This is a genomic window from Caulobacter sp. GW821-FHT10E02 (assembly GCF_059415225.1).
Window position 1 is genome coordinate 1,482,643 of the sequence record NZ_JBWKMV010000001.1, and the last position, 54,795, is coordinate 1,537,437.

The following is a 54,795-nucleotide window of genomic DNA, read 5'->3' on the forward strand; positions in this document are numbered from 1 at the left end:
GATGTCGTGCATGCGGCGATAGAACTTGGCGCGGTCGTTCATCCAGCTGGCGAACACGGCGCCGACGGCGCCCCACAGCTGCTCCTGGGCGTCCTGCGGGAACGGCTTGCCCAGCTGGTCGCGTACGGCGTTCTTGTAGTCCTTGATGACCTCGGCCCAGTCGTCGGCGGTGAGGCCGGTGTCGACATGGACGTCCAGGCGATCCTTGTGGTCGTCGAGGATCTCCTCGAACATGTGGTGCTCCAGATTGAGCACGACGTTCGAGTACATCTGGATGAAGCGGCGATAGCTGTCATAGGCGAAGCGTCGGTCGCCCGACAGCTTGGCCAGGCCTTCGACGGTCTCGTCGTTGAGGCCCAGGTTCAGCACCGTGTCCATCATGCCCGGCATCGAGGCCCGGGCGCCCGAGCGCACCGAGACCAGCAGGGGGTTTGCGACGTCGCCGAACGTCTTGCCGGTCAGTTCCTCGACCTTGGCCAGGCCGGCGGCGACCTGCTCGGTCAACTCGGCCGGGTACTGCTTGCCGTTCGAGTAATAGTGAACGCAGGCCTCGGTGGTGATCGTGAAGCCCGGCGGCACCGGCAGGCCCAGGGACGACATCTCCGCGAGATTGGCCCCCTTCCCGCCCAGCAGGTTCTTCATCGAAGCGTCGCCGTCGGCGCCGCCTCCACCGAATGCATAAACCCAACGGGCCTTGGTCAAAGTCTCAACCGGCATATGTTCTCACCCTGCGATCAGTGAAGATGGCCGCGCCTCTCTTTGGAGGTCGTCTCGCCCTGGAACAGCACTGCTTTGTCGTGATCCCGCAGTGCAATATCCGGGCGTCTCAGTAGCACCTCGCCCAAGAACGCGTCCACTGGCGCTTCGCGTTCCCGGCCTCCACAAGAGAATTCGGCAAATATTTCCAATGACAACGTTGTCCGTCCGGGCGACTTGGCGAGCTTTCGGGCAATCGCGCCGCAAATCCGCGACTTGGGACGAAAGCGGACGATTGTGGCGGCTTGTCTTCGCGCTGCGAGATGCTTCCATGGCGTGCATGGAACCGCACATCGTCCGACTCGGCCCCTCCTCGGGAATGTCCCGGAATGACGCGGACGCCATCGCCGACCTGCACACCCGCAGCCGCCAGGTCGCCTATCGCGGACTCTATGGCGACGCCTATCTGGACCACGAGCTGTTCGACGTTTCGCGGGCGACGTGGCGAAAGCGGTTCGAGGATTTCGACCCGACCACCGACCTGATCCTGGCGGCGATGGACGGCGGCGAACCGGTGGGCCTGGCCTATGCCTCGTTCCGGCTGAACCCGGAGGTCGGCCTGCTGATCGACAACCTGCACGTCGCGCCCGAGCGCAAGGGCGGCGGCCTGGGCACGGCGATGCTGGCCGAGGTGGCGCGGTGGCTGATCGATGAGCACGCCGGCGCGCCGCTGCATCTGGAAGTCTACGCCCCGAACGCCGACGCGTTGGGCTTCTACATCCGCAAGGGCGGCGTCGAGACGGCCCGCTATCGCGAGACCGCGCCGGGCGGTCGCGAGGTCGACGTCGTGCGCTACCGCTGGGAGCGGCCGCGCGACCTGCTGGGCTAGCGCTCCAACTCCATGGCCATGCCCTCGGCCAGGGCGACCACCTGGTCAGGGGCCAGCCGATCCGTCTTCAGCTTGTAGAGCGCGCGCAGATAGGCGCGGTCGGAGGCCGTCATCCGCTTGGGCCCGTCCGGCTCGGCGAACAGGTTCAGGATCGAGGCCTGGTCGGGCTGGACGACGTCGGGGCGGATATCGGCCAGAGCGATCATGCTGACATAGTCCGCCAGAGCCCCGATCTCGACGCCGTCGGTCTTGCGCGCGTCCACCACCACCAGGCTGTAGTACAGCCGGCTGGCGCTGGTCTGGACGATACGGCTGTCTGGCGCCCGCATCGACTGGACGCTGCTGCTACTGTCCGAGAGCGCGCCATAGGCCGGGACATCGTCGGTATAGCTCACCCAGCGTACGGGGCTGGAATTGGCCTTGAAGCGGTCGATGCGGGGCATCGCGATCCGGTCGTAGCGGATCTTGCCGCGACGGCGCGCCTGATCGAGCATGGCCCTGGGCTCACGCGAGAACAGGATCATCAGGTTGGGATAGCAGGTCTCGGACGCGAACTGCAGGCCGACCTCATCCGCCACCTCGCGCAGGCGCGAGCGGACATAGCGGTCCACGTCCTTGCCGGCGCCGGCCACGATGGGACACAGCACCTGTATGCGTCGGCTGATCATGCCATCCGACAGCGCGGTCGCGGCGCGGACATAGCTCAGCGTCCGGTCGCGATTGGCGCCCTTGACCACCATGGTTTCCGAAACCAGCGGCGGAGGCTCCTGGGCCGCCGCCGCCAGGGGAACGAATGCGGCCAGGATCAGGCCGAGCAACCAAGACCGCATGCGTCCTCGCCTATCGAGCGCGGTAGACGGTGCGCAGATAGGCGCGGTCGGCGTCGGTCATGGCCTGCGGAGCGCCATTGGCGTCGTCGAACAGGTTCATGATCGAGTTGTCCGGCGCCGCGCGATTGTGGACGTCGGCCAGCGAGACCATGGTCACATAGTCGGCCAGGGCCGAAACCTTGACGTCGGCGGCCTTCTTGGCGTCGACCACGATCAGCGAGTTGTAGGGGCGCGCGTCCCGCGTCTTCATCCCGGGCGTGGCGCTGCCGTGCATCCAGCGGACCGGCTGGGTGCTGGACTTGAACTGCTGGGCCTTCTCGGCCGGTACGCCGTTATAGTTGAAGCGCTTGGTGCGCGCGGCCTCGGTCATCAGCTCATCGGGGTCGGACGAGAACAGCACGACCACGTTGGGCTCGCAGGAATAGTGCGCGTATTCCGCGCCGACATCCTCGGCGACCTGGCGCATGCGCGAGGCGACGTAATTGTTGACCTCGGCCGACGCGCCGCGGACCAGCGGGCACACGCCCTGACGGGCGCCGCCGGTCCGGCCGTTCCGCAGTCGTCCCATCTCGATCTGGAGACCATTTTCCCGGGCCGCATCGCCCGCCATGGTGCCGTCGAAGTTGCCGTACCGCTGCTGTGCGGAAACGGCCGGCGCGGTCGCCAGCAGGGCCAGCACACCGATACCCAGAAGCACTTGTCGCATCGCGCATCCTCCTAAGATGTGGGAAGGAGAACACAACCTCTGACTGAGGACAAGCTTGTAACGTCACCGAAACGAAAGCGGCGGGCGACCGTCCCCGGATCGCCCGCCGCTGCCCCCGTGGAGGGCCGTCGTCGGCTCTAGATGGCCAGCCGTACGGCTTTCCACATTGCTTGGCCGCCAGGCCTAGAACGGGATTTCGTCGTCCAGGTCGGCCGAGAAGCTCTCGCGCGGACCGCTGGGCTGGCTGCGCGGGGCGCCGCCGCCGAAGTTGCCGCCGCCACCGCCGCCCGAATAGCCGCCGCCGTACTCGTCGCCACCGCCCGACGAAGCGCCGGCGCCATCGCCGCGGCCGCCCAGCATGGTCAGTTCGCCACGGAACTTCTGCAGCACGATTTCAGTCGAGTACTTCTCGACGCCGGTGTTGTCGGTCCACTTGCGGGTCTGGATCGCGCCCTCGATGTAGACGGTCGAGCCCTTGCGCAGGTACTGCTCGGCGACCTTCACCAGGTTGTCGTTGAAGATCACGACGCGGTGCCACTCGGTCTTTTCCTTGCGCTCGCCGCTGGTGCGGTCGCGCCAGGTCTCGGACGTCGCGATGCGGAGATTGGCGACGCGGTCGCCGGAACCGAGGCTGCGGATCTCGGGATCGGCCCCGAGATTGCCCACCAGAATGACCTTGTTGACGCTGCCCGCCATCACTTGACCTTGCTCTCGCCCGGCGACCCTCGCGCCGGAATCTGGAGCGAGACGTTAACGACAGCTTACGATGCGCGCAAGTTTTGTTCTCGGAACGTTCTTGTGGACGGGAAAGACGGCTGTGGACGGACAAACCGCCCTACCCGCCTCCCGCCAAGTCTATTGCCGGCGAATGGCGCCCGGCACGGCCAGGCGGCCGTCGCCCGTGCGGACCAGCGACATGAAGCGCGGGCCTTCATAGGTCTGGCCGACATAGATGCCTTCCTTCTCCAGGAAGATGAACGAGCCCTGATAGGCGCCGACCATGCCGACGCTGTTGGACTGGCCCATGCGCACGAAGCGGATGCGCACGCCTTCCAGCGTGGCCGCGCACTCTTCCATCTGCGGCACGTTCCGGGCCACCGGGTTGTAGCGCAGCGTGCCGTCCTTGTTGGTCGCCACCTGGAAGCAGACGCCCTGCTCGAACGGCGCCTTGGTCTGCTTCTCGCAGCCCGACAGGGCAAGGCTGGAAACGGCCAGGACGGCGGCGACGGCGAGGACGGTCTTGCTCATGGATTACACTTATAAACCTATCAGCCGTTCGGGATAGAGCAGTTGGGGCCCTGATCGAACGCGGTGTGGAAGCTGCGGTTGTCCGACGAGATCTCGACGCGGCCCGGCACCAGGCGCAGCGTTTCCTCGCCCCAGCGGCCGTAGGTGGCGCCGCCGGTCTTCTCGCAGCGGCCGCCGTACAGCTGCTGGGCGCAGGCGTTCAGGGTGATGTCGCCCGGCAGGCGGCGCCACTCGTTGCCAGCATAGCGCCAGCAGGCGGCCAGTGGCGTGTTGGTCGAGGCGTTGGTCGTCGCGCTGGGCGTCGTGGCCGGGGTCGGCGCGGTCGCGGCGGGCGCGGTGACGGTCGGGGTCGGCGGCAGCGGCGTCAGGACCGTGCCGGCCTGGTCGGCGGCGGCCAGGGCGCCCGTCTCATCGACGCCGACATCCAGGGCCCCGGTGGCCACGCCGTTCTTCTTGGCGCACTCGGCCAGGGTGATCTCGCCAACGAAAGTCCCGCCGACGAAGCAGCGCAGCGGCCGGGCGGGGTCCAGCTTGCTGTCGTCGTCGCGTCCGGTCTCGACGATCAGGCCCGCGCGCGAGGCCGGCGGGGCCTCGTCCGGCTTCTTGTCGTGGCCCGACATCAGGGCCACGGCGATGCCAAGACCCGCCAGCAGCGCGAGCGCCGCGCCGCCGCCGAGGATGATCCGTCGATCTTTCAGAAAGTCCATGGCCCCTGGCTACGACGCGTCGATGACGCTTTCAAGCTCAACGGGCCAGAAATGGGGCTTAACCGCCGCCCGTCAGGCGGCTGAGCGCGGCCTGGTAGTTGGCCAGCTGGTTGGTCAGATAGGCCGGCACCGTGCCGTCGGTCTTGCCCGGCTTGCTCGGGTCATCGCTCTTGACGCCCATGGCCGTGTCGGCGATCTCGCGATAGGCGCTGCGCACCGACGACATGGCGCGCTGGATGACCATGGTGGCGTTCTTGCGCCCCGCGTCGGACGTCAGGTCCAGCTCCGCCGGCAGGCTGAGGCCGTAGACCGGGCCGCCACCGTCGGCCGAGACCTGCTTGCCGTGGTCATCCTTGGTGGCGCGCACGACGCCGCCAGCCAGGCCCAGGGCGCTCAGCACGTCGGTGCCGCCCTTGCCCGCCACGATCTCGATCGTCGAGGTGTTGGAGGCCGGGCTAATCTTCAGCACGCGGCTGTTGCCGCTGATGGCGGTCTCGACCTTGGCGCGCGAGCCCGACGCCTTCTTGATCTTGTCGGCCAGGGTCTCAAGCGTGTCGTTGGCCTCGATGGTGATCGTGGCCAGGTTGCCGCGCTCGCGGGTGCGAATCTGGAAGGTGTCGCCGGCCCGGGCCGCCGTCGACGAGACGATGCGGTCGGACTGGGTGAAGCTCATGGTCCCGGCCGGCAGGCCCAGGGCGTCCAGCGACGAGGCGCCGGTCTTGGCCACGGCCACCGAGGTCGGGGTCGCATAGCCGTCCTTGCCGGTCAGGTGCTGGCTCCAGTCGACATTGCCCGTGCCGACATTGACCTGGGCGACATAGCCGTCCTTGGTCCCGACCGTCGTCGTGCCGTCCAGGTTCTTGCCCGCAGAGCCGACCAGCCAGGCCGTGCCGTTCGCGACGTCGAAGCCGGTGACCGTGTCGTCACCTGTCCCGCCGTAATAGGTCAGCGCGTCGTTGCTGTTGTTGGACAGGTCCAGCGACATGCGGCCGACGAAGGCGTCCATGCCGCCCCCGGCCGCGCCCGTGGAGCCGCCGATCGACATGGCGCCATTGGCCGTGGAGCCGCCGACATAAAGCTGGCCGCCGTCGATCCTCAGTCCGACCAGGTCGCCGCCCGCCAGCGAGCCCAGGTCGCGCGAGGCACCGGCCGTGACCGTGGCGGTCTTGGTGTAGGTCACCGGCACGTTCTGATAGGCGCCGTACTGGTCCACCTGCCGGACGGTCTCGGTCACGACATTGGCCGAGACGTCGAAGCTGCGCAGCTTGGCCGAGCCGTTCTCCTTGGAGCCGACGATGACCTGAGAGCCGTTGACGACGATGTCCGAGACGCTGTCGTTCTCGGTCGTGCCGAATTTCTGGGTGAACAGCGCCTTGGGCTGGCCCGCCGAGTCGGTGGCGAAGGCGGTCAGATAGGCGTCGTAGCCGCCGCTGGGGTCCGTGCCGACCGCGCCGGGCAGGTCCGACTTGCTGCGGCCGCCGACATAGAGGACGCCGTCCGAGCCGAACGCCAGGGCCGTGGCCTCGTCTTCCTGCAGGCCGCCGCGGCGCACCGTCCACTGCTCGTCGCCCTTGGCGTCGTAGCGCGTGACGAAGCTGTCGCTGGTCGTGCCGGTGTCGCCGCTGTTGATCGGGCCGTTGACCGCGCCATTCAGACGACCGGTGACCGAGCCGGCCACCGCGACGCTGCCGTCGTCGCCGACGGCCAGGGACAGGCCGTTGGCCTCGTCGGTCGCGCCCAGGGTGCGGGCGTATAGCAGTTGGCCGGCGCTGTCGTACTTCAGCAGCGCGACGTCGCTCTCGCCCTTGATCGGCTGGCCGTTGAGGTCGAGCTTGCCATCGACCTGGGTGTCGACGTCGGCCAGCATGTAGACCGAGCCGTCCGCGCCGGTCACCGACTTGCGGACGCTGTTGATCGTGCCCTGCAGGGTCTCGGTGAACACCTTGCCGCCCGGCGCGCCGGCGTTGGCGCCGCCGCCCGTCCCGGCCGCGCTGTACTTGGTCAGGGTGTTTTCGTACTTGGCGTCGTCGGTCGCCGAATTCTTGTCCGGATCCGGATCGCCGGCCTTGGTCGTGACATAGACCGCCGGGGCCGTCGTCGGGGCGCTGAAGGTCACCTGCTCGGTGATGTCGCCGTTGACCTTCATGGCGAAGTCGTCGCCGGTGGCCGGCAGGGTCACGGGCTTGCCGCTGACCTGGACCGTCTGCGCCTGGCCCGCCGTGCGCTGCACCGAGAAGCTGGTGTGCAGCCCGGCGGCCTTCATCTTGCCGTTCATGTAGCTGACGACGTTGGACATGGTCCGGGGCGTCGAGCCCATCTCGGACAGGTCCATGGTGATGTTCGAGGTGACGCCGAAGCTCTTGACCGCGACACTGAACGACACGTCGCCCTTGAACCGCGGCACTTCGTCGTCGGCCTGGCCGGTATAGAGCTTGTCGGTCGTATAGGTGGTGTTGCTCTTCGGGACGCCGACCGTGGCCTTGTCGCTGGTCATCACCGCGCCGGTGGTCAGGCGCATCTGATCCAGGGACAGCCCTTGGACGTAGGTGCTGACCTCGCCCAGGCCGCGGGTCAGGGAGGTCTGCAGGCGCTTGATCTCGCCGTCCGTCTGGCCCTTCTGCCCTGCCTCGGTGATCAGGGCCGCCATGGTGGAGAGCGCCTGGTACGAGGCGAACAGCTTCTTGTAGTCGGGACTGACGCCCTTGAGGCTGGAGGCGCTGGCGTCTTCGTCGACGAACTTGCGGCCGTTCAGCGCCGAGCGGACCTGATCGCTGGCCTTGGGCGCGTCGCCCAGCCACGGCGCGTTCGGCACGACGGCCTTCTTGCCGCCCGAGGCCGTGGTCGCCGTTGCAGCCGCGGCAGCACCCGTCACGCCCGCGCGGGCCTGATAGTAGCTGAGCAGGATGCTGGAATCGAAGCTGATCACGACCTGTTCCGATCGAGGCGCAAATGTCCCCGCTGGTACCCTTGCCAGAGGATCGCTGACGACTCGTTAATACTCGACCTTAAGCGGCGATAAGGTTTGCGTCGGACAGCGCCTTGCGGGCGCCTTCTCGAAGCTCCGCCCACTCCGAGGCCAGGATGCCCAGCAGCACGACGTCGCGCGCCTCGCCGCCCTTCAGCACGTGGCCGCGGAGGTAGCCCTCGCGGCGGAAACCGGCGGCGGACTGCGCCTTCAGCGCCGCGTCATTGTCGGCCATGACCTCGGCGAACACCTTGTGCAGGCCAAGCTCGCCAAAGGCCAGATCCAGGCCCAGCACCTGGGCGGCGCGACCGACGCCCCTGCCCCGCGCCTCGGCCGAGCCTAGGAACCAGTGCAGGCTGGCGCGACGGTGATGACTGCCAAGGCCCGTCAGGGTGATCAGGCCCATCGGCGCGTCGACGCGTGTGATCATCCAGCCGCGCATGTCGGGATCGGCGCGCAGAGCATCGAACCAGGCCGCGTGGGCCTCGCGGCTCGGCAGCTCGGCGTCCGACATCCAGCGGTCGACCTCCGGTTCGGAGCGCCACTGAAAGAGGATCGCCTCGTCCTCGTCCCGCAAGTCGCGAAGTTCGATCATACCCGCCGCCGATTCCCCGGTTCACCCAGCGTGAGCTTAGCCCGCGCGTGCGACAGGACCTAGCGCCCGGACGGCGCTTAGCCGCCCTTGAACAGCGACAGGATGATCTGCGGCGCGCCGTTGGCGATCGACAGGGCCTGGGCGCCCAGCTGCTGCTTGACCTGCAAGGCCTGCAGGCGCGCGCTTTCCTTGGCCAGGTCGGCATCCACAAGGTTGCCAACGCCCGTCTCGAGCACGTCGTTCAGCCGGCCCACGAAGGTGTTGTGGGCGTCGATCTGCTTGGCCTGGGTGCCGATATTGCCGACCGCCTGGTTGATCGCCGTCATCGACGTTTCGAGGCGCTGGAACACCGCGTCGGCATTGGCCGGCGTCAGGATGTCGTCGGCGGTCGTCAGCGTGTTGATCGTGCCGCCCAGCGACAGGTTCTGCAGCGACAGCGTGATGGCCTGGGCCGCATCGGCGTCGGCCAGGAACTGCATGTCGGCGGCCTGGCTGCCGTCCAGCAGGTTGGCGCCGTCGAAGACCGCGCTCTTCACGACCTGGTCCAGGTTCTTCAGCAGACCCTGGAAGTCGGCGTTCAGCGAGGTCCGCGAGCTGGTGGTCAGCGAGGTGTCCTTGGCGGCCACCACCTTCTCACGCAAAAGCTTCAGGAGATCCGAGATCGAGTCGCCGGCGGCCAGGGCCACGTCGGCGATCGAAGTCGCGCGATCCAGGCTCATCTTGACCGCGCCCAGGGCGCTCATGTCGCCGCGCTGTTCCTGCGCGATCGACCAGATCGCCGCGTTGTCCTTGGCGGTCGAGATCGATTCACCCGTGTTAATACGGGTCTGCACCGACTGCATGTCGTCGTTGGTGCGGTTCAGATTCTGCAGCGCGATCAGCGCGGGCTGGTTCGTGTTGACGCTCAGCGTCATGCGCGGCCTCCGGTCGGCTTTTGCCGTTGGTTGCGATCGCGCGTGATTCGACGAGCGATCTGGTCGCCGTCGAAATTGGGGTCAGAAGGTAAGATTATGGTTAACGCAAATAAACCATATCCATTTACGCCTGCGACCCGCCGTCACACCCCACCCTAGAGACTGGCTCCAGGGTGGTTCGGACTAGGCCTGGCCGTCGTAGACGTCGCCGGACGCGTAGGTGTCCGCCTGACGCAGCTTCAGGATCTGCTCGCGCGGAAACTGCTGCAGCGTCTCGCCGGTCCGGCGGTCGACGGTCTTGTAGACATACTCGCCGGAGTCGTCGTCCTGCTCGATCACCAGGCGCAGATCGCCGGGTTGCGGACCGTCGTCGACCGGCGGAGCCGGCTCATGCTCGATCGGCGCAGCAGCCGGAGCCGAAACGACGTTCGCGCCCTCGGACAGGTCCGGGGCGGGCGAAGCGGGAGCGGTTGAAGCGGCGAAGTCTCTGATCGCCGACAATGCGGCCTTGGGTTCCATTTTCTAACTACCGGCTTTGCGGGCCGGCCCTCCTCCTATGTTTCTCGTTACCCACCGATCATGAGGAAAGAAGGAGGCGAGCCACGCGGGCCCGCCTCCTCCCCGTTCCTTAGCGGAACAGGCTCAGGATCGACGACGTGGATTGGTTCGCGATCGACAGCGCCTGCACGCCCAGCTGCTGCTTGGTTTGCAGCGACTGCAGCTTGGCGCTTTCCTTGGCCAGGTCGGCGTCCACCAGGTTGCCGACACCGGCGTCCAGGCTGTCTTGCAGCTTGCCGATGAAGGTCAGGTGGGTGTCGAGACCGGTCGCGGACGTACCCAGCGAAGCCAGCTTGTTGGTGGCGGTGCCGATGGCCTTGTCGACTTCAGCGATCATCGTCTTGGCCGACGAGACCGAGGTGAAGGTGTTGTTCCCGGTCGTCAGGCCGAGACCGTCCAGGTTCAGCGTCTGGGAAGTCACGGTGAAGCCCGTGCCGTCCGAGTTGGCCAGGAAGGTCATCTTGGTGGTGCTGCCGTTGGCCAGGCTGGCGCCGTTGAACTTGGCGTTGTCGGCGGCCTTCTGGACCTGCAGGCGCAGCGAGTCGAAGTCCGACTTCAGCGCGTTGAACGAGGCGGTGTTCAGCGAGGTGTCGGAAGCGGCCAGGGCCTTTTCCTTCATCTTCGACAGCAGGTCGGTGATGGTGTCGCCAGCGGCCAGGGCCACGTCGATCGTCGACTGGCCGCGCTGCAGCGAGTCCTTCACCGAATTCAGGGACGACGAGGTCGCGTTCTGAATCTTGGACATGGCCCAGATGGCGCCGTTGTCCTTGGCGTTACCGACCTTCTTGCCGGTGTTGATGCGTTGCTGAACGGTGCTCAGCTCGCTGTTCGTGGTGTTGAGGTTTTGCAGGGCGATCTGAGCGCCGGCGTTCGTATTGATGCTATTCAGCGGCATACGAGTAGGTTCCTTTTCAAGGTATCCGACGCCATTTTGGCTGCCGGGAGCATTTTGCTCGAAAAGGTCTGTAGCAATTGCCGGGCCAAAACTTCCTAGCGGCAACGCTTGGGATAAATCACTGAAATAACTGCATTATAGGTCTGTTAATGACGAAAGCCCCCGGCAATTTCTGCCGGGGGCTTTCGGTCATAGGCAATTGTTGCCGGGCACATAATGCGCACCCAGCAGGAAAGAGGCGCCGGACGGCTTTTGACGGCCGTCCGGCGTATCGGGCTCACCCCTTGAACAGCGACAGGATCGTCTGCGGGCTCTGATTGGCGATCGAGAGCGCTTGGACGCCCAGTTGCTGCTTGGTTTGCAGCGACTGCAGCTTGGCGCTTTCCTTCGCCAGGTCCGCGTCGACGAGGTTACCCACGCCGGCGTCCAGGCTGTCCTGCAGCTTGCCAACGAAGGTCAGGTGCGTGTCCAGACCGGTCGAGGCAGTGCCCAGGGAAGACAGTTTGTTCGTCGCCGTCTGCAACGCGTTGGTCATGACCGTGATCATGTCCTTCGCCGTCGAGGCCGTCGTGAAGGTGTTGCTGCCGGTCACCAGACCAAGACCCACGAGACCCAGGTTTTGCGCCTGGACCGTGAAGTTGCCCCCGTCCGAGTTGGCCAGGAAGCTGATCTGGGCCGTCGAACCGTCCGCCAGGCTGACGCCGTTGAACTTCGCGTTTGCCGCAGCCTTTTCGATCTGGTTGCGGAGCGACTCGAAGTCCGACTTCAGCGAGTTGAACGAGGCGGTGTTCAGCGAGGTGTCGGAAGCGGCCAGGGCCTTTTCCTTCATCTTGCTGAGCAGATCGGTGATGGTGTCGCCTGCCGCGAGAGCAACATCGATCGTCGACTGACCGCGCTGGAGCGAATCCTTCACGGCGTTCAACGAGCTCGAGCTCGCGCTCTGCATCTTGGCCATCGACCAGATCGCGCCATTGTCCTTGGCGGTTCCAACCTTCTTGCCGGTGTTGATACGGCTCTGGGTGGTGGCGAGCTCCGTGTTGGTTGAGTTCAGGTTTTGGAGCGCAATCATCGCGCTCGGGTTCGTGTTGATCGAGTTCAGCATTTGATACCTACCGTTTTGGTGGGATTTATCCGGCGTACTGCCGGGCGGGCGTTTTGCCCGCACGAACCATCGCAAGCGCCGGGCCAACCGAACCGAATTCGGGGCCAGAAACTAAGATGCTGATTTTATTGGATTTAGTTCGTAGCTAGGGCCGAAAACGAAACCGCCCGGCGAATGCAGGATTCGCCGGGCGGCAGGTTTTTCCGGAGCTGGTAGGCAAGACGTTCAGTCTTGCGAAGTTCGAAGAATCAGGCCGCGTCGGCGCGCCTTATCTCAAGAGAAGGTCAGGCCGCGTCGGCGCGGCTGGCCAGCCCCTGCATCATCATGCGGTTGATCTCGATCAGGGGCTCGAAGTCCTCCTCTTTGCGCATCACTGCGCTGGAGTGACGGCCGACCCACAGGCTCAGCGAGATGATGCCGGCCCGGAGATCCTTGGGCAGCTGGTTGTCGGGCAAGGAACAATCGGTCGCCAAGGCCGACCAGACCTTGCGATTCCAATCCAATGCATCGATCCGCGTGGAAATGTCGTCCACCGGGGCCTGCGACGCGTCCATCAGGGCGCGCGTCACCTGCCCAAACAGGCGGTACTCCATTTCACGGGGATTCTCAGCCCGCGTCGCCGCCTGCTGATAGGCCCGAAGAGACATGCCCCAACCTCTCGTCTTCGTATTCAATCAACTTACGGCTCAACATCAGAGCCTTGTAGTACTCACGCGCCATCACGTGCTTCGAAATGGCGATGCAGTCCTGCAGAACCACAGGATTGCGCACAACTCCCATAAATTCGTTAAGGCGACCCGCGAAGTCCTCAAAGAACTTCTCGGCTGCGCCCTCGTCGAGGTACATCATCATCACCGGGAAATAGATCCGACGCGCGGGCGTCGTGACCTGATCCGGCTGCATGATGTCCTTCTCGCGGAGGACAGAGGCCTTGTTCTGGAGCACCAGAACCCCGCGCCGATCCCCGTTCTGGACCACGGCGCCGTTGAGAACGAATTTTTCGCCGGGCTTCAGCGACAACTTCAAAGGCACTTAAGGCCGCTCCTGGGTTGACGCCGCTTCGCCCGGTTCCGTCATGACGACGGGTTGGACGCGAAGCTAGGCGAACATCTGTTAACGTCGTCTTGCCGCAATTCACGCCGCCTTGCGACCTTAAGACGCGGCTTAGGACTCAATTAAACTTAGCCTCTCAAAACATGGTTAATAACAAAGTCCCCGGATCGGTCCGCCATGTCCAACAAAAGCGCCTTCGACGCGTCCATTAGCGCCGCCAGCCAGGCCGATATCGGCGCCCTGCCCGTCAAGCCGGGCCAGATCGTCAGGGCCATGGGCGATTCGGCGTCGGCCGATTCCCTGGAACGGCTGAAGCAGGCGGCGCAGGACCTGAAGAACGCCGAGAACGCCAAGGCCGTTAAGACGGCGATCCTGGCGGTGCATGCGCACGACTACGCCAAGGCCGAGAAACTGGCCCTGAAGATGCTCAAGAAGGACGATCAGTTCGGCCTGGCATGGCACATCCTGGCCATCTCGCGCGAAAAGCAAGGCGACTACGGCTCCTCGCTTCGCTGCTACGAGGCCGCGCTGAGCCTGCTGAGCGACCACACTTCGGTCGCCGGCGATCTTGGGCGTCTGGCGTTCCGCATGAACATGGTCGACTTCGCGGCCAAGTTCTTCGCGCACTACCGACTGGCCCGGCCCAACGACATCGAGGCCGCCAACAACCTGGCCTGCGCCCTGCGCGAGCTGCATCGCGAAACCGAAGCGATCGACGTGCTCAAGGTCGCCCTCGCCATCAATCCCGAGGCCACGGCCCTCTGGAACACTCTGGGCACGGTGCTCTGCAATCTGGGCGACCCCGGCGGCTCTCTCGTCTTCTTCGACGAGGCCCTGCGCCTGATCCCCACGCACAGCAAGGCGCTCCACAACCGCGCTTACGCCAAGGCGGATCTCGGCGACATCGAAGGCGCCCTGATCGACAGCGAGGCCGCGATGCGGTCATCCCAGGACCCCATCGACCTGACGCTCATGGAATTCGCCCGCGCCACGCTGCTGCTGGCCCTGGGCCGCATCGCCGAGGGCTGGGAGTCGTACGAGACTCGCTTCTCGCCGGAAGTCTCCGACGCCCCGATGTTCCACATCCCCGCCACCCGCTGGGCGGGTGAGGACCTCAAGGGCAAGACCCTGATGGTCATCGCCGAACAGGGCCTGGGCGACGAGGTGATGCTCTCCAACATGCTGCCCGACATCCTCGAGATGCTCGGCCCGGACGGCAAGCTGACCCTGGTGGTCGAGCGCCGCCTGATACCGCTGTTCGAGCGCACCTACCCAGGCGTCGAGGTCAGCGCTCACCGGACGATGCAGCACGAAGGCCACATCTACCGCACCGCGCCGGACATCGAGCATTGGGAGCGCTTCGACTGCTGGGCCGTGCTGGGCGATTTCCTGCGCGTCACGCGCAACGCGATCGAGGCCTTCCCGAAGGACCGCAAGTCGTTCCTGACGCCCGATCCGGAACGGGTCGCGTACTGGAAGGCCGAGCTCGACAAGCTGGGTCCCCAGCCCAAGGTCGGCCTGTTGTGGAAGAGCCTGAGCCTGAAGGGCGACCGAGCCCGTCAGTTCTCGCCGTTCCAACTCTGGGAGCCGGTGCTGAAGACCCCGGGCGTCACGTTCATCAACCTGCAGTACGGCGACTGCGAGGAAGAACTCGCCATGGCCAAGGACAAGTTCGGCGTCGAGATCTGGCAGCCGCCGGGCCTGGACCTGAAGCAGGACCTGGACGATCTGACCGCCCTGTGCGCCGCGGTCGACCTGATCATCGGTTTCTCCAACGCCACCACCAACCTTGGGGGCGCGGCGGGGGCGCCGCTCTGGATGCTGACCGCCCCGTCGGTGTGGACCAAGCTCGGGACCGACGCCTATCCCTGGTATCCGCAGGCGCGGGTGTTCTCGCCGCCGGAACTGGGCCAATGGGCGCCCGCGATGGCCGAGGTCGCCGAAGCGCTGGCCCAGAAGGTCGCCGGCTAGGCCATGGCCCTCGCCGTCCTGCAAGCCCGGATGTCCTCGACGCGCCTGCCCGGCAAGGTGCTGGCGCCGGTGGCCGGGGCGCCGATGATCCTGCGCCAGATCGAGCGCCTGCGCCGCGCCCGCAAGCTGGAGCGCATCGTGGTGGCGACCTCGATCCGGGCCGACGACGACCCGCTAGTCGAGGCCCTGGCGGCGGCGGGCGTGCCCGTGCACCGCGGCGATCTCGACGACGTGCTGGGCCGCTTCATCGGGGCGCTGGACGCTTTCGGGCCGGCCAAGACGGTGGTCCGCCTGACCGCCGACTGCCCGCTGGCCGATCCCGAGGTGATCGACGCGACGATCTCGGCGTTCGAGATCAGTGGCGCCGACTACGCCTCCAACGTCGCCGAACCGCGCAGCTTTCCCAAGGGCCTGGACGTCGAGGTGATGACCGCCGCCGCCCTGCGCCAAGCCGCCGCCGAGACGGTCGATCCCTATGATCGCGAGCACGTGACGCCGTATCTCTACCGGAACCCCGACCGCTTTCGGCTGGCCAGCCACGCCCAGGCGGCCGACGAGGGCGAGGTGCGCTGGACGGTCGATCGCCCCGACGACCTGGAGTTCGTCCGCGCGGTCTATGACGCGCTCTACGCCGGCGATCCGGACTTCTCGTCCGAGGCTATCCGCGCCTTCGTCCAGAGCCGTCCGGACCTGGCCATGCTGGGAGGCGACCGGCGTGCCTGACGTCGCCCTCAGACTGGTCGACGAAGGCGATCGCGACCGGCTGCTGGCCTGGCGCAACAGCCCCCAGGTCGCGGCCTTCATGTATTCCGACCACCTGATCGGGCGCGAGGAGCATGATCGCTGGTTCGACGGCCTGGTCGACCATCCGCGCCGTCGCGACTGGGTCGTGCTGCTGGAAGGCGCACCCGTGGGCCTGAACAGCCTGGTCGATATCGACGCCGGCCACGGACGGGCGACCATCGCCCGCTACCTGGCCGAGGAAGCCGTGCGGGGCCTGGGCGTGGGCGCCTTCACCGAGTTCAAGGTCGCCGACCACGCTTTCCAGGTTCTGGGCCTGCGCAAGCTATGGTCCGAGGTGCTGGCGACCAACCAGGCCGCCCTCGCCTCCCACCTTTCCAGCGGCTTCCAGCGCGAGGCCCTCTTCCGCGCCCACGTCGTCAAGCAGGGCCAGCCCACCGACGTCATCGGCCTGGGCCTGCTGGCCGAGGATTGGCGCGAGCAGCGGTCCCAAGTTCGGGCCCGACTGGCCGCCAAGGGCTTCGCTGACGCCGCGCTCAACACCCCACTCTGAGCACCTTCCGCCAGGGGCGCTTGCCAAACGCGTAAGCGCCGGTAGTTTGATCAGTTCGTTTTGAACAACTGTTCGAACCGGACTCGATTCCGGGCGGAGATAGGCATGAGCCAGCGCTTCGAAGGCACTTCCGACTACGTGGCCACCGACGACCTGAAGGTCGCGGTCAACGCCGCCGTGGCCCTGGAGCGCCCGCTTTTGATCAAGGGCGAACCCGGCACGGGCAAGACCGTGCTGGCCTATGAGGTCGCCAAGGCCATGGGCGCGCCGCTGATCACCTGGCACATCAAGTCGACGACCAAGGCCCAGCAGGGCCTCTACGAATACGACGCCGTCACCCGCCTGCGCGACAGCCAGCTGGGCGACGAGCGCGTGAAGGACGTCAAGAACTACATCAAGAAGGGCAAGCTCTGGGAAGCGTTCGAGAGCGAGCAACGCCCGGTGCTGCTGATCGACGAGATCGACAAGGCCGACATCGAATTCCCCAACGACCTGCTGCAGGAACTCGATCGCAACGAGTTCTACGTCTACGAGACCAACGAGACGATCAAGGCCAAGGTCCGGCCGATCATCATCATCACCTCGAACAACGAGAAGGAGCTGCCGGACGCTTTCCTGCGCCGCTGCTTCTTCCACTACATCCGTTTCCCGGAAACCGAGACGATGCAGGCCATCGTCGACGTCCACTTCCCGGGCATCAAGCAGAAGCTCGTCTCCGAGGCGCTGCGCATCTTCTACGACATGCGCAAGGTGCCGGGCCTGAAGAAGAAGCCCTCGACGTCCGAGCTGCTGGACTGGCTGAAGCTGCTGCTGGTCGAGGACATCGATGAGCAGGTGTTGCGCGAGAAGGACCCGACCAAGCTCATCCCGCCCCTGCACGGCGCCCTGCTCAAGAACGAACAGGATGTGCACCTCTTCGAACGCCTGGCCTTCCTGGCCCGTCGCGAGGGTTCGGGCGCGCGTCCGGGTCAGTAGTCCCGCGACCAATTGGCCGTTACTTGGATTTCACTGGACGCGCGCCCGGCGCGCGCCCAACTTCCCGCCAAATCAGGGAAGACCCACAACCCATGCGTCATTCTAAATGGCTGGCCACGGCGCTGATGATCGGGATGGGCGCGACCGCCCTCACCGCTTGCCATCGCGCCGAGACCAACAAAACCGAGCACGCCGAGCGCAAGCTGGGCCGCCGTGAACCGATCCGGGTCATCGACCGCCTGGACTGCCCCGACAAGCAGGGCGAACTGAAGCTGGTCTCCAAGGCCGCAGACGGCCAATCCTGCGCCTACGCCTCGTCCGAAGCCACGGTCGATCTGCGCCTGGTCAAGCTGAACGGCGGCGACGCCGAGGCCGCCCTGGCGCCGATCGAGACCGAGCTGAAGGGCATCATGCCGCTGCCGCCCGCTCCGCCGAAGCCGCCCGAGCACAAGGGCGGCGGCAAGAACCGCACCAGCATCAACCTGCCGGGCGTGAAGATCGACGCCAACGACAACGGCGCCGACATCCGCATCGGCCACCTGACCATCAACAGCGACGGCGGCGCCGCCGAGGTGAAGGTCAACAAGAACGTCAACTTCAAGGGTGACGACGGCCACGGCTCGGTCAACATCCAGGCCGACGACGAGCACGAAGGCGACGTCACCATCAAGGCCGACAACCACGGCGCGGAAATCCGCGCCAAGAAGGGCGGCAACGACTCCGTGCGCTCGACCCTGATCCTGGCCAACGACAAGGCGCCCAAGGGCTATCGCCTGGCCGGCTACGAGGCCCGTGGCCCCAAGGGCGGCCCGCTGGCCGTCGCCGTCGTCAAGGCCAAGACCCGCGACACCGACGACCACGACCTGTTCAAGGACATGAAGGCCCTCGTCCGCCACAACGTCGGGGGCTAGCGCCCCCTACTGCGCGACCGGCTCGACCTGCATCACCTTGTAGGTCAGAGGCCGACCGTCCTCGTCGGTGACGGTGACGTATTCGCCCAGCGCGAACCGATGCTCGCCCAGGCGATGCAGCGGTTCGTCGTCGGCGATGTCTTCGTCGTCATAGTCGAAGAACCAGCGCGCGCCGCGCTTGTTCAGGCGACCATCCACCGCGTCCTCGTCAGGCGCGAAGCGGCGCACGCTGCACGCCCCCTTCACCTTGGCGTAGGCGCCTTCGTCGATATGGCCGTCTTCGGTTAGCGGCGCGGTCAGGGCGTAGCCGCGGTGGTCGTCGCCGCCGGCGAACTCGGTGCCCGGATTGCGCGCAAGGCGCATGACGATGCGGGACAGAGACATTCGAGGTCTCCCTTCTTCTTGGGTTTCAGCCGTTTAGTGCGACAGGAAAAGCGAGGGACCGTCGCTGTTGAGCAGCGTGCGGGTCGTGCCCCCGAAGATGAACTCCTGCAACCTGGGGTGGCCGAACGCGCCGGCGACCAGGAGGTTCGCGCCGGTGTCCTTGGCCGCGCCGAGCAGCAGTCCGGCCGCGTCGCCGCTGCCCTCAAGGGTCGTGACGGTCGCCCGAACGCCGCGCGCGGCCAGGAACTCGACCAGACGCTCCAGCTCGAAGGCCCGCGACGAGGCGCCGGGGGCGCCGGCCACGATCACCGAACCGGCCTTCTGCAATAGCGGCAAGGCCGTGCGCATGGCGCGGCTGGCTTCCTTGCCGCCGTCCCAGGCGACCAGGGCCACGCCGTCGACCTGGAAGCCCGGTCGTGCCACCAGGGTCGGACGCTGCTCGTCGGCGACCAGTTGCTGGAACGCCTCCGCCAGCGGCCCCTTGCCGCGCGCCGAGAGATCATCGAACACGATGACATCCGACAGACGGCCCTCCATGGCCAGACCGGCCCAGACCGGCGAGTCCAGGGTGATCAGCCGGGTGCGCGTATAACCGGTCTCGGCCGCCAGCTTGCCGCAGGCCCGCGCGCCTTCCTGGGCGGCTTCCTTGAGGCTTTCCAGCGCGGTGACCTGGACACCGCCCATGAATCCCTCGCCCATCCAGGGCATCAGGTCGGCCATGTCGGCTGGCGCGTGGACACAGGCCAGTTCGGCCTGGAACGCGCCCGCCAGGGCCGCTGCGGAGGTCAAAACACCCTTGTCATTCGGGGTCCCGGCCAGCGGAACCATAATTCTCGCCCAACTCATGATCGAACTCCCTTCAAGGGCATTTCCACAGATGACGGCGACGGCCACATTGATCTTTCTCAATCGATGGGCCAGTCAACCACCTTCACCGTAAGGAACGATCTCGTGGCCAAAGGGCTGCATAGGGGCGCACCGCCCCGCGCGTGGCAAAGAATGCTCTCCGGACGTCGGCTCGACCTGCTCGATCCGTCGCCGATGGACATCGAGATCGAGGACATCGCCCACGGCCTTGCCCGCGTCGCCCGCTGGAACGGCCAGACGGTCGGCGACCACGGCTTCTCGGTCGCTCAGCACAGCCTGGTGGTCGAGGAGATCGCCGCGCACATCAAGCCGGACCTGGAGCCGCGCTGGCGCCTGGCCGCCCTGCTGCACGACGCCAGCGAATATGTGATCGGCGACATGATCAGCCCGTTCAAGGCGGCGCTGGGCGTCAGCTACAAGGACTTCGAGGCCCGGCTTGAGGACGCGATCCACATCCGCTTCGGCCTGCCGGTGAAGACCCCTGCCCCGATCAAGAAGCTGATCAAGCAGGCCGACCGCGCCTGCGCTTTCTTCGAGGCCACCCAGTTGGCGGGGTTCGAACACGCGGAGTCGCTGCAGATCTTCGGCGCGCCACCGGCCGGCTATGATCTGAAGATCACGCCGCAGCCGCCGTTCGAGGCCCAGGCCCGCTACGTGCAGCGCTTCCACGTGCTATCGCGGGCGGCCGGCTTCGAGTCGGCGCCTGGCGCGGCGTTCGAGACAGAATGAGCACTTCGGTCGTCATCGGCCTGTCGGCGGTGGTCGTCGCGATCCGCGACGGCGAGGCCGTCGTGCTGACCGTGCGACCGCACGATGCGATCACCGATATCGCCTCGCCGCTGTCGGGCCTGCCCTTCGGCCCGTTCGATCCCGAGGCGCACCGCACCTTCGAGTTGGGCCTGCGCGCCTTCGTGGCCGAGCAGACCCGGTTCCAGCTGGGCTATGTCGAGCAGCTCTACACCTTCGGCGACAAGGGCCGCGACGCCCCGCGCGCCGAGGTCGGGGCCGGCGCGGCGCGCGTGGTCTCGGTCGGCTATCTGGGCCTGACGCCCAAGGCCGTCGACACCGACGCTCCCGACACCGCCTGGGCCCCGTGGACGCGGTTCTTCCCCTGGGAGGACTGGCGCGCCGGTCGCCCTGCTCTCCTCGACGACGCCATCGCCCCCGCCCTGACGCGCTGGGCCGGCGACGACGCCAACCGCTGGTCGCGCGCGCGCCTGGCCTTCGCCCTGGACGGCGCGCCGTGGAACGAAGAACGGGTGCTGGAGCGCTACGAGCTGCTCTACGAAGCCGGCCTGGCCCCCGAGGCCGCCCGCGACCGCGACCGCGCCGACGGCCATGACCCGGCCGAACCCGAGGCCCTGTCGGCGGCCCTGGGCGAGCCGATGATCTCCGACCACCGGCGGATTCTGGCCACGGGCCTCTCGCGCCTGCGCGGCAAGATCAAGTACCGCCCCGTGGTGTTCGAACTGACCCCCGAGGAGTTCACGCTCTCGACCCTGCAGCGCACGGTCGAGGCCATCGCCGGGGTGCCGCTGCACAAGCAGAACTTCCGCCGCGTGGTCGAGCGCGAGGAACTGGTCGAAGGGCTGGGCCGCCTGGACGCCGAGACCGGCGGCCGCCCCGCCGAGCTGTTCCGCTTCCGCCGCGAGATGCTGGCGACCCGCCAGGCGACAGGCCTATCGCTGCCGCTGCTGCGGGATTGATGCCAAAGCGAAATCCCGCCTAAGCTCGCCCCAAGATGGCGAACAAGAAACTGATGATGATCGCGGGCGGTGTCGCCGCCCTGGTGCTGGCGGCGGTCGGCGTGGGCCTCAGCGTCTACGTCCTGCGCGACGCGGGCGCCGAAGAGAGCGGCCAGGCCCATGACGATCCACTGCAGATCGCCGGCGCCAAGATCGCGCTGGAGAGCCACTTCCCCGACGCCCAGCTGAATTTCGGCGAGCAGTTCGTACATTGGGACGGCGACCTCCCTTCGGTCTGCGGCCATGTCGACATCGTCGAGCAACAGGATTCGTTCGACGGCGAGGAGCGCTATGTCTTCTCGCAAGGCGCCCTGGTCGTCGAGGAGGTCGATGGCACCGACGTCGTGAACCAGAAGTGGTCCGACGTCTGCCAGTGAGGTTGCGGATCGCGCGACGGACAGTGATGGTGCTGCCGTCCTAGGGGGAGCGTCTCGTGTCCAAGAACTTGTATCTGGCTGCCGGCTTGACCGCGGCGCTTCTGACCGTGTCCAGCGCAGGCGCCGAACCGCGCACCGCCGGCATCAAGGACGCCGACACCCGCGAATGGTGGAAGATCACCGAGGCCCTGAGCTCCGACGCCATGGAGGGCCGCGACATCGGCTCGCCCGGCCATGACCGCGCCAACCAATGGGTCGCCGCCCGCTTGAAGGCCGCGGGCCTGAAGCCGGCCGGCGACAACGGCACCTTCTTCCAGAGCTTCCCCGTCCACGAGAGCCGGGTCGATAGCGCCAGCGTCTCGGTGGTCGGCGCGGCCGGCGAGACGCCGCTGAAGTTCCTGCACCAGTACACCGTCCGCGCCGCCGACGATCTGCCGGCCAGCCTGGACGCGCCGCTGATGTTCGGCGGCTATTGCCGACCCGAGGATGTCGCGACCGCCAAGGGCAAGGCGGTGATCTGCTTCGACACCCGGCGGACCGGCATGACGACCTCCGCCCAGCGCATCACGGCGGTCCAGGCCGCTGGCGGCGTGGCGGTGATCCAGGTCGCCGATCCCTATTTCACCATCGAGCCTGCTCGCTGGCCGTTCGCCTATGCCCGCTCGGTCAATATCGCCGACGTCGCGCCGCCCAAGACCGGCGGTCTCGTGGCGATGTCGCTGAACGCAGACGCCCTGGCGACGCTGATCGCCGGCTCGGGCCAGGACACGGCGGCCCTGCTGAAGGCCGGCGGGACCAAGGCTCCGCTAGCGGCGTTCGACGCGCCCGGTCGGCTGAAGGCGACGTTCAAGGTCTCGACCCGCGACTACAAGGCCACCAACGTCCTGGCCGTGCTGCCGGGCTCGGACCCCAAACTGGCCGCCGAGCACCTGGTGCTGTCGGCCCACCTGGACGGCTACGGGCCAGGCGAGCCGGTCAAGGGCGACGGCCTCTACAACGGGACCCTGGATGACGCGGCCTATGTCGGCCTGCTGATCCGCTTCGCCGAGAACCACAAGGGCAAGCCGCTCAAGCGCAGCGTCCTGCTGGCCTCGTTCACCGGCGAGGAAAAGGGCCTGCTGGGCGCCAAGTGGTTCACGCGCCATCCGACCGTGGCCAAGAGCAGCATCGTCGCCAACATCAATCTCGACCAGCTGCGGCCGCTGTTCCCGCTGAAGCTGATGACGGTAATGGGGATGGCCGAAAGCGACCTGGGCGCCACGGCGCGGGACGTCGCCGCCGCCCAAGGCATCCGCGTCCAGGCCGATCCCGAGCCCGAACGCCGCCTGCTGAGCCGCGCCGACAGCTGGGAATTCATCCAGGTCGGCGTGCCGGCCGTCGGCTTCGTGTTCGGCTACGAGCCCGGAACCGAGGCCGAGCGCCGCTATCGCGAGTGGTACGAGGTCCGCTACCACCGGCCGCAGGACGACATCAACCAGCCGATGGACTTCGAGGCGGCGCGGGATTTCAACCGGTTCTTCTACACGCTGTCCGAGACGGTCGCGAACGCGGCCGAGCGGCCGCGCTGGAACCCGCAAAGCCCCTACGCACCCAAGCCCTAGTCCGACACGAGCGTGCGGGCGAAGAACGGCAGCATGGCGGTATAGACCCGGCCGGTCTCGCCCCAGGTGCGGTCGCCCCAGCCGCCGACATACTCCTCAGCCTCGTGCGGCACGCCGAGCTCGGTCAGCATGCGCGACAGGGCCTGGGCGGAGATCACGTGGTCGGGGTTGGGGTCGTTGCGGCCCCAGTCGAACTTCAGGCCGCGCAGGGTCTTCAGGGCGTCGGCGTGGCGCAGGACCTGATGATCCAGCGCGAAGCTGTCGATCAGCCGGGCCGTCACCTTGGCGTCGATGACCACCTTGCCGTCCACCTTCCGCGCCGGGAGGTCGACATAGAGCGGCGGCTTGTCGGGATTGGACAGGTGCGCCTGGTAGATCGCGGTGAACAGCTGCGAGAAGCCGTCGATCTTCAGATCGTCCAGCGATTTGGCGTTCTGCAGCAGTTCGAAGTTGGGCCGCGACGACATCGTCTGCAGGCCCAGGCCCGCGCCGACGGGATGCAGGGCGTAAACCGAGCCGAAGACCTCGGCATGCCGCATGCTCATGGCCATAGCGCCGTAGCCGCCCATCCGGTCGCCGGCCAAGCCCCGGCTGTCGCGCTTGGCCAGGGTGCGGAAATTCTTATCGCTCCAGCCGACCAGCTCGACGGCCAGGAAGTCGTCCCAGCGGCCGGTGACCGGCGAGCTGGTATAGATCGAGCTGCCCAGCGGCGTGCTGAAATCGGCGGCGACCACGATCAGCGGCGGGACCATCTTGGCCGCGATCGCCTGGTCCAGCAGCCGTCCAAAGCCGTCGCGATCGAAGGCGACCTTCTCGTCCTCGAACAGGTTGTGCAGGTAGTAGACGACCGGGTAGCGCCGCCCGGAAGTCTCATAGCCCTCCGGCAGATAGACCCGCACATGCCGCTGGCCGCTGACGCCGATCTTGTTGCCGTCGAAGGCCTTGGAGGCAATCGTGAAATCGCGGACCTCGGCCCGCGCGTTCGGCGTGGACGCGAGAGCGACCAGGGCCGCCAGCAGCAGACCCAGGAACCGGGGCATCGGACTTCTCCATGTGAGCTTGGGAAGAACGCCACTCAACCCAGGATCAGCACGGCATAGTGAGGCTTTATTGCGGCGGCGCGCCCTCGCCGGCCTCGACGCGCGCCCGCCATTTGGCCTTCAGCGTGTGGGACGTGTCGCGCGAACCGTCGTGGCTCCAGCCCGGCGGACCGAAGATGTAGCCCAGGGCGTGACGCGGCGAGGCGGCCACGTCCTTGGCTATGCCGATCCACTCGTGGAACACGTTGTGGAAGAGGTTGAAGTTGCCCAGGTTCTTGACCGTACCATAGCGGCAGGGCTCCTCGTCGACCTCGGGGATGAAGGTGCCGAACATGCGGTCCCAGATGATCAGGATGCCGGCGTAGTTGGCGTCCAGATAGCGGGCGTTGCGGGCGTGGTGCACGCGGTGATGCGACGGCGTGTTGAACACCGCCTCGAACCAGCGCGGCATGCGCTTGATCGCCTCGGTATGGATCCAGAACTGGTAGACGAGGCTGACGCCCTTCTGGATCGCCACCATGGCCGGCGGGAAGCCCAGGAACGACAGCGGCAGCCACAAGAGCCAGGTGCCGGCGACGCCGCCGGTCCAGGTCTGCCGCAGGGCCGTCGACAGGTTGTAGTGGGTCGAGGTGTGGTGGTTGACGTGGCTGGCCCACCAGATCCGCCGCTCGTGCGCCAGGCGGTGGAACCAGTAGTAGGTCAGGTCCTCCAGCAGGAAGACGGCGATCCAGGCCCAGACAGCGGTCATCGGGATCGTGAAGATCCGGTGGTTCCAGACCCACACCGTGGCGGCGAAGATCACCCCGCCCAGCAGCAGGCCGGCGATGGTGCTGCCGAAACCCATCGACAGCGACATGGCCGTGTCGCGGGTCTCGTAGTTGGCCTTGGCCTTGCCGAAGCGGCCGATCAGGATTTCCAGGATAATGGCCAGCACGAAGAACGGGATGGCCATCTGGACGGGATCGAACGGGGCTTTCAGCATCAGGCGAGCTCTTTCGGCGGCCAGGCGTCGTCGTTGACGGCGAACACGGGACGGGCGTCGGGCAGTTTCAGGACCAGCCGGCCGTTGGTCGGCTTCAGGGCGGCGACCGTGCTCCACGGCAGATCGCGGGCGACATAGCCGTCGCCGCGCCGATAGAGCACCAGGGCCAGCGCGCCTTCGCGGGCGACAATCCCCGCGCCGTCGGCGGCGATCCACACGGCGTCCGGTTTGTGATCGGGAAATTCGAGCGCGATCAGCGCGCGGGCGATGTCGGGATCGAGCGGCGGGGTCGCTCTCGCCACCCCCATCCACGCCGCGAACGCCACAAGCAGAGCCACGGCGGCTACCGAGCCGCCCAACTGAATCAACAGCGCCTTGTCCAAGACCGACGCATCCCCCCGTAACTTATTGCTGTTCAGATTGCCGAACGCGGGCCTGTCGTCAAGCGTGGCCAAACGAAAATGGCGCGCCCCGACCGAGGCGCGCCATCGTCATGTGTCCGGAAGGCCGAACCTAGAACTTGCGGACGTAACCCACGGCCACCGTGTTCGAGCTCAGATCGCTCTTGGTGTATTCCGACTTCGTCCAGTCGGCGCGGATGCCGTTCTTGTCGTCGAACTTGTACTGGGCGCCGACGCCGTAGTTCCAGCTATCGTGGCTGCCGTCGAAGTTCGCGGCGGCCGGATTGTTGGTCTTGAACTTGGTCGTGCCGTAGCCGGCGCGGGCCAGCAGATCGATGTTCGGGGTCACCGGCAGGTAGCCGACGGCGTAGCCCGCGACCTGGTGCTCCATCTTCACGGACGCCGGACCGCCCGGCGTATAGACCTTGTCGCCATCGACGCCGCCGGCCGCCTCGGCCTCGACACCGAAATTAGGCGTAAGCTTGGCGCCGACGCGCCCTTGAATAGCGCCGGTATCCGCGCCACGCGTCCGAGTTTGGCCATAGTTCAGCGAACCATAGACCTCGGTCGAATTCTGCGCCTGTGCGAACATCGGGATCGCGAGAACCGAACCGGCGATCAGGGTAGCGGTGATGAGAGTCTTCATTCTTGTACTCCAATTCTACTCGTAGTCTTCAGCTCCCACAGCCAGCTTGTGCTAGGCGGATAACGCGGCGGGCATGCGGCGGTTCACGGTCGCGTTCGAGACCATTCCGTGGCGTGACCCAAAAGCCGCACTGATGACGGCCGCGCCATCCGTGCTATCTACGAGTCAAACAAGCGTCTGAACGCGGACCCGCTCCCCCTCTGGACGAGGCCCGCGCGCATCATCGGGACCGTCGTCTTGCCGCAAGCCGTCATCGCCGCCACGGGGCTGTACACCCCGCCCTTCTCCATTTCGAACGCCGAGCTGGTCGAGGCCTTCAACACTTTCGTCGAGCGCTTCAACGCCGCCAACGCCGAGGCCATCGCGGCCGGCGACGTGGTCGCCCTGGCGCCCTCCTCGCCCGAGTTCATCGAGAAGGCCTCGGGCATCAAGTCGCGCTTCGTGATGAACAAGGACGGCATCATCGACCCCGACCTGATGCGTCCGGTGATCCCCGAACGCTCCAATGACGAGCTGTCGATCCTGGCCGAGATGGCGGTCGAGGCGGCCAAGCAGGCGATCGAACGCTGGGGCAAGCCGGTCAGCGAGATCGGCGCGGTCATCTGCGCCGCTTCGAACATGCAGCGCCCCTACCCGGCCATGGCCATCGAGATCCAGCAGGCCCTGGGCATCGACGGCTTCGCCTTCGACATGAACGTCGCCTGCTCGTCGGCCACCTTCGGCATCAAGACCGCCGCCGACTTCGTCACCACCGGCAGCGCCAAAGCGGTGCTGATGGTCAATCCCGAGATCTGCTCGGGCCACCTGAACTTCAAGGACCGCGACAGCCACTTCATCTTCGGCGACGTGGCCACGGCCGTGATCGTCGAAGACGCCGAGCAGGCGACCGGCGGCTGGGAGATCCTGGGCACCCGCCTGAAGACCCAGTTCTCCAACAACATCCGCAACAACTTCGGCTTCCTGAACCGCGCCGCCCCCGAGGGCGAAGGCGCGCGCGACAAGCTGTTCGTGCAGGAAGGCCGCAAGGTGTTCCGCGAGGTGGTGCCGATGGTCAGCGAGATGATCGTCGAGCACGCGGCCGACCTCGGCATCGATCCGACGGGGCTGAAGCGCCTGTGGCTCCACCAGGCCAATATCAACATGAACGAGATGATCGGCCGCAAGGTGCTGGGCCGCGATCCCGCTCCGGGCGAGAACGTCATCATCCTGGACGAGTACGCCAATACCAGCTCGGCCGGCTCGATCATCGCCTTCCACACCGCCAATGACGACTTCGCGGCGGGCGAGACGGGCCTGATCTGCAGCTTCGGTGCGGGCTACTCGGCGGGCACGGTGTTCGTGCGCAAGCGCTAAGCGTTCCAGATCAGAGCGAAAGCGAGCCCCGCGCCCGAAAGCGCGGGGCTTTTTCGTGCGCCCTACTTCGGGTGCGTCGCCTTCCAATCCATGGCGCGGCGGACGCGGACGCTGACCGCCGGGTGGTCGTAGAACAGCACCTCTTCCAGCTTGGACGGCGTGGCGGCGCGGTACTCGATGGTCTTGACCAGGGCCTTGGCCAGTCCGTCCGGCTCGTTGAAGTTCACCAGGCTGTAGCGATCGGCGTCGCTCTCGACCTCGCGGACCAGGGTGTTGGTGATCGGCCCGCCGATCAGGCCCAGCACCGCCAGGATCACCGCCAGCACCGGCAGGCCGGCCGGATCGGCGATGCCCGTCACGCCCTTGGCGTCCAGCACCTTGGCGAACCACGGGAACGTCCGGTCGACGACGAAGAAGGCGATAATCGCCAGCACCGCGAAGATGCCGGTGATCCACAGGCTGTGCTGATGGGCGTAGTGGCCCATCTCGTGACCGACGACGCCCCGCACCTCGGCGATGTCAGCGCCCTTCTGGAACATCACGTCACTCATCGCCACGCGCGCCGAGCCGCCCAGGCCCGAGACGTTGGCGGTATAGGCGTTGGACTGCTTGGAGCCGTTGTAGACGAAGATCTTGTCGCTCGGGATGCCGACCGACTTGGCCATGGCCACCACCTCGTCACGCACCGGTCCGGCCGGCGCGGGCGTATATTTGTTGAACAGCGGCTCGACATAGATCGGCGCGATCAGCAGGCCGAAGATGATGAAGCCCGCCGTCAGGCCGCCGGCCCACAGCCACCACAGGCGGCGCGCGCGGCGGATCAGCAGGTACAGCAGCGCCAGGAACAGCGAGGTGAACACCAGCGAGATCGCCGTGCCCATCAGGTTCTCGGTCAGCCAGCCGCCGAACGCCTGGCTGGTCAGGCCGTACTGCTTCTGCCGCCACCAGTTCGAATAGACCGCCCACGGCAGCCCCAGCACCCAGCTGACGGCCGTGAACACCGCGGCGACCAGGAAGCTGGCCAGGAACGGCCGGCCCTTCTTGCGCTCGACGCCCTGCTCCACCTTGGTCAGGACGCCGGAGCGGATGACGATCCACGAGATCAACACCGAAACGATGAAACCCCACAGCAGCAGCCAGTGGCCGCCCTGCGTGTAGTGCTGCGCCTTGACGTGCGCTTCGGGCGGTAGCTGCGCCAGATAGGCAGCCGTGGCGGCGGCCGGATCGAATTGAGCCATGATCTTCCCCTCCCAAGGATGAACCGAGCAGCAGGCCCCGAGTCCGCCTCTTCGTCAGCTTAATTCGCGGTCAGGTGGAGCGAGCGCCACCATGTTCGGGCTGGCGAAGCGCGCTCGCCCGTATAGAACTGCGACAGATTGTTTCGCCCAAAGGTTCGTCCGATGCGATTCCCTGCCCGCCGCGCCGTTCTTTCCGGTCTCGGCCTTGCCGCCCTGCTCGCCGCCTGCGGCAAGAAGCCGGAAGCCGGCGCCAGCGCCTGGGACAGGATCAAGGCTTCCGGGACCCTGCGCGTGGGCCTGGAGGGCACCTATCCGCCCTTCAATTTCCAGGACAAGGACGGCCAGCTGGCCGGCTTCGAGGTCGATTTCGCCAAGGCCCTGGCCGCGCAGCTTGGCCTGAAGCCGCAGTTCAGCCCCGCCCCGTTCGCGGGCCTGCTGGGCGCGCTGGAATCGGGCCGCGTCGACGTGGTGATCAACCAGATCACCATCACGCCCGAGCGCCAGGCCAAGTACGACTTCTCCGAGCCCTACACCGTCTCGGGCATCCAGATCATCAAGCTCAAGGCCACCCCGGGCCTGGAAAAGCCCGAGGACCTGTCGGGCAAGAAGGTCGGCGTCGGTCTCGGCACCAACTACGAGCAATGGGCGCGGGCCAATGTGCCCAAGGCCGACATACGCACCTATGACGACGACCCCACCAAGTATCAGGACCTGCGCGCCGGCCGCATCGACGCGGTGCTGAACGACCGCCTGGTCGCCGCCGACTTCGTCAAGAGCTCGCCGGAGTTCGTCGCCTCGGGCATGCCGTTCGCGGCCCAGGGCTCGGGCGTGGCGATGAAGAAGGATCCGGGCCTGAAGGTCGTCATCGACCAGGCCATCGACGCCCTGCGCGCCAACGGCAAGCTGACGGCGATCTCGCAGCAGTGGTTCGCCATGGACGTGACGCACTAGGGCCATGGACACCGGTCTGGATCTGCTGCGCCAGTCCGCGCCCCTGCTGCTGAAGGGCGCCGGCTACACCGTCCTGCTCAGCGTCATCGGCATGGGGATCGGCGTCGTGCTGGGCTTTGGCCTGGCTCTGATGCGCCTGTCGCGCTCGCCACTGCTGCGCTGGCCGGCGGCGGTCTATGTCTCGGCCTTCCGCGGCACGCCGATGCTGGTGCAGCTGTTTCTGATCTACTACGGCCTGCCACAGTTCGGCATCGAGATGCCGGCGCTGCTGGCCGCCGGCATCGGCTTCTCGCTGAACGTCGCGGCCTATTCCTGCGAGATCCTGCGCAGCGCCATCGACGCCGTCGACAAGGGCCAGTGGGAAGCCGCCAGCGTGCTGGGCATGAGCCGGGGTCAGACCCTGCGCCGGGTGATCCTGCCCCAGGCCGCCCGCACCGCCGTGGCGCCGCTGTCCAACAGCTTCATCGGCCTGGTCAAGGACACCTCCCTGGCCGCCACCATCCAGGTGCCCGAGCTGTTCCGCCAGGCCCAGCTGATCACCGCTCGCACCTACGAGATCTTCACCATGTACCTGGCCGCCGCGGCCATCTACTGGATTCTGTCCACCGTGCTCGCCGCCGTGCAGAGCCGGCTGGAGCGCCGCGCCTCGGAGGGCCGCCGATGAGCGCGATCGACGCCAAGGGCCTAAAGAAGAGCTTCGGCGACACCCCCGTCCTGGCGGGCGTAGACCTGACCGTCTCGCCGGGCGAGGTCGTGGCCATCATCGGCCCCAGCGGCTCGGGCAAGAGCACCCTGCTGCGCTGCCTGGCGGGCCTGGAACTACTGAACGCCGGCGACCTGAAGATCGCGGGCGTCACGGCCGGTGGAAAGGTCCCGCTGGCCAAGGCCTTGAATGGCCGAGTCGGCTTCGTCTTCCAGAGCTTCAACCTGTTTCCACACAAGACGGCGCTGGAGAACGTGATCGAGGGGCCGGTGGTCGTCCGCAAGGAAGACCCCGCCAAGGCTCAAGCACGCGGCTTGGCCCTGCTGGAGAAGGTCGGCCTCTCCGGCCGCGCCGACGCCTATCCCGCCGCCCTGTCCGGCGGCCAGCAGCAGCGTTGCGCCATCGCCCGAGCCCTAGCGATGGACCCGGAAGTGATTCTGTTCGACGAGCCGACCTCAGCCCTCGACCCCGAACTGGTCGGCGAAGTGCTGGCCGTGATCCGCGACCTGGCCGCCGAAAAACGCACCATGGTCATCGTCACCCACCAGATGGACTTCGCGCGAGACGTCGCCGACCGGACGATTTTCATGGACGGCGGCGTCATCGTGGAGCAAGGACCTTCCGGTCAGCTTCTCGCTTCGCCGCGAGAGGAAAGGACCCGTCGGTTCTTGGCCAGGTCAGGCGTCCTCCAGCCATAATTTGGCCCACGGGACGCTTCACGTCCTGCTAGCGCGTCAGGCGAATTGCGTAGGCGGCCTCGCTGCTCAGGCGCGCGATTAACGATTGAATCCAAAGCCCTACGCCGGGTGGCTTTTTTGGCGAGGACAGCGTGAAGCCTTACATCGAACTCAAGGGCGCCTCGGGCGCCGTCTATCGCTACAAGCTGGCCGAAAACGGCGACCCGGCGACCACGATCGCCGGCAACTATGTCTATGTCGACGCCAAGGGCGCTGTGGTTTTCGCCGGTGAGGCCAACAACCTGATCGACGCCAAGGCCCGCTGGTCGGAAGCCTATTCGCGTCACGGCGCGACCTGGCTCTACACGCGCCTGAACGTCTCGGGCGCCTCGCGCGCCGACGAGTACGCCGACATCGTGGTGGCGCTCACCCCGATCATGAATCAGGCTGACTAGAGGCCTTCCCACTCACGACGTGAGTGGATGAGAAGGCCTCTCTTCAAACAAGTTGAGCCTGCTTTTCTTTGACGACCTGTCGTCAAAGGCAGGCTCAATGCTGCGACCGGGCGCGGAGGCGGCTAAGCTCCCGCCAGATGCGCCCGGAGATTCTCTTTCCCCTGTTCAGTTCGGTGTCCACGCTCAAGGGCGTGGGCCCGCGCGTCGCGCCGCTGGTCGAGAAACTGGCCGGCGCGATCGTGCGTGACGTGCTGTTCACCGCGCCGGCGGGCCTGATCCGCCGGTCGGTGACCACGGTCGACCAGGCCGTCGAAGGCCAGGTCCAGACCTTCGTCGTCACCATCGACGCCCACCTTCCCTCGCAGCGCCCCAGCCAGCCGTGGAAGATCCGCGTCCACGATGAAACCGGCCCTCTGACCCTGATCTGGTTCAAGGGCCACAGCCCGCACCTGGAACGCCAGCACCCCAAGGGCGTCCAGCGCGCCGTCAGCGGCAAGGTCGAGCGACCGGACGGCTACGCCTCCGAACTGCAGATCGCCCATCCGGACTACATCGTCGACGCCGAACGGGCCGGCGACATCCCCGAGATCGAGACCGTCTATCCGGCGACTCACGGCCTGCCCTCGCGCACCTTCCGCAAGTTCGCCCTCGAGGCCCTGGATCGCGCGCCTGAGCTGCCGGAATGGCAGGACCCCGCCTGGCGTGAGCGCGAGAAGCTGCCGGGCTGGCGCGAAGCTCTGACGGCCATGCACGCGCCGGCCAGCGAGGCCGACCTCTCGCCCCTGGCCCGCCCGCGCCGGCGCCTAGCCTATGACGAACTCTTGGCCCATCAACTGGCCCTGGCCCAGCGCAAGGCTTCGCGGCGCGCCACGCCCGGTCCGCGCATCCCGTCCGGCCCGCTGTCCGATGCCGCCGAGAAGGCCCTGCCCTTCAAGTTGACCGGCGCCCAGATCCGCAGCCTCTCGGAAATTCGCGGCGACCTTGCCTCGGGCGAGCGGATGAGCCGCCTGCTGCAAGGCGATGTCGGCTCGGGCAAGACCGTGGTGGCCATGCTGGCCATGGCCGATGCCGCCAGCGCCGGCCTCCAATCGGCCCTGATGGCCCCGACCGAGATCCTGGCCCGCCAGCACTTCGAGACCATCGCCGCGCCGCTACAGGCATTGGGCCTATCTGTGGTCCTGCTGACCGGCCGCGACAAGGGCGCCGGGCGCTCTGCCAAGCTTCTTGGCCTGGCCGATGGAACCCATCACGTCGCCGTCGGCACCCACGCCCTGTTCCAGGACGACGTCGTCTTCAACGCCCTCGCGCTGACGATCATTGACGAACAGCACCGCTTCGGCGTCAACGAGCGTCGCCGCCTCCAGGACAAGGGCGAAGGCGTCCACCTGCTGGCCATGTCGGCCACCCCAATCCCGCGTACGCTGGAGCTGACCGTCTTCGGCGACCTCGACGTCTCGCGCATCGACGAGAAGCCGCCGGGTCGCACGCCCGTCGCCACCCGCGCCGCGCCGACCCCGCGCGTGCCCGAGATCGTCGAGCGCCTGCGCAGCGCCATCACCAGCGGCGCCCAGGCCTTCTGGATCTGCCCGCTCGTCTCGGAGTCCGACAAGGTCGACCTGCGCGCCGCCGAGGACCGCGCCGCCGACTTGGCCCGCCACCTGCCCGGCGTCGGCCTGGTCCACGGCCAGATGCCGCCCGCCGAAAAGGACGCGGTCATGCAGCGCTTCGTCGACGGCGAGGTCAGCGTGCTGGTCGCCACCACGGTGGTCGAGGTCGGGGTCAATGTCCCCAACGCCAGCATCATGGTCATCGAGCACGCCGACCGCTTCGGTCTGGCTCAATTGCACCAGCTGCGCGGCCGCGTCGGCCGGGGCACGCGCGAGAGCTCCTGCGTGCTGCTCTACGATCCGCCGCTGTCGGAAGTGGCCCAGCAACGCCTCGACATCCTGCGCCGCAGCGACGACGGCTTCGAGATCGCCGAGAAGGACCTGGAGCTGCGCGGCGGCGGCGACCCGCTGGGCCTCAAGCAGAGCGGCTTTCCGGCCTACCGCCTGGCTGATCCGGTGGCGCACCGCGACCTGATCGCGGTGGCGGCCGATGATGCCCGGCTGATCCTGGCCCGTGATCCGCAGCTGACCTCGCCGCGCGGCCAGGCGCTACGGACGATGCAGGAATTGTTCGACTGGAAACCGGCCTCGCCGCTGAACGAAGCGGGCTAGTGCGCCGCCGCGCCCTTGCGGTGATGCCAGAGGTGCATGACGCCGGCCAGGACGCCGCCGATCACCAAGCCGACCACGGCCGAGCCCAGAGCGAAGGCGAACCAGCCGGTCAGGGCGCCGACGCCCGGCGCCTGCTCGGCCCAGTGCTTGAAGCCTTCGACCCAGGTCGGGATCGGCGTCAGGTGGAAGTGCTCCAGGCCATGGACGATGATGCCGCCGCCGACCCACAGCATGGCCGCGGTGCCGATGACGGTCAGGGCTTCCATGGTCACCGGCATGGCCTTGACCAGACCGCGGCCGAAGCTCCGCACGCTCTTGGCTTCGCGGCGCGACAGGTGCAGGCCCATGTCGTCCATCTTCACGATCAGCGCCACCGCGCCGTAGACCACCACGGTCAGCAGGATACCGACGATGGCCAGCGCCGCCGCCTGCATCGGCAAGCCCAGGTGGGCGACCTCGGCCAGAGCGATGGCCATGATCTCGCCGGACAGGATCAGGTCGGTGCGGATCGCGCCGTCGACCTTCTGCTTCTCCAGTTCGGGACCGCTGAGCGCCAGGTCCTCGATCGCCTCGCCTTCGGCCTGCGGGGTGAAGGCCTCCAGGATCTTCTCGGTGGCCTCGAAGGCCAGATAGGCGCCGCCGACCATCAGGATCGGCGTCACCGCCCACGGCGCGAAGGCCGACAGCAACAAGGCGCCCGGCAGCAGGAACAGCAGCTTGTTGCGCAGGCTGCCCATGGCGATCTTCCAGACGATCGGCAGCTCGCGGTCGGGCGTGAAGCCCATGGCGTAGCCCGGCGTCACCGCCGCGTCGTCGACCACCACGCCCACGGCCTTGGTTCCGGCCTTGCCGGCGGCCGCGCCCACGTCGTCCAGCGAGGCGGCGGCGAGCTTGGTGATGGCCGCGACGTCATCGAGCAGCGCGGCGAGACCGGAGGGCATGGGAAGTCCTGGCGTTGGTTGAAGCTCCACGCCTAAGGCGCGCCGGGCTCGCCGTAAAGATGCGGGCCTCTTGCGTGACGTAAGGTGAAAGCTGGAAGCTCGTTCCATGGACGTCGCTGCCGCTCTCGATCGCCTCGCCCCGCGCCTGTCGCCGACCGCGACCCAGGCCGTGAACGTCCGCCGCCTGTCGGGCGGGGCCAGCCTGGAGACCTGGGCCTTTGATCTGGACGACGGGACGCCGCTGATCCTGCGCAGACGGCCTGACGGGGCGGCAATGCGCGAGACGGCCCTGCCCCTGGCGTCCGAAGCGGCCCTGATCCGCGCGGCCGACCAGGCCGGTGCGCCGGCGCCCAGCGTGGTCCATGTCTGCGAACCGGCCGACGGCCTCGGCGAGGCCTATGTCATGCGCCGGCTGGAGGGCGAGACCCTGGGCCGGCGGATCGTTCGCGACGAGGCCTTCGCGGGCGTGCGGCCCGGCCTGGCGTGGCGGTGCGGCGAGGTGCTGGCTCGCATCCACACCGTTTCGACCGAAGGCCTCCCGGAACTGGCGACTTCCGACGCGCGCGGTGAGCTGGCGCGCTACGAGGACATCTACCGCCAGCTGGGCGCCCAACGGCCGATCCTGGAGGCGGCGTTCCGCTGGCTGGAGGAGATCGCCCCGTCGCCACCCGAGCGGCCGGTGCTGGTGCATGGCGACTTCCGCAATGGCAATCTGATGATCCACCCGACGGACGGCCTGGTCGGGGTGCTGGATTGGGAGCTGGCCCATCTGGGCGACCCGGCCGAGGACCTGGGCTGGATCTGCGTCAACTCCTGGCGCTTCGGCGAATGGCGCAGGCCCGTCGGCGGCTTTGGCGACTATGCCGACCTGCTGGCCGGCTATGGCGGCGGGATCTCACTGGAGCGCGTGAAGTTCTGGCAGGCCCTGGGCTCGCTGAAATGGGGCGTCATGTGCCTGATGATGTATTCCAGCTTCGCCACCGGCCAGGACCGCTCGATCGAGCGGGCCATGATCGGCCGGCGGACCAGCGAGACCGAGATCGACCTCGTCAAGCTGATGGAGGGCGCATGATCAGCCATCCGACCGCCGCGGAACTGGCCGATGGCGTCACGGCTTTCGAGGCCGAGCCCGTGATCCCGGGCGATGCTCGCCAAGCCTTCCTGACCCGCGTCGCCGACAACGCCCGCGCCACTTTGGCCCGCGAGGCCGAGCACGGCGCGCGGCTGGAGGCCGAGGCGATCGAACGGCTCTCGAAGCTGATGGGAGAGACAGGCGACTTCGCCACGCTCAACGCCAAGCTCTGCGAAGCCTTGCGCGAAGGCGCGATCGATCCGCGCGATCCGGCGCTGCTGGCGCATCTGCGCGCCACGGCCGTAGGCCAGATCGCTATCGACCAGCCGAGCTACGGTGGGTTAGCGGCTTTGCGGGATGACTAGCGGCCGGCCGATCATGGTCGCCGAACGCGCCAGGGCGTCAGCCTCCAGGTCGGCATAGAACAGGTTGTAGGCGTCGACCTTGCGGCGGTCGGCCCACGAGCCGCTGTCGCGCAGGGCGTTGGACTTGGGCTTGCTGGTGCGCAGCAGGCCGTTCTCGCAATGGGCCGAGACCTGCCGTTGCAGGAAGGCCGGCCGAGCGCCCCATTCCAGCCCCGTGGCGTTGGCGGCGCCCAGGTTCAGCTTGGCCGGCGCCCGCTCGGCGCTCACTCCGCCCAGCAGCGGGTTGAAGCACAGGGGCGCGCGGTGCTCGAGATTGACCAGTTGATCGGTTCCGTCCCAAACCAGCGAACGGCCCAGCAGTTCCTGGACAGCCTGGAAGTCCCCCTCCTGAGCCGAGGCCCAGGCCGCGACGCAACCGGTCTCACCCTTGCGCTCGCAGGCCGGGATCGAGGCCTTGGGCCCGTACTCGTCGGCCGGAGCCACGGTCTCGATCAGATAGGCGGCGACCAAGCGGCGCTTGAGGTCGGGATCGGTGGCGATCTCCTCGCGTACCAGCCGCGCGGCCAGGGAGCCGCCCTGCTCGACCCCGACGACGATGAACGGCCGCGCCTCGCCGTAGCGCGACAGGTAGGTCTTGAAGGCCTGGCGGACGTCGCCATAGGCGAAGCGCCGCGCGTCACGGGCGTCGTCGCGCAGGGTCAGGTAGGTGTAGAGGCTGGCCTGGCGGTAGCGCGGCGCGAACACCCGGCCGACGCGGTCGAACGGCCCGGCATAGTTAGGGATCACCACCCGCGACAGGAACCGCTGGGCCTTGGGCTGCTCGATGCCGCCGTTCCAGTCGCGGCCGCCATCGAAGGTGGTCGGGTGGACGAAGAACACGTCGACCGGCTGGTTGGCCCGGGCCGCGCCCGGCAACAGCGCCCATGAGGTCCGCTTGCCGTAATCCGGAGCCGGCGGCGGGTGATAGGTCAGGAACGGGACCTTGGGGTCCAGAGCGTTGCTGAGGATGTCGTAACGGAAGACGAAGGCCGCCGCGAGGAACAGCGCTACGAACAGCGCCAGCCCCCCGAAAACCCAGCGCTTGAAGCCTTTGAACGAACCGTCCATGGCCCTTGGGTTACACCAAGGCCAAGGCGGCTTTAAGCCTCTTTTCCGTTACGCGCCTTCCTGGCCGATGATCGCCACCGAACAGACATTGCTGGCCGGCGCGCCGCCTAGATTGTGGGTCATGCCGAAGACGGGATTGGAGAGCTGCCGCTCGCCCGCGCGGCCCTGCAGCTGCAGGTACATCTCGTACAGCATCCGCAGGCCCGAGGCCCCGATCGGGTGGCCGAAGCACTTGAGGCCGCCGTCGATCTGACATGGCACGCCGCCGTCGGCGTCGTAGAAGCCGTCCAGCACGTCGCGCCAGCCCCGACCCTCGGGCGAGATGAACAGGTCCTCCATCGTCACCAGCTCGGTGATCGAGAAGCAGTCGTGCACCTCCATCATCGAGATCTGCTCGCGCGGGCGCTCGATGCCGGCTTCGCGATAGGCCTTGCCGGCGGCGATGCGGGCGGTGTGGAAGTGGCTGCCGTCCCAGCCGTTGTACTGGCTCTCGTAGCCGTTCGAGACCGACAGCTGCAGGGCCTTGACCGTGACGAGGTCGTGCTTGCCCAGGCTGCGAGCAATCTCGGGCGTGGTGACGATCGCCGCGGCCGCGCCGTCCGAGACGCCGCAGCAGTCGAACAGGCCGAGCGGCTCGGCGATCATCGGCGCGGCCAGGGCCTGTTCAGCGGTGATCGGCTTGCGTAGATGGGCCTTGGGGTTTTTGGCGCCGTTGGCGTGGCTCTTGACCGAGACATGGGCGATGGCGCGCTTGAGGTCGTCCTTGGAGACGCCGTGCTTGGCGCGGTAGGCGCTGGCCAACTGGGCGAAGTTGCCGGGGGCCGAGCCGTTCGGCATCACCTGCGGGCTGAGCGTGCCGGGATTGGCGACCGGCAGACCGCCATAGCCGGTGTCCTTCAGCTTCTCGACGCCCACGGCCAGGGCGATATCCGCCGCGCCGGCCGCCACGGCGTAGACCGCGCCCCGGAAGGCCTCCGAGCCCGAGGCGCAGAAGTTCTCGACCCGAGTGACGGCGATATTGGGCAGGCGCAGGGCGATCGACAGCGGCGTGCCGCCCTTGCCCGAGCCGATCTCGTCGATGTGGGTTGAGAACCAGGCCGCGTCCAGCTGGGTCTGGTCGATGCCGGCGTCCTGCATGGCCTCCAGATAGGCCTCGACCATCAGGTCGTCGGGACCAGCGTCCCAGCGCTCGCCGAACTTGCTGCAGCCCATCCCGAGGATGGCGACCTTGTCCCGGATACCCTGCGGCATGATCGGTCTCCCTATTCGGCGGCTTGAGCGGTTTGGGCGGGGATGGCGGTGCGGTCCGGCGTCGCCTTCCAGAAGTAGCGGACGAAGCCGCGCTTCTCGTCGACCTCCTTGATGCGGAACACCATCCGCACCGGCAGGCCGGTCTCGACATCGCCCGGCGCGACGTCGGTGATGTCCATCATGATCCTCCCGCCACCCTCGAAGACGATCATCCCGTAGTGGTTCGGCGGCGCCATGGAAAAGGTAAGGTAATCAGCCGAATAGCTCAAAACACTCGCGCGGCGCTCGGCGAAGCGATATGGCTCCTGGGTGTCGACGGCCGGGTTGTTCGGCGCGACCGAGATGCGGGTGCGCGGGAACTGCACGACCCCGGTCTCGCGGCAGCGGCCGCCGACCAGGCCCAGGATCATGTCCGCGTTGCGGTAGAGGGTGGTCAGGGCCGTCTTGTTGTCCTTCTCGGCCCGCATGCCCTTGTCCCATTCAACGAGGCCATTGAACGTAAGGAATTTCAGGTAGTTCGTCTCGACTTCTCGATCGGCCAGCGAGCCCGTGACGCCGCGCGCGGGGCGCTGGCCCTGGCCGGTGGCGCGGAACACCAGCGCCTCGGCGCCCTGGCCGAACTGAGCGACCAGGATGACCTCGCCAGCCTTGGCGTCTTCCAGCGCGTGCGCCAGCATGATCGGCCCGTGCGCGCACCCGGCCTCGCCCATCACGGCGGTGAGGTTGTCACGGACGGCCTCGGGCTTGATCCCGACGGCCTTGGCGACGGTCGCGGCCATGCCGGAGAAGGTCGACGGGAAGCAGAAATGATCGACTTGTTCGGCGCTTAGGCCCGAAACCTCCAGCGCCTTGCGGATCGCCGGCGGCACCAGCTTGACGATGCCCTCGTCGCGGATCCAGCGCTCTTCCCAGTAGTAGTCGAAGCCGCCGTCGTCGCCGCGGAAGTGGTCGACGAAGTCGTCGGTGATGCTGCCGCGCCCCAGCAGCTCGGCCGCGCCGGGACCGTCGGTGACCACGAACGCCGCCGCGCCGTCGCCGAAGTCCAGCTCCTGGGCCGAGACCGCGCGCGCCCTGCGGTGCTCGCCAACAGCTACGAGCGAGGTTCCGCCGGCCGCCAACGCCTGGCCCAACGCTGTCAGGCCGCAGCGCTGCGAGCCGGTAACGTCGCTGGCGCTGATCGACTTCTCAAGCGTCAGGGCCGCCGAGACGATGCCGGCGTTCAGCCGGTCGGCGAACGGCGCGGTCGTCGAGGCGAAGTAGAGGCTGTCGATGTGGCTGCGGTCGTCGTCGGGACCCAGGGCGTCGCGGGCCGCCTCGACCGCCATGGTCAGGGCGTCCTCGTCCCAGTTGGCCATGGACCGCTCGCCCTTGCCCTTGGCCTTCAGGTTCGGCGCGACCCAGGCATTGGCCTCGGTCACGGCCTTGCGACTCAAACGCAGACGCGGCGCATAGGCGCCCCAGGCGGCGATGCCGGCCATGACCAACTCCCTGACGTCGAGGTTCGAAGCCTCGACCTCGGGGGTTAGCCTACGCCGACGACACCGCCTCGCAACCGTGCCCTGACGTCAGCGGAAAGGGTCTTCCGTGTTCAGATACCCGGCCACATAGTCGGCCACGCCGTCCTCCAGCGCGGTCATCGGCGCGTTGTAGCCGGCGGCCCGCAGGCGGCTCATGTCGGCCTGGGTGTAGTACTGGTACTTGCCGCGCAGCACCTCGGGCATGTCGATATAGGTGATGTCCGGCGCGCGGTTCACGGCCTCGAAGGTCGCCACCGCCAGGTCGCGGAACGAGCGCGCATGGCCCGAGCCGAGGTTGAAGACGCCGTTCACGGCCGGACTCTTGCTCAGCCAGGCGATCACGTCGACCACGTCGCGGACATAAACGAAGTCGCGCAGCTGGCCGCCGTCTTCGTAGTCCGGATGGTGCGACTTGAAGAGCTTCACGCCTTCGCCAGCGGCGATACGAGGCCAGATCTGGGCCACGACCGACTTCATGCCGCCCTTGTGGTCCTCGTTGGGGCCGTAGACGTTGAAGAACTTCAGGCCCGCCCACTGGGCCGGGGCGTGGCCGCGATGGGCCTCGCGCACGGCGTAGATGTCGAACAAGGCCTTGGACCAGCCGTAGGCGTTCAACGGCCGCAGAGCCCGTAGGCTGTCGAGATCGTCCTTGCCCTCGAAGCCCAGCGTCCCGTCGCCATAAGTCGCCGCCGAGGAGGCGTAGATCAGCCGCTTGCCGTGCTGCGCGCACCAGTCCCAAAGGTCGCGCGACAGCACGAAGTTGGACTGCACGATCTTGTCGGCGTCCTGTTCGGTGGTCGAGGACACCGCGCCCATGTGGACGATCAGCTCGACCTCGGCGCCGCGCTTGGCCAGCCAGTCGAACAGCTGCTCGGGCGCGACGAAATCGGCGATCGGGTGCTTGGCGATGTTGCGCCACTTGCCGGAAGCCGCGTCCCGCAGGCGATCGCAGACCACGACGTCCAGGGCCGGATCCTCGCAGAGGCGCGCGACGATGTTCGAACCGATGAAGCCCGCGCCGCCGGTGACGAGAACGATGCGACGGCTCATCGGGTGACGCTCGAAACGGGTTTGGGGGCTACGGCTTTCGGCTGACTCAAGGCAACTCTTCCGGCGGACAGGGATTTCAGGCGCCCAAGAGGTGACCTTTCGGGCGGGACGAGGCAAGTGCGGACAGATCAGAACCAGGAACCGATCGTCGTCTGGTTCCGAAACGACCTGCGCTTAGCCGACAATCCGGCCCTGCGCCATGCCGCGGACAGCGGCCGGCCGGTGATCGCGCTCTATATCCTCGATGAGACCAAGGGCGTGCGCCCCATGGGCGCGGCCTCGCTGTGGTGGCTGGACAAGTCGCTGAAGAACCTGGCTGAAAGCCTTGAGAAGCTTGGCAATAAACTGGTGCTTCGCAAGGGCGTGGCGGCCGAGGTGCTGGATGACGTGCTGGCCCACAGCGGCGCGACCTGCGTGCTGTGGAACCGGCTCTACGACAAGGCCAGCATCGATCGCGACACCGAGATCAAGGCGCGCCTGAAGGACGCCGGCGTCGACTGCCAGAGCTTCAACGCCGGCCTGCTGAACGAGCCCTGGACCGTTCAGAACGGTTCCAAGCAGCCCTACAAGGTCTTTACACCCTATTGGCGGGCGGCGCGTGAGCATCTGACCCACGTCGTGGTAGAACCCGCGCCCAAGCACCTGAAATCGCCCGCACATTTCCCGCACAGCGAAAGCTTGACCGGCTGGGGGCTGCATCCGACCGAGCCCGACTGGTCCAAGGGCTTCGACCTCTGGACGCCCGGCGAGGCCGGCGCGCTGGAGCGCCTGGATGACTTTCTCTCTGGTCCTGTCGACGGCTACGGCGAGAAGCGCGACATCCCCGGTGTCGAGGCCACCTCGGGCCTGGCCCCACACCTGCACTTCGGCGAGATCGGCCCGCGCCAGGTCTGGCTGGCCGCCCGCAACGCCGCCGAGCACGGCGACGCCCCCGCCGGCGAAGTCGAGAAGTTCCTGTCCGAGGTCGGCTGGCGCGAGTTCAACCATTCGATCCTGTTCCATTGGCCGGAGCTGCCAACCAAGAGCTTCCGGCCCGAGTTCGACGCCTTCCCCTGGAAATCGAACCATGCCTATTTCGAGGCCTGGACCAAGGGCGAGACCGGCTACCCGATCGTCGACGCCGGCATGCGCGAGCTGTGGGTCACCGGCTTCATGCACAACCGCGTGCGCATGATCGTCGCCTCGTTCCTGATCAAGCACCTGCTGATCGACTGGCGTGAGGGCGAGGCCTGGTTCTGGGACACGCTGGTCGACGCCGACCTGCCCAATAATGTCGGCAACTGGCAGTGGGTAGCCGGCAGCGGCGCCGACGCCTCGCCCTACTTCCGGATCTTCAACCCCATCGCCCAGGGCGAAAAGTTCGACCCCAAAGGCGTCTATGTCCGCCGCTGGGTCCCTGAACTGGCCGGTGTTCCCGATGAAGTTATCCACAAGCCATGGGAGCGGGCCTTGCATCTGCCGGCGGCGGCCAAACGTCTCTATTCGCGACCACTCGTCGACCACGCCAGCGCCCGCGAGAAAGCCATGCAGGCCTATCGCAGCCTATAGCTGAGCCGGGGCTTTACGAGGCGATCGTTAACGGCGTTAATAAACGCGTCACAGGATGCGAGGCCCCGCCTTGGATACCGCGCTCTGGAACGACCCTGACCTGAAGGCCGCCCCAGCCGCCTTCCGCACCGCCCTTCGCTTGGCGGCCGGCAACTGGGAATACGGCTCGATCACTTGGATCTTGCCGGCCGGCAAGAGCCTGGAGGTCGTTGGCCCTCAGCCCGGGCCGGACGCGACGATCCGGATCAACGACTACAACTTCATCCGCCGCGCCTTCTCGTCCGGCGACATCGGCTTCGCCGAGGGCTTCATGGCCGGCGAGTGGGAGACGTCCGACCTCTCGGCGGTGCTTGAGGCCTTCTCGCTGAACTTCGACAAGCTGACCCCGCTGGTCGCCGGCAACCCGGTGATGCGAGTGGTCAACACCCTCTACCACTTCATCCATCGCAACAGCCGCGAGGGTTCGCGCAAGAACATCCACGCCCATTACGACCTGGGCAACGGCTTCTATTCGCGCTGGCTGGACCCGACGATGACCTATTCGTCAGCCCTGTACGAGCGCCCCGGCCAGCCCTTGCGCGAGGCCCAGAACGCCAAGTACGCGGCCCTGGCCCGGACCATCGATCTGTCGCCCGGCAAGCACGTACTGGAGATCGGCTGCGGCTGGGGCGGCTTCGCCGAGTTCGCGGCCAAGGAGGTCGGAGCCAAGGTCACCGGCATCACCATCTCCCAGGCCCAGTACGACTTCGCCCGCAAGCGCCTGTTCGAGCAGGGCCTGGCCGAGAAGGCCGACATCCAGCTGATCGACTATCGCGACGTCCAGGGCCAGTTCGACGCCGTGGCCTCGATCGAGATGTTCGAGGCGGTCGGCGAGGAGTACTGGCCGGCCTATTTCGGCAAGATCCGTGAGGTGCTGAAGCCCGGCGGGCGGGCGGGCCTGCAGATCATCACCATCCGCGACGAGCTGTTCTCGACCTATCGCGGACGCACGGACTTCATCCAGCGCTACATCTTCCCGGGCGGCATGCTGCCCAGCGAGGCGCGGCTGAAGGAGGAGACCGAGCGCGCGGGCCTGGAGTGGAGCGACCTCAAGCGCTTCGGCCAGAACTATGCCGACACCCTGGCCGAATGGGCGCGCCGCTTCGAAGGCGCCTGGAGCGACATCCGCAAGGACGGCTTCGACGAGCGCTTCCGGCGGCTGTGGCGGTTCTATCTCAGCTATTGCGAGGCGGGCTTCCGCACCGAGCGGACCAATGTCATCCAGTTGGGCCTGAGCCGCAGCTAGCGAGAGCGCCGTGACGAACCTCTACACCCTGGTCCTCGACTTCCACGGCGGCACCTATATCAGCCAGTTCGACGCGGACTCGGCGGTCGACGCCGTCACGGCCTGGTGTAGCGAACTGCAGGAAGAACAGCTGCTTGGCGAGGCTTCCTCGGATGTCGCCGAGGGGATCATGATCGACGCGGTCGAGAACCAACTGGTCGAGGTCGAGGGCCTGCACGGCGCCTGGTGCGCCGCGACCACGGTGTCGGGCGCCCTGGCGTTGCTGAACGTCATCATCACCCAGCGGCTCGACTGACGCCTTCAGGATCGCCTTCAGGAAAACTGGTCTTGCTTGTCGAGCCTGGGTCACGATCTAAGGCGCTCGAACAGCGACCGACCGGACCTTAGATCATGACCGCCCTGCCCAGCGTTTTGGACGCCATCGGAAACACTCCGCTGATCCGCCTGAACAGGGCCAGCGAGGCCACCGGTTGCGAGATCCTGGGCAAGGCCGAGTTCATGAACCCCGGCCAATCGGTCAAGGACCGCGCGGCGCTGGGCATCATCCGTGACGCCGAGGCGCGAGGATTGCTGAAGCCCGGCGGTCGCATCGTCGAGGGTACGGCCGGTAACACCGGCATCGGCCTGGCCATGGTCGCCTCGGCGCTGGGCTACAAGACCACGATCGTCATCCCGCGCACCCAGAGCCAGGAGAAAAAGGACGCCATCCGCCTGCTGGGCGCTGAGCTGGTCGAGGTGGACGCCGTCCCCTACTCCAACCCCGACAATTACGTCCGCTATTCCGGGCGCTTGGCCGAGGAACTTGGCGCCGTCTGGGCCAACCAGTTCGACAATGTCGCCAACCGCGAGGCCCACTACCGCACCACGGGCCCGGAAATCTTCGAACAGACCGAGGGCAAGGTCGACGGCTTCATCTGCGCGGTCGGCTCGGGCGGCACCCTGGCCGGCGTCGCCGCGGCCCTGCGCGAGCGCAAGCCCGGCGTGAAGATCGGCCTGGCCGACCCGTACGGCGCTTCGCTCTACGCCTGGTACAAGGACGGCGAACTGAAATCCGAGGGGACCTCGATCAGCGAGGGCATCGGCCAGGGCCGCGTCACCGCCAACCTTGAGGACCTCGCCGTCGACTTCCCGTTCCGCGTCACCGACGAGGAGATGCTGGAGGTGCTCTACGACCTCGTGCAGTACGAGGGCCTGTGCCTGGGCGGCTCGTCCGGCATCAACATCGCCGGCGCCATCAAGCTGGCCCGCGAACTGGGTCCCGGCCACACCATCGTGACCATCCTGTGCGACCACGGCTCGCGCTACCAATCCAAGCTCTTCAACCCCGAATTCCTCGCGGAAAAGGGCTTGCCGACGCCGCCTTGGATGTAAGGTCCGGCCCAGTCAGATTCCGAAAGGCGCCGCCATGGCTATACCGTCCGATCCGCTGGTCTCCACCGCCTGGTTGGCCGACCATCTCGATGCGCCGGACGTGCGCGTGGTCGACGCCTCATGGCACATGCCGGCCGCCCAGCGCGACCCGGGCGCGGAGTTCCTGAAGGTCCACATCCCGGGCGCAGTGTTTTTCGACATCGATGACATCTCCGACGAGACGTCCGATCTGCCGCACATGATCCCGACGGCGGTGAAGTTCGCCTCGCGCGTCAAGAAGCTGGGCCTGGGCGACGGTTCGCGGATCGTCGTCTACGACAGCAGCGGCATCCTGCCGGCCGCCCGCGCCTGGTGGCACTTCCGCGCCATGGGCCATGAGGATGTGGTGGTGCTGGACGGCGGCCTGCCCAAGTGGATCGCCGAGGGTCGCCCGGTCGAGGACGGTCCGGCCGCGCCGCAGGAACGGCACTTCACGCCCCGCTATCAGGCTGACATCTACCGCTCGCTGGAGCAGATGCGCAGCGTCGTCGAGACCGGCAAGGAGCAGATCATCGACGCCCGCGCCGCCGGCCGCTTCGAGGGCCGCGATCCCGAGCCCCGCGCCGGCCTGCGCGGCGGCCACATGCCCGGCGCCCGCAACATCCCGCTGTCGGCCCTGCTGGGTCCCGACGCCACCATGCTGCCGGCCGAGCAGTTGAAGACGGTGTTCGAGACCGCCGGCGTCGACATCAACAAGCCGATCGTCTCGACCTGCGGCTCGGGCATCACCGCCTCGGTCGTGGCCCTGGCCCTGGCGCGTCTCGGCAAGCCGCGCTCGGCGGTCTATGACGGCTCGTGGACGGAATGGGGCGGCCTCGCGGACGTTCCTGTCGCGACGGGTCCGGCCACCTAACGCATCGGCGGGGCGTACAGCAGACCGGGCTTGGGCGCGTTCCACAGCGCGTTCAGCCCCCGGTCCAGCTTCAGCGCCGAACCGCTTCCGATCTCCTTGTCGAAGATCTCGCCGTAGTTGCCGCCGGCCGAGACGGCGCGCGCGGCCCAGTCGGCGTCAAGGCCCAGCATGGCCCCGAACCCGCCCTCGCCCAGCAGCCGCCGCGCCTCGGGATCAGCGCCGGTCGCCATCTCCTTGGCGTTGGCCCTGGTCACCCCGTGCTCCTCGGCCAGGATCAGGGCGTAAAGCGTCCAGCGGACGATATCGGTCCAGGCCGGATCGTCCTGGCGCACCAGCGGGCCCAGCGGTTCCTTGGAGATGGCGTCGGGCAGGATGACGTGAGCGGCGGGATCATCCAGCACCGAGCGCGCCGCCGCGAGCGCAGAGATGTCGGCGGTAAAGGCGTCGCACTTGTCAGCTTGGTAGGCCGCGCGGGCCTGCTCCTCGCTGTCGAACACCATGGCCGTGTAGGCGATGCCGCGCGCCCGGAAGAAGTCCTCCAGGTTCTGGGCCGAGGTCGCGCCGGTCTGGACGCAAATCTTGGCGGTGTTGAGCTCGACCGCGCTGGTCAGGTTCAGGCTGCGACGCACCAGGAAGCCCTGGCCGTCGAAATACGAGATCGCCGCCATGTCCAGCTGGTCGCCGGCGTCGCGTGAGAAGGTCCAGGAGGTGTTGCGCCACAGGACATCGACCTTGCCGGTGCGCAGGGCGGTGATCCGCTCCTCGTTGCCCAGCGGGACGAAGGCCACCTTGTCGGGCTTGCCCAGCACGGCGGCGGCCAGGGCGCGGCAGAAGTCGACATTGAAGCCACGCCAGCGCCCGCCATTGTCCTGGAACGCGAAGCCCGGCAGCTCTGGATTGACGCCACAGCGCAGCTCGCCGCGCGCCTTGATGGCCTTCAGGGTCTTGCTGGGCGCGGCCGGCTTGATCGCCAGCGGCGCGGCGGTCTCGGCCGGCTGAGCTTCAGGCGTGGGCCTACGCTGACCGCACGCCGCGAGCGCCAGCACCGACAGAACCAACACGCCAAAACGCACCGACACCTGATCACTCCTTGAACCGTGCGCGCACGGCCTTAAACCACAACCGTTACGCCGCGTCGCGAGAGTCCCCGCCATGGATGAAGAAACCCGTCTGGTCCGTACAGGCTCCGAGCCGACCGCGATGGCGCGTACCGTCAATCCGCCGATCCAGCGCGGTTCGACGGTGCTGCTGCCCAATGCCGCGTCACTGTATGACGACGACCAGATCACCTACGGCATCACCGGCCTCTCCTCGCCCGCCGCCCTGCAGAAGGCCCTGGCCGAGCTGGAAGGCTCGCCGGACGTCACCCTCTATCCGTCGGGTCTGGCGGCGATCACCGGCGCCATGCTGGCGGTGCTGAAGGCCGGCGACGAGATCCTGGTGGTCGACAGCGCGTACAAGCCGACGCGCCGGTTCTGCGACCGCGTCCTGACCCGCTTCGGCGTCGCCACCACCTACTACGACCCCGCCCTGGACGCCGACGCCCTGATGGCGCTGGTGACGCCCAAGACCCGGATGATCCTGCTGGAGGCTCCGGGCTCCCTGACCTTCGAGATGCAGGACGTTCCGGCCATCGCCAAGGCGGCCAACGAACGCGGCGTCATCACCCTGATCGACAACACCTGGGCGGCCGGCCTCTATTTCAAGCCGCTGGCCCACGGGGTGACGATCAGCGTCCAGGCCCTGACGAAGTATGTCGGTGGCCACTCGGACTGCTTCATGGGCTCGGCCACGACCATGGACGTCGATATCGGCAACGAGCTGGGCAACGCCATGTGGGACATCGGCTGGTCGGTGTCGCCCGACGACGCCTACACCATGCTGCGGGGCCTGCGGACCCTGACCACCCGCCTGCCGCGACACCACGAGAACGGTCTGGTCATCGCCCGCTGGCTGCAGGACCGGCCCGAGGTGGCCCGCGTGCTGCACCCCGCCCTGCCCGGCGATCCTGGCCACGCGATCTGGAAGCGAGACTTCACCGGCGCCTGCGGCCTGTTCGGCGTGGTGCTCAAACCCTGCAGCCAGCGCGCCGTCCACGCCTTCCTGGATGCGCTGAAACTGTTCGGCCTGGGCTTCTCGTGGGGCGGCTTTGAGAGCCTGGCCATCCACTGCGATCCGCAGCTGAAGAACCGCTCCGTTCCCGTCAACCTGGAAGGCCCGCTGCTGCGCCTGCACATCGGCCTGGAGGCGATCGACGACCTGAAGGCGGACCTGGATCGCGGCTTCGACGCCCTGCGCGCGGTCTAGACGACCGCACCGTCCTTCCAGTCGCGGGCCATGAACCGGCCCGGCGCGCCGCCCAGCACGGCCAGGGCTTCGGCGATGTTGCGCGCCTTGGCCGCGTCGGATTTCACGCTGTCGAAGCGGCGCAGGATTTCCTTCTGGAGGCTGGGCGTCAGGGCTTCCCACGCGCGGGCGGCGCCCTCATCGCGCTTCAGCCCCTCGGCGAAGGCGTACGGCATTGGGTGGGCCGGACCGCCGCGATAGGCCTCGTCGAAGGCCACCGACACCTCGACCGTGTCGCCCACGCTGACCCCGGCCGCCTCGCGCACCTTGCCATGCAGGTAGAGGAAGAAGCCGCCGTCGCCGCGCGGCATCATGTCGATCCGCCATGGCTCGGCGGGCGCGCCATTGACCTGGACCACTACCGGCATCGGCTTGAGCCAGCCTTCACGCAGGCGCGCGGCCTGCTCGGCGTCGACCGGCACGAACGGATTGATGCCGTTGATCTCGATCCGGGCGGTGAAGCGAAGGCTCGTCATGGAACACCCAACATGGTCCGTAACCTGCAGCGCCCCTGGCCAGTGATCCCAATGCGAGACACCGCCATGACGTCGATGATCGATTTCCCGGACCGCGACACCGCCAAGATCAAGGAAGAGATCGTCCTCTTCAATCATCGCCTGGCCGAGACCGGCCTGTTCACCGACGAAGCCCTGGCCCAGCTGCTGGACGAGTATCCGCGCGACCAGGTCACCATCTGCACCATGCGCGAGAACCCGCCGCCGGCCGAGCGCTGGACCGCCGGCGACGCCACGGGCCTTTCGGGCGCCGAACTGGTCGAGGCCACCCGCCGCGGCCGCCTGTGGGTCAGCCCGCGCACGGCGATGATCGACCACCCGAAGTACCGCCCGGTCTATGACAAGGTCATGGCCGAGTTCACCAAGCAGACCGGCATCCAGGTGCTGCGCGGCAGCGCCGCGATCCTGATCTCCAGCGCCCGCATGGGCGTCTTCCTGCACGTCGACGCGGCCGAGACCATGCTGTGGCACGTGCGCGGCAACAAGACGATGTACGTCTACCCGACCAAGGAAGAGCTGATCTCGGAGCGTTCGCTGGAGGCCATCCTGCTGAAGGAGACGCTCAGCGACCTGCCCTACCAGCCGTGGATGGAAGCCGAAGCCGTCGCGGTGCCGCTGGCGCCGGGCGAGGCCGTCTCGTGGCCGATCCACGCCCCGCACCGGGTGGTGAACGGCGACAACACCAATGTCTCGGTGTCGGTCGAGTACACCACCCGCCGCTCGATGCTGAAGAACGGCGTCCACTGCGTGAACGGCCGCCTGCGCCGCGAGCTGGGCCTGAACCCGAAGGCCGCGAGCGTGCCCGAAGCCCTGAAGCCGGCCTACTGGGCCGCCAGCAAGGCCTGGCAGAAGCTGTCGCCGCCCAAGCAGAACGCCCTGGCCAGCCACGGCCGCCAGTTCGACGTCGATCTGTCGGCGCCCAACTGCGTGCGCTGGCGTCCGGGCTTCGGCCCCGAAGCCATGAAGCAGGCCGCCTAGAGGTACTTCATCTCGGCCGCGCTGGGCTGTTCCCACCAGAGATTGTCGCGGCCGTTGCCATAGTTGATGGGGACGGCCGCCAGTTCTTCCGGCGTGACGTCGTCCAGCGTCGCGACCTGGATCGAGACGACCTTGCCGCCCAGTTGCTCGACATCGGCCTCCCCATAGACCCGCACGCCGCAGGTCGTGCAGAAGCGGTGATCGCCGCTCATCGTGCCGAACTGGTAGGCGCCCAGGCGGTCCTCTCCAGCCAGCAGCCGGAAGGCGTCAGGCTTCATCAGCACGCCCCAGCTGCGGGTCTTGGCGCAGATCGAGCAGTTGCAGCGGCCCGTGCCGGCCTCCAGATCGACGTCGGCCTCGTAGCGGACGGCGCCGCAGTGGCAGCTGCCGGTGTGGGTCTTGAGCATGGCGTGTCCCTCGGTGTTTCGTTGCACACCGTTCTAAAGACACCCTGCTGCCACCCTACTGTCAGTATGGATGCGCCGATCGCTCTAAAGACGATTGGAAGATTCAATAGCGGCGTTCGCTCTTGCGGTCTGGTCGCAACCCAAGCCAGTGTCCCAACCTCAATGTAAGGGGGAGTCTTCCATGTTGCTCTACGTGCTCGCGTTGCTGATCGGCGTCATCGCCGGCCTGCGCGCCATGACCGCGCCCGCCGCCGCCGCCTGGGCCGCGCGCCTCGGCTGGCTGCCGCTGGCCGGCTATCCGCTCGCCTGGCTGGGCGGCCTGATCTCGGTGCTGGTGTTCAGCGCCCTGGCGGCGCTGGAGCTGATCGCCGACCAGCATCCCAAGACGCCCAGCCGCAAGGTTCCGCACCAGTTCATCGCCCGCGTGGTCAGCGGCGCCTTCGCCGGCGCGGCCTTGATGATGCCCGGCAGCCACTGGCTGCGCGGCATGGTCATCGGCGCCGTCGGCGCGGTGATCGGCACCTTCGTCGGCGCCGAGTTCCGGGGCCGGCTGGCCGCCAAATTCGGCAAGGACCAGCCGGCCGCGATCATCGAGGACGTCGTCGCCGTCGTCGGCGCGTTCGCGATCTTCTTCCTGGCCAAGACGGCGTTCTGACCATGGCCGCCGCCGAAGCCTTCGACGCCATCATCATCGGGGCCGGCCAAGCCGGTCCCTCCCTCGCCGGCCGCCTCAGCGCCGCCGGCTGGACCGTGGCGATGGTCGAGCGCAAGGACTTCGGCGGCACCTGTGTCAACACCGGCTGCATGCCGACCAAGACCCTGGTCGCCAGCGCCTACGCCGCGCACCTTGCTCGCCGCGCGGCGGGCTATGGCGTCGTCCTCCAGGGCGAGGTCGGCGTCGACATGAAGCGGGTCAAGGAGCGCCAGCAGACGGTGGTCCGCAACGCCCGCGGCAATGTCGAGAAGTGGCTGCGCGGCATGAAGGGCGTTACGGTCATCCAGGGCCATGCCCGCTTCGAGAGCGCCGACACGGTCCGCGTCGGCGAGCGCCTGCTGACCGCGCCCAAAATCTTCCTGAACACCGGCGGCCGGGCCAATGTGCCGGACATGCCCGGCGTCAACGACATCGAATTCCTGACCAATGTCGGGATGATGCAGCTGGACACGCTGCCAGAGCATCTGGTCATCGTCGGCGGCAGCTATATCGGGCTGGAGTTCGCCCAGATGTTCCGCCGCTTCGGCAGCCAGGTGACCGTGGTCGAGATGGGCCCGCGCCTGATCGGCCGCGAGGACCCGGAGATCTCCGACACGGTCCGCGAAATCCTCGAGGCCGAAGGGATCACCGTCCGCCTCAACGCCGAGTGCATCAGCTTCAGCACCTGCCCCGAAGGCTACTGCGTCCACGTCACGTGCGAGGCCGGCGCGCCGCAGGTCACCGGCTCGCACGTGCTGCTGGCCGTGGGCCGCAAGCCCAACACCGACGACCTGGGCCTGGACGCGGCCGGGATCGCCGTCGACAAGCGCGGCTATGTCACGGTCGACGACCAGCTGAAGACCAACGTCCCGGGTGTCTGGGCGATGGGCGACTGCAACGGCAAGGGCGCCTTCACCCACACCGCCTATAACGACTTCGAGATCATCGCCGCCAACCTGCTGGACGATGATCCGCGCAAGGTCAGCGACCGCATCACTTGCTACGGCCTGTTCATCGATCCGCCGCTGGGCCGCGTCGGCATGACCGAGGCCGAGGCCAAGGCCACCGGCCGCAAGCTGTTGATCGGCCAGCGCCCGATGACCCGCGTCGGCCGCGCCGTCGAGAAGGGCGAGACCCAAGGCTTCATGAAGGCGATCATCGACGCCGAGACCAACGAGATCCTGGGCGCGGCGATCCTGGGCCTGAACGGCGACGAAGTCGTCCACGGCATGCTGGACGTGATGTACGCCAAGGCGCCCTACACGACGATCTCGCGGGCGGTGCACATCCACCCGACGGTGTCGGAGCTGGTCCCGACCATGCTCCAGGAGCTGAAGCCGCTTTAGATTTTCACCGTCTCGCTTTCAGACGAAATCGAGACTGTTGCGGTTGCGATTGGAAACTCAGTCCCCACCTAGCTCGCAGACGCCGACGGAGGGTCGGCGCCCGTTCCTACGGATACTGCGATGACCAACCTGTTCGACCCGCTGCGAGTCGGCGACCTGACCCTTCCCAACCGCGTCGTCATGGCGCCGCTGACCCGCCTGCGGGCCGGTTCGACCCACACCCCCAACGCCCTGATGGCCGAATATTACGGCCAGCGCGCCTCGGCGGGCCTGCTGATCACCGAAGGCGTGCCCGTCACCCCGCAAGGCGTCGGCTATGCCGGCGTCCCGGGCATCTGGTCCAAGGACCAGACGGAAGCCTGGAAGCAGGTGACCAAGGCCGTGCACGACAAGGGCGGCCGCATCTTCATGCAGATCTGGCACGTCGGCCGCATCTCCGATCCCGAGCACCTGAACGGCGACCTGCCGGTCGGCCCCAGCGCCATCGCCGCCAAGGGCCATGTCAGCCTGCTGCGCCCCGAGCGCCCCTACCCGACCCCGCGCGCCCTCACCACCGAGGAAGTCGCCGGCGTGGTCGAGGCCTTCCGCCAAGGCGCCCAGAACGCCAAGGACGCCGGCTTCGACGGCGTGCAGATCCACGGCGCCAATGGCTACCTGCTCGACCAGTTCCTGCAGGACGGCTCCAACCAGCGCACCGACCAGTACGGCGGCCCGATCGAGAACCGCGCGCGCCTGCTGCTGGAAGTGACCGAGGCCGTGGTCTCGGTGTTCGGCGCCGGCCGCGTCGGCGTCCACCTGGCCCCGCGCGCCGACAGCCATGGCATCAGCGACAGCGACCTGCCGACCACCTTCGGCTACGTCGCCAAGGCCCTGGGCGAGCGCAAGATCGCTTTCATCTCGACCCGCGAGCATGCGGCGGCCGACAGCCTCGGCCCGGCGCTGAAGGCGGCCTTCGGCGGCGTCTACTTCGCCAACGAGAAGTTCGACCTGGCCAGCGCCAACGCCGCGATCGCGGCCGGCGACGCCGATGCGGTAATGTTCGGCAAGGCCTACATCGCCAACCCGGACCTGGTGGAGCGTCTGCAGAAGAACGCCCCGCTGAACGCGCCGGTCCCCGCGACTTTCTACGCCCCGGGCGCGGAAGGCTACACCGACTACCCGACGCTGGCGCAGGTCAGCGAACCGGCCGAGTAAGCGATACGGTCCCCGCGATGGCTCAGGCCGTCGCGGGGATCAGCCCTTCGGCCAGATAGGCCTGCGCCACGGCCTCAGCGACCTTGATGCCGTCCACCGCCGCCGAGAGGATGCCGCCGGCATAGCCCGCGCCCTCGCCGGCCGGGAACAGGCCGGCGGTGTTGAGGCTCTGGAAGTCCTTGCCGCGGGTGATCCGGATCGGCGAGGAAGTCCGGGTCTCGACACCGGTCAGCAGCACGTCGGGATGGTCATAGCCGGCGATCTGGCGGCCGAAGACCGGCAGCGCCTCGCGCATGGCCTCGATCACGAAGTCCGGCAGGCAGGCCGACAGGTCGGTCAAGGTCACCCCCGGCTTATAGGACGGCGCGACCTCGCCCAGTTCGGTCGAGGGGCGTCCGGCCATGAAGTCGCCGACCTTCTGGCCCGGCGCCTGGTAGGTCGAGCCGCCCGCCACATAGGCCAGGCTCTCCCACTTGCGCTGGAACTCGATGCCGGCCAGCGGATGGCCCGGATAGTCGCGCTCGGGATCGATGCCGACCACGAAGCCGGAATTGGCGTTCCGCTCGTTGCGCGAATACTGGCTCATGCCGTTGGTCACGACCCGGCCGGGCTCGGACGTCGCCGCCACCACCGTGCCGCCGGGGCACATGCAGAAGCTGTAGACCGTGCGGCCGTTCTTGCAGTGGTGCGACAGGCTGTAGTCGGCCGCGCCCAGGTCCGGATGGCCGGCGCAGGTCCCGAAGCGGGCCTTGTCCATCCACGACTGCGGATGCTCGATCCGCACGCCGATCGAGAACGGCTTGGCCTCGATGTGGACGCCGCGTTCGTACAAGACCTCGAAGGTGTCGCGGGCGCTGTGGCCCAGGGCCATGACCACGTGGGTCGCCGGCAGATAGTCCTGACCGGCGATATGCAGGCCCTTCAGCCGGCGCGTGCCGTCGGCGCCGACCTCGATGTCGAAGTCCTCG

General features: G+C 67.3%; 58 protein-coding genes (2 of these 58 cut by a window edge). 28 read left to right on the forward strand and 30 right to left on the reverse strand.

Annotation, left to right across the window (positions count from 1 at the left end; genetic code table 11):
• On the reverse strand, nt 1–717 hold the 5' portion of the coding sequence (gene ppdK / locus AC07NI_RS06645; protein ID WP_494616985.1) for a pyruvate, phosphate dikinase. 1,971 nt of this gene lie to the left of the window's left edge; 717 of the gene's 2,688 nt are visible here — the first part of the coding sequence; it begins with the start codon at nt 715–717; its stop codon lies beyond the left edge, outside the window.
• A 319-nt stretch (nt 718–1,036) separates the two neighbouring features.
• On the opposite strand from ppdK, the gene AC07NI_RS06650 reads away from it, so the two are divergent.
• A complete protein-coding gene (locus AC07NI_RS06650) occupies nt 1,037–1,585 on the forward strand; it encodes a GNAT family N-acetyltransferase (protein WP_494618303.1) in 549 nt (182 codons plus the stop codon).
• Here AC07NI_RS06650 and AC07NI_RS06655 read toward each other — a convergent pair.
• The 13 genes from AC07NI_RS06655 to flbT all read right to left on the reverse strand — a co-directional run bounded on the left by AC07NI_RS06655 (nt 1,582) and on the right by flbT (nt 13,137).
• The gene (locus tag AC07NI_RS06655; RefSeq protein WP_494616987.1) at nt 1,582–2,415 is read right to left on the reverse strand and encodes a hypothetical protein; all 834 of its coding nucleotides are present in this window, start codon (nt 2,413–2,415) and stop codon (nt 1,582–1,584) included. The genes AC07NI_RS06650 and AC07NI_RS06655 overlap by 4 nt on opposite strands.
• A gap of 10 nt (nt 2,416–2,425) precedes the next feature.
• Complete coding sequence (locus AC07NI_RS06660) at nt 2,426–3,121, reverse strand: hypothetical protein (RefSeq protein WP_494616991.1); 696 nt, start codon at nt 3,119–3,121, stop codon at nt 2,426–2,428.
• A gap of 183 nt (nt 3,122–3,304) precedes the next feature.
• Complete coding sequence (gene ssb, locus AC07NI_RS06665) at nt 3,305–3,817, reverse strand: single-stranded DNA-binding protein (protein WP_494616993.1); 513 nt, start codon at nt 3,815–3,817, stop codon at nt 3,305–3,307.
• A gap of 159 nt (nt 3,818–3,976) precedes the next feature.
• Nucleotides 3,977–4,369, reverse strand: a complete 393-nt coding sequence (locus AC07NI_RS06670; RefSeq protein WP_494616995.1) for a hypothetical protein — start codon at nt 4,367–4,369, stop codon at nt 3,977–3,979.
• 20 nt (nt 4,370–4,389) lie between these two features.
• Nucleotides 4,390–5,076 (reverse strand): hypothetical protein, encoded by a 687-nt coding sequence (locus tag AC07NI_RS06675; protein ID WP_494616996.1) that lies wholly within the window; start codon nt 5,074–5,076, stop codon nt 4,390–4,392.
• 58 nt (nt 5,077–5,134) lie between these two features.
• On the reverse strand, nt 5,135–8,002 hold the full coding sequence (locus AC07NI_RS06680) for a hypothetical protein (protein WP_494617000.1): 2,868 nt from the start codon (nt 8,000–8,002) through the stop codon (nt 5,135–5,137).
• Nucleotides 8,003–8,081: 79 nt separating this feature from the next.
• Nucleotides 8,082–8,636, reverse strand: a complete 555-nt coding sequence (pseH, locus tag AC07NI_RS06685; protein ID WP_494617002.1) for a UDP-4-amino-4,6-dideoxy-N-acetyl-beta-L-altrosamine N-acetyltransferase — start codon at nt 8,634–8,636, stop codon at nt 8,082–8,084.
• Nucleotides 8,637–8,713: 77 nt separating this feature from the next.
• Complete coding sequence (locus AC07NI_RS06690) at nt 8,714–9,550, reverse strand: flagellin N-terminal helical domain-containing protein (protein WP_494617003.1); 837 nt, start codon at nt 9,548–9,550, stop codon at nt 8,714–8,716.
• A gap of 183 nt (nt 9,551–9,733) precedes the next feature.
• Entirely contained in the window at nt 9,734–10,069 is a 336-nt protein-coding gene (locus tag AC07NI_RS06695; protein WP_494617005.1) for a hypothetical protein, read from the reverse strand.
• 109 nt (nt 10,070–10,178) lie between these two features.
• A complete protein-coding gene (locus tag AC07NI_RS06700) occupies nt 10,179–11,003 on the reverse strand; it encodes a flagellin (RefSeq protein WP_494617007.1) in 825 nt (274 codons plus the stop codon).
• 277 nt (nt 11,004–11,280) lie between these two features.
• Nucleotides 11,281–12,105 (reverse strand): flagellin, encoded by an 825-nt coding sequence (locus AC07NI_RS06705; protein ID WP_494618305.1) that lies wholly within the window; start codon nt 12,103–12,105, stop codon nt 11,281–11,283.
• Between the two features lie 284 nt (nt 12,106–12,389).
• Nucleotides 12,390–12,752, reverse strand: coding sequence for a flagellar biosynthesis regulator FlaF (flaF, locus tag AC07NI_RS06710; protein ID WP_494617010.1), 363 nt, complete (start codon nt 12,750–12,752; stop codon nt 12,390–12,392).
• Entirely contained in the window at nt 12,712–13,137 is a 426-nt protein-coding gene (gene flbT, locus AC07NI_RS06715) for a flagellar biosynthesis repressor FlbT (RefSeq protein WP_494617012.1), read from the reverse strand. The genes flaF and flbT overlap by 41 nt, the downstream gene beginning before the upstream one ends.
• A gap of 198 nt (nt 13,138–13,335) precedes the next feature.
• Between flbT and AC07NI_RS06720 the strand changes: the two genes are divergently transcribed.
• The 5 genes from AC07NI_RS06720 (at nt 13,336) to AC07NI_RS06740 (ending at nt 18,309) form a co-directional block, all read left to right on the forward strand.
• The gene (locus tag AC07NI_RS06720; RefSeq protein WP_494617014.1) at nt 13,336–15,129 is read left to right on the forward strand and encodes a tetratricopeptide repeat protein; all 1,794 of its coding nucleotides are present in this window, start codon (nt 13,336–13,338) and stop codon (nt 15,127–15,129) included.
• Nucleotides 15,130–15,132: 3 nt separating this feature from the next.
• The gene (locus AC07NI_RS06725) at nt 15,133–15,852 is read left to right on the forward strand and encodes a cytidylyltransferase domain-containing protein (RefSeq protein WP_494617017.1); all 720 of its coding nucleotides are present in this window, start codon (nt 15,133–15,135) and stop codon (nt 15,850–15,852) included.
• Nucleotides 15,845–16,423, forward strand: coding sequence for a UDP-4-amino-4,6-dideoxy-N-acetyl-beta-L-altrosamine N-acetyltransferase (gene pseH, locus AC07NI_RS06730; protein ID WP_494617020.1), 579 nt, complete (start codon nt 15,845–15,847; stop codon nt 16,421–16,423). The genes AC07NI_RS06725 and pseH (AC07NI_RS06730) overlap by 8 nt, the downstream gene beginning before the upstream one ends.
• A gap of 105 nt (nt 16,424–16,528) precedes the next feature.
• A complete protein-coding gene (locus tag AC07NI_RS06735; RefSeq protein WP_494617022.1) occupies nt 16,529–17,398 on the forward strand; it encodes an AAA family ATPase in 870 nt (289 codons plus the stop codon).
• A 92-nt stretch (nt 17,399–17,490) separates the two neighbouring features.
• A complete protein-coding gene (locus AC07NI_RS06740; RefSeq protein WP_494617025.1) occupies nt 17,491–18,309 on the forward strand; it encodes a hypothetical protein in 819 nt (272 codons plus the stop codon).
• A gap of 6 nt (nt 18,310–18,315) precedes the next feature.
• Here AC07NI_RS06740 and AC07NI_RS06745 read toward each other — a convergent pair whose 3' ends face one another.
• Both AC07NI_RS06745 and AC07NI_RS06750 read right to left on the reverse strand, forming a co-directional pair.
• Nucleotides 18,316–18,693 (reverse strand): hypothetical protein, encoded by a 378-nt coding sequence (locus tag AC07NI_RS06745; RefSeq protein WP_494617028.1) that lies wholly within the window; start codon nt 18,691–18,693, stop codon nt 18,316–18,318.
• Nucleotides 18,694–18,726: 33 nt separating this feature from the next.
• Entirely contained in the window at nt 18,727–19,539 is an 813-nt protein-coding gene (locus AC07NI_RS06750) for a universal stress protein (RefSeq protein ID WP_494617030.1), read from the reverse strand.
• Between the two features lie 105 nt (nt 19,540–19,644).
• On the opposite strand from AC07NI_RS06750, the gene AC07NI_RS06755 reads away from it, so the two are divergent.
• Genes AC07NI_RS06755 through AC07NI_RS06770 form a run of 4 tightly spaced genes read left to right on the forward strand, consistent with a single transcriptional unit; the run spans nt 19,645 to nt 23,283 of the window.
• Entirely contained in the window at nt 19,645–20,289 is a 645-nt protein-coding gene (locus AC07NI_RS06755) for a YfbR-like 5'-deoxynucleotidase (protein WP_492081542.1), read from the forward strand.
• Nucleotides 20,286–21,266, forward strand: coding sequence for an NUDIX hydrolase (locus tag AC07NI_RS06760; protein ID WP_494617034.1), 981 nt, complete (start codon nt 20,286–20,288; stop codon nt 21,264–21,266). Before AC07NI_RS06755 ends, AC07NI_RS06760 begins: the two co-directional genes overlap by 4 nt.
• Nucleotides 21,267–21,301: 35 nt before the next feature.
• Nucleotides 21,302–21,682, forward strand: coding sequence for a hypothetical protein (locus AC07NI_RS06765; RefSeq protein ID WP_494617036.1), 381 nt, complete (start codon nt 21,302–21,304; stop codon nt 21,680–21,682).
• A 56-nt stretch (nt 21,683–21,738) separates the two neighbouring features.
• Entirely contained in the window at nt 21,739–23,283 is a 1,545-nt protein-coding gene (locus tag AC07NI_RS06770) for a M28 family peptidase (protein ID WP_494617039.1), read from the forward strand.
• Here the strand turns inward: AC07NI_RS06770 and AC07NI_RS06775 are convergent.
• The 4 genes from AC07NI_RS06775 to AC07NI_RS06790 all read right to left on the reverse strand — a co-directional run bounded on the left by AC07NI_RS06775 (nt 23,280) and on the right by AC07NI_RS06790 (nt 26,352).
• Nucleotides 23,280–24,323 (reverse strand): alpha/beta hydrolase-fold protein, encoded by a 1,044-nt coding sequence (locus AC07NI_RS06775; RefSeq protein ID WP_494617043.1) that lies wholly within the window; start codon nt 24,321–24,323, stop codon nt 23,280–23,282. The two genes, AC07NI_RS06770 and AC07NI_RS06775, sit on opposite strands and share 4 nt — an antisense overlap.
• A 67-nt stretch (nt 24,324–24,390) precedes the next feature.
• Nucleotides 24,391–25,305 carry a sterol desaturase family protein gene (locus AC07NI_RS06780; RefSeq protein ID WP_494617046.1) on the reverse strand — a complete coding sequence of 305 codons (915 nt, stop codon included), beginning with the start codon at nt 25,303–25,305 and terminating at the stop codon, nt 24,391–24,393.
• Complete coding sequence (locus tag AC07NI_RS06785; protein ID WP_494617050.1) at nt 25,305–25,688, reverse strand: hypothetical protein; 384 nt, start codon at nt 25,686–25,688, stop codon at nt 25,305–25,307. Before AC07NI_RS06785 ends, AC07NI_RS06780 begins: the two co-directional genes overlap by 1 nt.
• Before the next feature lie 130 nt (nt 25,689–25,818).
• Nucleotides 25,819–26,352: a porin family protein gene (locus AC07NI_RS06790; RefSeq protein ID WP_494617054.1), complete on the reverse strand. Its 534-nt coding sequence runs from the start codon at nt 26,350–26,352 to the stop codon at nt 25,819–25,821.
• 237 nt (nt 26,353–26,589) lie between these two features.
• Here AC07NI_RS06790 and AC07NI_RS06795 point away from each other — a divergent pair, with 237 nt between their 5' ends.
• On the forward strand, nt 26,590–27,705 hold the full coding sequence (locus tag AC07NI_RS06795; RefSeq protein WP_494617057.1) for a beta-ketoacyl-ACP synthase III: 1,116 nt from the start codon (nt 26,590–26,592) through the stop codon (nt 27,703–27,705).
• A 62-nt stretch (nt 27,706–27,767) separates the two neighbouring features.
• Here AC07NI_RS06795 and AC07NI_RS06800 read toward each other — a convergent pair whose 3' ends face one another.
• Nucleotides 27,768–28,943 (reverse strand): M48 family metallopeptidase, encoded by a 1,176-nt coding sequence (locus tag AC07NI_RS06800; protein ID WP_494617059.1) that lies wholly within the window; start codon nt 28,941–28,943, stop codon nt 27,768–27,770.
• 162 nt (nt 28,944–29,105) lie between these two features.
• On the opposite strand from AC07NI_RS06800, the gene tcyJ reads away from it, so the two are divergent.
• From tcyJ to recG, 5 genes are all read left to right on the forward strand, one after another.
• The gene (tcyJ, locus tag AC07NI_RS06805) at nt 29,106–29,894 is read left to right on the forward strand and encodes a cystine ABC transporter substrate-binding protein (RefSeq protein WP_494617060.1); all 789 of its coding nucleotides are present in this window, start codon (nt 29,106–29,108) and stop codon (nt 29,892–29,894) included.
• A 4-nt stretch (nt 29,895–29,898) separates the two neighbouring features.
• Nucleotides 29,899–30,558: a cystine ABC transporter permease gene (gene tcyL, locus AC07NI_RS06810; protein WP_494617062.1), complete on the forward strand. Its 660-nt coding sequence runs from the start codon at nt 29,899–29,901 to the stop codon at nt 30,556–30,558.
• A complete protein-coding gene (locus AC07NI_RS06815) occupies nt 30,555–31,295 on the forward strand; it encodes an amino acid ABC transporter ATP-binding protein (RefSeq protein WP_494617064.1) in 741 nt (246 codons plus the stop codon). The genes tcyL and AC07NI_RS06815 overlap by 4 nt, the downstream gene beginning before the upstream one ends.
• Before the next feature lie 131 nt (nt 31,296–31,426).
• On the forward strand, nt 31,427–31,729 hold the full coding sequence (locus AC07NI_RS06820; RefSeq protein WP_494617066.1) for a hypothetical protein: 303 nt from the start codon (nt 31,427–31,429) through the stop codon (nt 31,727–31,729).
• A 137-nt stretch (nt 31,730–31,866) separates the two neighbouring features.
• Entirely contained in the window at nt 31,867–33,948 is a 2,082-nt protein-coding gene (gene recG, locus AC07NI_RS06825) for an ATP-dependent DNA helicase RecG (RefSeq protein ID WP_494617068.1), read from the forward strand.
• On the opposite strand, the gene AC07NI_RS06830 is transcribed toward recG, so the two are convergent.
• Complete coding sequence (locus AC07NI_RS06830) at nt 33,945–34,889, reverse strand: DUF808 domain-containing protein (protein WP_494617071.1); 945 nt, start codon at nt 34,887–34,889, stop codon at nt 33,945–33,947. The two genes, recG and AC07NI_RS06830, sit on opposite strands and share 4 nt — an antisense overlap.
• A gap of 106 nt (nt 34,890–34,995) precedes the next feature.
• Between AC07NI_RS06830 and AC07NI_RS06835 the strand changes: the two genes are divergently transcribed.
• Together AC07NI_RS06835 and AC07NI_RS06840 are read left to right on the forward strand one after the other, a co-directional pair.
• Complete coding sequence (locus AC07NI_RS06835; protein WP_494617074.1) at nt 34,996–35,961, forward strand: phosphotransferase family protein; 966 nt, start codon at nt 34,996–34,998, stop codon at nt 35,959–35,961.
• Nucleotides 35,958–36,326, forward strand: a complete 369-nt coding sequence (locus AC07NI_RS06840; RefSeq protein WP_494617076.1) for a DUF6285 domain-containing protein — start codon at nt 35,958–35,960, stop codon at nt 36,324–36,326. Before AC07NI_RS06835 ends, AC07NI_RS06840 begins: the two co-directional genes overlap by 4 nt.
• Here the strand turns inward: AC07NI_RS06840 and AC07NI_RS06845 are convergent.
• The 4 genes from AC07NI_RS06845 to rfaD form a co-directional block, all read right to left on the reverse strand.
• Nucleotides 36,303–37,433 (reverse strand): DUF3089 domain-containing protein, encoded by a 1,131-nt coding sequence (locus AC07NI_RS06845; RefSeq protein WP_494617079.1) that lies wholly within the window; start codon nt 37,431–37,433, stop codon nt 36,303–36,305. The genes AC07NI_RS06840 and AC07NI_RS06845 overlap by 24 nt on opposite strands.
• Before the next feature lie 48 nt (nt 37,434–37,481).
• Nucleotides 37,482–38,684, reverse strand: coding sequence for an acetyl-CoA acetyltransferase (locus tag AC07NI_RS06850; protein WP_494617081.1), 1,203 nt, complete (start codon nt 38,682–38,684; stop codon nt 37,482–37,484).
• Nucleotides 38,685–38,695: 11 nt separating this feature from the next.
• Nucleotides 38,696–40,162, reverse strand: coding sequence for an OB-fold domain-containing protein (locus AC07NI_RS06855; RefSeq protein WP_494617087.1), 1,467 nt, complete (start codon nt 40,160–40,162; stop codon nt 38,696–38,698).
• Between the two features lie 87 nt (nt 40,163–40,249).
• Complete coding sequence (rfaD, locus tag AC07NI_RS06860) at nt 40,250–41,251, reverse strand: ADP-glyceromanno-heptose 6-epimerase (RefSeq protein ID WP_494617089.1); 1,002 nt, start codon at nt 41,249–41,251, stop codon at nt 40,250–40,252.
• 117 nt (nt 41,252–41,368) lie between these two features.
• On the opposite strand from rfaD, the gene AC07NI_RS06865 reads away from it, so the two are divergent.
• From AC07NI_RS06865 to sseA, 5 genes are all read left to right on the forward strand, one after another.
• Entirely contained in the window at nt 41,369–42,799 is a 1,431-nt protein-coding gene (locus tag AC07NI_RS06865; RefSeq protein WP_494617092.1) for a cryptochrome/photolyase family protein, read from the forward strand.
• A 55-nt stretch (nt 42,800–42,854) separates the two neighbouring features.
• Entirely contained in the window at nt 42,855–44,084 is a 1,230-nt protein-coding gene (locus tag AC07NI_RS06870) for a class I SAM-dependent methyltransferase (RefSeq protein WP_494617094.1), read from the forward strand.
• Nucleotides 44,085–44,094: 10 nt separating this feature from the next.
• The gene (locus tag AC07NI_RS06875) at nt 44,095–44,379 is read left to right on the forward strand and encodes a hypothetical protein (protein ID WP_494617096.1); all 285 of its coding nucleotides are present in this window, start codon (nt 44,095–44,097) and stop codon (nt 44,377–44,379) included.
• A gap of 95 nt (nt 44,380–44,474) precedes the next feature.
• The gene (locus tag AC07NI_RS06880) at nt 44,475–45,455 is read left to right on the forward strand and encodes a cysteine synthase A (protein ID WP_494617102.1); all 981 of its coding nucleotides are present in this window, start codon (nt 44,475–44,477) and stop codon (nt 45,453–45,455) included.
• 34 nt (nt 45,456–45,489) lie between these two features.
• Nucleotides 45,490–46,347, forward strand: coding sequence for a 3-mercaptopyruvate sulfurtransferase (sseA, locus tag AC07NI_RS06885; protein WP_494617106.1), 858 nt, complete (start codon nt 45,490–45,492; stop codon nt 46,345–46,347).
• On the opposite strand, the gene AC07NI_RS06890 is transcribed toward sseA, so the two are convergent.
• Complete coding sequence (locus tag AC07NI_RS06890) at nt 46,344–47,426, reverse strand: amino acid ABC transporter substrate-binding protein (RefSeq protein ID WP_494617108.1); 1,083 nt, start codon at nt 47,424–47,426, stop codon at nt 46,344–46,346. The genes sseA and AC07NI_RS06890 overlap by 4 nt on opposite strands.
• A gap of 73 nt (nt 47,427–47,499) precedes the next feature.
• On the opposite strand from AC07NI_RS06890, the gene metC reads away from it, so the two are divergent.
• Nucleotides 47,500–48,654, forward strand: coding sequence for a cystathionine beta-lyase (gene metC, locus AC07NI_RS06895; RefSeq protein ID WP_494617109.1), 1,155 nt, complete (start codon nt 47,500–47,502; stop codon nt 48,652–48,654).
• On the opposite strand, the gene AC07NI_RS06900 is transcribed toward metC, so the two are convergent.
• Complete coding sequence (locus tag AC07NI_RS06900) at nt 48,651–49,169, reverse strand: YdeI/OmpD-associated family protein (RefSeq protein ID WP_494617111.1); 519 nt, start codon at nt 49,167–49,169, stop codon at nt 48,651–48,653. The genes metC and AC07NI_RS06900 overlap by 4 nt on opposite strands.
• 66 nt (nt 49,170–49,235) lie before the next feature.
• Between AC07NI_RS06900 and AC07NI_RS06905 the strand changes: the two genes are divergently transcribed.
• Nucleotides 49,236–50,186, forward strand: coding sequence for a hypothetical protein (locus AC07NI_RS06905; protein ID WP_494617113.1), 951 nt, complete (start codon nt 49,236–49,238; stop codon nt 50,184–50,186).
• Here the strand turns inward: AC07NI_RS06905 and AC07NI_RS06910 are convergent.
• Nucleotides 50,183–50,593: a GFA family protein gene (locus tag AC07NI_RS06910; protein WP_494617118.1), complete on the reverse strand. Its 411-nt coding sequence runs from the start codon at nt 50,591–50,593 to the stop codon at nt 50,183–50,185. The genes AC07NI_RS06905 and AC07NI_RS06910 overlap by 4 nt on opposite strands.
• Before the next feature lie 181 nt (nt 50,594–50,774).
• On the opposite strand from AC07NI_RS06910, the gene AC07NI_RS06915 reads away from it, so the two are divergent.
• The 3 genes from AC07NI_RS06915 to AC07NI_RS06925 all read left to right on the forward strand — a co-directional run bounded on the left by AC07NI_RS06915 (nt 50,775) and on the right by AC07NI_RS06925 (nt 53,827).
• Complete coding sequence (locus AC07NI_RS06915) at nt 50,775–51,248, forward strand: DUF4126 family protein (protein ID WP_494617120.1); 474 nt, start codon at nt 50,775–50,777, stop codon at nt 51,246–51,248.
• A 2-nt stretch (nt 51,249–51,250) separates the two neighbouring features.
• Nucleotides 51,251–52,633: an FAD-containing oxidoreductase gene (locus AC07NI_RS06920; protein ID WP_494617122.1), complete on the forward strand. Its 1,383-nt coding sequence runs from the start codon at nt 51,251–51,253 to the stop codon at nt 52,631–52,633.
• Between the two features lie 120 nt (nt 52,634–52,753).
• Complete coding sequence (locus AC07NI_RS06925) at nt 52,754–53,827, forward strand: alkene reductase (protein WP_494617124.1); 1,074 nt, start codon at nt 52,754–52,756, stop codon at nt 53,825–53,827.
• 22 nt (nt 53,828–53,849) lie between these two features.
• Here the strand turns inward: AC07NI_RS06925 and AC07NI_RS06930 are convergent, their stop codons facing one another.
• Nucleotides 53,850–54,795, reverse strand: the 3' portion of a protein-coding gene (locus AC07NI_RS06930) for an NAD(P)/FAD-dependent oxidoreductase (RefSeq protein WP_494617125.1). It continues 698 nt past the right edge of the window; 946 of the gene's 1,644 nt are visible here — the last part of the coding sequence; its start codon lies beyond the right edge, outside the window — the gene reads right to left on this strand; the stop codon is at nt 53,850–53,852.

What these genes read in the sequence shown, in the direction of transcription:
- AC07NI_RS06650 (WP_494618303.1), top strand. Translation starts at nt 1,037, where the DNA reads ATGGAACCGCACATCGTCCGACTCGGCCCCTCCTCGGGAATGTCCCGG.
- AC07NI_RS06655 (WP_494616987.1), bottom strand. Translation starts at nt 2,415, where the DNA reads ATGCGGTCTTGGTTGCTCGGCCTGATCCTGGCCGCATTCGTTCCCCTG.
- AC07NI_RS06660 (WP_494616991.1), bottom strand. Translation starts at nt 3,121, where the DNA reads ATGCGACAAGTGCTTCTGGGTATCGGTGTGCTGGCCCTGCTGGCGACC.
- ssb (WP_494616993.1), bottom strand. Translation starts at nt 3,817, where the DNA reads ATGGCGGGCAGCGTCAACAAGGTCATTCTGGTGGGCAATCTCGGGGCC.
- AC07NI_RS06670 (WP_494616995.1), bottom strand. Translation starts at nt 4,369, where the DNA reads ATGAGCAAGACCGTCCTCGCCGTCGCCGCCGTCCTGGCCGTTTCCAGC.
- AC07NI_RS06675 (WP_494616996.1), bottom strand. Translation starts at nt 5,076, where the DNA reads ATGGACTTTCTGAAAGATCGACGGATCATCCTCGGCGGCGGCGCGGCG.
- pseH (WP_494617002.1), bottom strand. Translation starts at nt 8,636, where the DNA reads ATGATCGAACTTCGCGACTTGCGGGACGAGGACGAGGCGATCCTCTTT.
- AC07NI_RS06690 (WP_494617003.1), bottom strand. Translation starts at nt 9,550, where the DNA reads ATGACGCTGAGCGTCAACACGAACCAGCCCGCGCTGATCGCGCTGCAG.
- AC07NI_RS06695 (WP_494617005.1), bottom strand. Translation starts at nt 10,069, where the DNA reads ATGGAACCCAAGGCCGCATTGTCGGCGATCAGAGACTTCGCCGCTTCA.
- AC07NI_RS06700 (WP_494617007.1), bottom strand. Translation starts at nt 11,003, where the DNA reads ATGCCGCTGAATAGCATCAATACGAACGCCGGCGCTCAGATCGCCCTG.
- AC07NI_RS06705 (WP_494618305.1), bottom strand. Translation starts at nt 12,105, where the DNA reads ATGCTGAACTCGATCAACACGAACCCGAGCGCGATGATTGCGCTCCAA.
- flaF (WP_494617010.1), bottom strand. Translation starts at nt 12,752, where the DNA reads ATGTCTCTTCGGGCCTATCAGCAGGCGGCGACGCGGGCTGAGAATCCC.
- AC07NI_RS06720 (WP_494617014.1), top strand. Translation starts at nt 13,336, where the DNA reads ATGTCCAACAAAAGCGCCTTCGACGCGTCCATTAGCGCCGCCAGCCAG.
- AC07NI_RS06725 (WP_494617017.1), top strand. Translation starts at nt 15,133, where the DNA reads ATGGCCCTCGCCGTCCTGCAAGCCCGGATGTCCTCGACGCGCCTGCCC.
- AC07NI_RS06735 (WP_494617022.1), top strand. Translation starts at nt 16,529, where the DNA reads ATGAGCCAGCGCTTCGAAGGCACTTCCGACTACGTGGCCACCGACGAC.
- AC07NI_RS06740 (WP_494617025.1), top strand. Translation starts at nt 17,491, where the DNA reads ATGCGTCATTCTAAATGGCTGGCCACGGCGCTGATGATCGGGATGGGC.
- AC07NI_RS06745 (WP_494617028.1), bottom strand. Translation starts at nt 18,693, where the DNA reads ATGTCTCTGTCCCGCATCGTCATGCGCCTTGCGCGCAATCCGGGCACC.
- AC07NI_RS06750 (WP_494617030.1), bottom strand. Translation starts at nt 19,539, where the DNA reads ATGAGTTGGGCGAGAATTATGGTTCCGCTGGCCGGGACCCCGAATGAC.
- AC07NI_RS06760 (WP_494617034.1), top strand. Translation starts at nt 20,286, where the DNA reads ATGAGCACTTCGGTCGTCATCGGCCTGTCGGCGGTGGTCGTCGCGATC.
- AC07NI_RS06765 (WP_494617036.1), top strand. Translation starts at nt 21,302, where the DNA reads ATGGCGAACAAGAAACTGATGATGATCGCGGGCGGTGTCGCCGCCCTG.
- AC07NI_RS06775 (WP_494617043.1), bottom strand. Translation starts at nt 24,323, where the DNA reads ATGCCCCGGTTCCTGGGTCTGCTGCTGGCGGCCCTGGTCGCTCTCGCG.
- AC07NI_RS06780 (WP_494617046.1), bottom strand. Translation starts at nt 25,305, where the DNA reads ATGCTGAAAGCCCCGTTCGATCCCGTCCAGATGGCCATCCCGTTCTTC.
- AC07NI_RS06790 (WP_494617054.1), bottom strand. Translation starts at nt 26,352, where the DNA reads ATGAAGACTCTCATCACCGCTACCCTGATCGCCGGTTCGGTTCTCGCG.
- AC07NI_RS06800 (WP_494617059.1), bottom strand. Translation starts at nt 28,943, where the DNA reads ATGGCTCAATTCGATCCGGCCGCCGCCACGGCTGCCTATCTGGCGCAG.
- tcyJ (WP_494617060.1), top strand. Translation starts at nt 29,106, where the DNA reads ATGCGATTCCCTGCCCGCCGCGCCGTTCTTTCCGGTCTCGGCCTTGCC.
- tcyL (WP_494617062.1), top strand. Translation starts at nt 29,899, where the DNA reads ATGGACACCGGTCTGGATCTGCTGCGCCAGTCCGCGCCCCTGCTGCTG.
- AC07NI_RS06815 (WP_494617064.1), top strand. Translation starts at nt 30,555, where the DNA reads ATGAGCGCGATCGACGCCAAGGGCCTAAAGAAGAGCTTCGGCGACACC.
- recG (WP_494617068.1), top strand. Translation starts at nt 31,867, where the DNA reads ATGCGCCCGGAGATTCTCTTTCCCCTGTTCAGTTCGGTGTCCACGCTC.
- AC07NI_RS06830 (WP_494617071.1), bottom strand. Translation starts at nt 34,889, where the DNA reads ATGCCCTCCGGTCTCGCCGCGCTGCTCGATGACGTCGCGGCCATCACC.
- AC07NI_RS06835 (WP_494617074.1), top strand. Translation starts at nt 34,996, where the DNA reads ATGGACGTCGCTGCCGCTCTCGATCGCCTCGCCCCGCGCCTGTCGCCG.
- AC07NI_RS06840 (WP_494617076.1), top strand. Translation starts at nt 35,958, where the DNA reads ATGATCAGCCATCCGACCGCCGCGGAACTGGCCGATGGCGTCACGGCT.
- AC07NI_RS06845 (WP_494617079.1), bottom strand. Translation starts at nt 37,433, where the DNA reads ATGGACGGTTCGTTCAAAGGCTTCAAGCGCTGGGTTTTCGGGGGGCTG.
- AC07NI_RS06850 (WP_494617081.1), bottom strand. Translation starts at nt 38,684, where the DNA reads ATGCCGCAGGGTATCCGGGACAAGGTCGCCATCCTCGGGATGGGCTGC.
- AC07NI_RS06855 (WP_494617087.1), bottom strand. Translation starts at nt 40,162, where the DNA reads ATGGCCGGCATCGCCGCCTGGGGCGCCTATGCGCCGCGTCTGCGTTTG.
- rfaD (WP_494617089.1), bottom strand. Translation starts at nt 41,251, where the DNA reads ATGAGCCGTCGCATCGTTCTCGTCACCGGCGGCGCGGGCTTCATCGGT.
- AC07NI_RS06870 (WP_494617094.1), top strand. Translation starts at nt 42,855, where the DNA reads ATGCGAGGCCCCGCCTTGGATACCGCGCTCTGGAACGACCCTGACCTG.
- AC07NI_RS06880 (WP_494617102.1), top strand. Translation starts at nt 44,475, where the DNA reads ATGACCGCCCTGCCCAGCGTTTTGGACGCCATCGGAAACACTCCGCTG.
- sseA (WP_494617106.1), top strand. Translation starts at nt 45,490, where the DNA reads ATGGCTATACCGTCCGATCCGCTGGTCTCCACCGCCTGGTTGGCCGAC.
- metC (WP_494617109.1), top strand. Translation starts at nt 47,500, where the DNA reads ATGGATGAAGAAACCCGTCTGGTCCGTACAGGCTCCGAGCCGACCGCG.
- AC07NI_RS06900 (WP_494617111.1), bottom strand. Translation starts at nt 49,169, where the DNA reads ATGACGAGCCTTCGCTTCACCGCCCGGATCGAGATCAACGGCATCAAT.
- AC07NI_RS06905 (WP_494617113.1), top strand. Translation starts at nt 49,236, where the DNA reads ATGACGTCGATGATCGATTTCCCGGACCGCGACACCGCCAAGATCAAG.
- AC07NI_RS06910 (WP_494617118.1), bottom strand. Translation starts at nt 50,593, where the DNA reads ATGCTCAAGACCCACACCGGCAGCTGCCACTGCGGCGCCGTCCGCTAC.
- AC07NI_RS06915 (WP_494617120.1), top strand. Translation starts at nt 50,775, where the DNA reads ATGTTGCTCTACGTGCTCGCGTTGCTGATCGGCGTCATCGCCGGCCTG.
- AC07NI_RS06920 (WP_494617122.1), top strand. Translation starts at nt 51,251, where the DNA reads ATGGCCGCCGCCGAAGCCTTCGACGCCATCATCATCGGGGCCGGCCAA.
- AC07NI_RS06925 (WP_494617124.1), top strand. Translation starts at nt 52,754, where the DNA reads ATGACCAACCTGTTCGACCCGCTGCGAGTCGGCGACCTGACCCTTCCC.